Here is a 57,671-nt window from a genome sequence, read left to right as displayed (position 1 = left end):
CTCACCCGATGCGGACGGAACCGCCTGCCGCGTCGAAGCGGGGGAGGATGTGCTTGTCTACGTAACGCCCGACGCGGGCAACGTGAAGGTGATTCGCGCTGCGGCAAATATGGCCGAGGCGTTTCACGGGGCGCTCACGGCCCTCGTCATCGAGTCGTCGGAAAGCAAGAAGCTCGATGTCGAAGATCGGCAGCGGCTGCGCTCGAATATCGATCTTGCAGAGGAGCTCGGGGCGCATGTCGTGACGATGCACGGCGACGATGTTGCGGTGCTCATCTCCCAATACTCCATGACCGCAGGTATCACGCAGCTGGTGCTCGGCAGCAATTCAAGCGGCAAGGGTCTGTTCAGCTCGAAGGAAAACCTTGTAAACCGGCTGACGCACCTGTCGTACGGCGCGGTTATCAACGTGGTTCCGGTGAAGGATCTACCCGCTCAGTTCAGCCGGTTCCGGCCGGCGACCGGGTTCAAGCTTACGTCGGGCGATGTGCTCAAGGCGCTTTTGGCGGTTGCGCTCGCTACGGCCATCGGGTTGGCGGTGCACGAGCTCGGGTTGGCCTCGTCGGTCATCCTCATGGGCTACATGTTCGTGATCCTGCTGATTGCGACGCGCGCAGACGGATTCTTCTACTCGCTTATCGCAGCGCTCGGCAGCGTGCTCGCGTACAACTTCTTCTTCACGGTGCCGCGCTTCACGTTCGATGCGTACGGGATCAACTATCCGTTCATCTTCGTGTTCCTCATGGTCTCGACGCTGGTCGCCTCATCGCTGACGGTACGGATGAAGCGGCAATCGGAAGCCACTGCGCGACGCGCCTACCGCACGGAAGTGCTGCTCGAAAGCACCCGCGAGCTTCAGGCGTCGACGTCGATCGAAGCGTGCTTCGCCACGGCCGCCAAGCAGATCATGAAGATACTCGATCGTCCGGTGGTCATGTACAAGGCGGGGTCCGAAAGCCGCCTCTCGAAACCCGTGGTGTACGACGTACCCGGCAGCGGGGGAGGCGATGCGCAATCGGCGGAGCTCGTTTCGCCTTACGAAGTTGCCGTGGCCTCATGGGTTGCCGCGAACAACGAGCGGGCAGGCGCTACGACGAGCACGCTGGCCGAGGCGCGGTGTCTGTATCTGCCCATCCGGTCGAAGGGTGCGGTGTTCGGAGTGGCCGGTCTTGTGATGGAGGAAGATAGCGAGGACTTCGGATCATTCGAAAAGAACCTGCTCATCGCTTTACTCGACGAGTGCGGACAGGCATGCGAGCAGATCGATTCGGCGCGCGAGCGCCACGAAATGCGTACGAAGGCCGAAAAGGAAGAGCTCAGGTCGAACCTTCTGCGGATGATCTCGCACGATCTGCGCACGCCGCTTACGAGCATCTCGGGCGATGCCGATATGCTGCTTTCCGAGGGCGCGCGCTTGAGCGAGGCGCAGAAACAGCGCATGTACGAAGACATCTACGAAGATTCGAGCTGGCTCATCAGCTTGGTAGAGAACCTGCTTTCGGTAACGCGCATCGACGATGGGAGCATAGAGCTCAACATGCAGCCCGAAATCGTCGGGGATATCGTGCGCGAAGCGGTGTCGCATACCAATCGCAAGGGCGCCGCCCACGACATCCGCGTCGATGTTCCCGACGAGCTGCTCATGGTGAAAGCGGACGCGCGCTTGATCATGCAGGTCATCATCAATCTGGTGAACAATGCCATCTCGTATACGCCGCCGGGTTCGCGTATCGAGGTATCGGCCCATCGCGAGAAAACCGAAACGGGGCATGCGGTGCGCATTGCGGTGGCCGACAACGGCTCAGGCGTGCCCGATGCCGATAAAGAGCGCATATTCGGCATGTTCTTCACCGGTTCGATGGCGGGTTCGCTCAAGGAGGGCGGCGATGCTCATCGGAGCATGGGGCTTGGTCTGGCGCTCTGCCGCTCGATCGTGCGCGTGCATGGCGACGATCTGACGATTTCCGATGCCGAGCCTCACGGCAGCGTGTTTTCGTTTATGCTACCCGAAGCAACCATGGACGGGTTGGGCCATGGCGGCGGCTTATCGGATTCAGAACACGAAGATTAGGCAGGAAGGATAGGTAGATGGGCGAAAGCGCGCGAACGATTCTCATCGTCGAAGACGATGCGGCTATCCGCAATCTGGTAGCGACCACGCTCGAGGTGCACGGGTATCGCCATCGAGAGGCCTCCTGCGGCAAGCGGGCGCTGCTCGAGCTCACTTCGTCGACGGGGATCGACTTGGTGATCCTCGATCTGGGACTGCCCGACATGGACGGCGTCGACATCATCCGCTCGGTTCGCGGCTGGTCCCGTATGCCGATCATCGTGCTGTCGGCGCGCATCGAGGACGCCGACAAGGTCGAGGCGCTCGACGCGGGTGCCGACGACTACCTCGTGAAGCCGTTTTCGGTCGAAGAGCTGCTCGCGCGCTTGCGCGTTGCCCTGCGCCGACTCGACGCCGGCGCTTCGACCGAGGAGGAAGCGGTGTACGAGAACGGCGATCTGCGCATCGACTACCGTGCGGGAAGCGCAACGTGCCGTGGTGAGGAGATCCACCTCACGCCGATCGAGTACAAGCTTCTGTGCCTGCTTGCCCGTAATACCGGCAAGGTGCTCACGCATACCTACATTCTTCGGGAGGTGTGGGGTACGGCCTTTACCTCCGATATCCCCTCGTTGCGCGTGTTCATGGCAACGTTGCGCAAGAAGATCGAGCCCGATCCCTCGCATCCGATCTACATCCAGACGCACGTCGGCATCGGGTACCGCATGATGCGGGTGGGAGATTAAGCTGCCGAATCGCCCATCGCCTAACGGTGCGGCTCCCTCGCTTCGCGCGGAAACGCGAGCCGTGCGACCACGAGCGACAGCACGATGCAGACGATCACGCACCAGATGGTCGTGGTGAAGCCGAACGTGTCGTTGACGGCGCCCCAGACGATCGTGGCGATGCCGACGCCTACATCGGTGGCGAGCAGGTACAGCGCGTTGGCGGCGCCCCATCTCTCGGCAGGTGTGTTCTTGACCGCGACCGATTGGCAGATCGGCATGCTCACGCCGAGGCAGATGCCGTAGAAGAAGCCCGCTGCGTAGTAGAACGCCCCGTTCGCCTCGGATGCAAGCAATAGCAGGTATGCGATCACGCCGCATGCTACGGCTGCGGCGAATACCTTGAGAGGTGCGATGCGGTCCATATATGTGTCCGATTTCAGGCGTACGGCGATCATGCTGACAGCCGATACGGTGAAGAACAGCCCCGCATTTCCGATGCCGAGCGACGTTCCGTACAAGCCGATGAAGAAGATGCCGAATCCGAACGCCGGGCTGAGCACGACCATCGGCAGTGCGCCCGGAAGTGCGCGCGCCTCGAATGTGCGACGGATGCCCGTTGGTTCGGGATCCTCCTCGGCCATGGTTGCCGCACCGCCCACGGTTTGCCCGTTTGCTGCAGCAGGTTCGCCCCCAGACGGCGCGTTTCCCGTTGCGTTCGCGATACGGTCGGAGTTCGCGGTGCTCGCCTGTGCTTGTGCACCCGCGGCCCCGGCATCGGGGGAAGCCGCGCTGTTTTTTCGATCGGCGTCCTTCGCCTCCGCGCGCATGCGGTACACGGAAGTTTCAGGGAGGGTTTGGGGATTGCGCTCGTAGCGGCAGAAAAGGGACAGGACGAGCACGGCAAGCGAGATGCCCGTGAGGCCGAAGTACAGGTTGTCGGGGGCATCCGTTGCCACGAGGAGCAGGGCGAGAGCGGGCCCGATCGACATGGCAAGTGCTTGGCCGAGTCCGTAGTAGCCGATGCCCTCGCCGAGTCGGGAATAGGGCAGCACGTCGGCTGCCGCCGTTGCGGCGGCCGTGGTGACCGCGGAAAATCCGATGCCTTGCAGGAAGCGGTACACGACGAACGCGAGGGGGTCGTTGAACACGACGGGTCCTGCTGTTCCCGCAACGAGGAACAGCGCTCCGATCGTCAAAGCGAACGCGCGTCCCCTCGAATCGATCACCGGGCCGCAGATGAATCGGGTGATAGCTGCGGCGACCGAGAAGACGGCGGCGAGCATTCCCGAATAGGTGGCAGTGCCTCCCATGCGATCGATGTAAACCGACGTTCCGGCATTGAGGCCCTGTCCGGTGACGAAGCAGCCGAGCGCCAGTCCGACGATCAGGATGAAGACAGGCGTCCAGAGCTTCGGCTGCGGTTTCCGGCTCGATTGTTCGGTTGGGGTATCCATGCTTCCATCATACCCGTTACGCAGCGTATTTGATCATCCCGAAGGAATGAAATGTCTGCAAGTCGGTAGACGAAGCGATTTTAGAGGTTTTGAAGCGATGTGGGAGTCCGCGGTCGCCGCATTGCGGTCAGTCCTTTTTCCACCGCTTCAGCGTGGCGAGATGCATGCCCAGAATGGCCCTTGCCTCGTCCTCCGAGTAATGCGAACCGTTTTCGGCGTTGAACTCGTCCAAGTACCGCAAATTCTCCTCGATCATCTCTTCCATGGTGCGGTTGTTGGTGAAGCCGCCGTTCTGGTAGCAATGCGAGCAGAACTCGCCGCTGACGCCGCCGTCGGGTTCCGTTCCCAGGTCTTCGGCCTCCCGAAGCGACATCGCGCAGCTTTGGCAGATCGCGGTCTCCTCGCCGCCGAGCAGTTCGTTGATCGAGACGTTGAACTCCTTCGAGATGAGCTTGAGCGATTCGGGGTTGGGCGTTGTCTTCCCGTTCTCCCAGCGCGAAACCGCCTGGCGCGTAACCAGCAGCCGGTCGGCCATCTCGTCCTGGGTGAGACCGTTTTTGCTGCGCAGATCCGCGAGCACCGTTTTCATTTCCATAATCGCGCCTCCTCGGCTCGGTTTCCCTGTTGTCTGTGGATGATGAGCCCAGTATAGAGTTGTTCGGGCACGCAGGCTAGCAACTGCGTGTTGCTCTTGCAGGTTCGCCGCACCCGTGTGCGCGCAAAGGTGCGGGCTCCGAGAGCTAACGGCACGATATCGGACTAGCCCCGGGTTTCCCCACGCACGCGCAAAGGTGCGGTGCCGTGCGGTGCCGCACCCGGAAGTTCGAGAGGGCGGCGTTGATGCCGCTACTTGACCGCCGTATGGACGGCGGCGATGCCGCCGGTGAAGTTCTTCCAGCTCACATTGTGGAACCCGGCGTCCTCGAGCATGGCGGCGTACGATTTCTGGTCGGGGAACGCTTTGATCGACCTGCTGAGATAGACGAACCCCTCTTTGTCGCCCGTGATAATCCCCCCCCAGAACGGGATCATGTGCTTGAGGTAGAAATTGTACAGTGCACGCCATATCGGGTTGGGCGGCGTGGAGAACTCGAGGCATACGAGGGTGCCGCCTGGTTTGAGCACGCGGATGATTTCGCTCAAGGCCCGCCCGCGGTCGGGCATGTTGCGGATGCCGTATGCCATCGTGACGATGTCGTAGCTATTGTCGGGGTAGGGGATGTTCTGCGCGTCGACCACGTCGAAATCGATGGGAACCCCGCACCCGGCGCCCTCGTCGTAGTGGGTTTTGGCGACTTCGAGCATTTCCGGTACGAGATCGGTGATCTGGATATGCGCCGGATGAGCAGAGCAGGCAATGGTGAACGAGACGTCTCCCGTACCCCCGGCGATATCGAGTATGCTGCTCTTCTCGGTGATCGGGGCGAGTTCGATCATGCCCTTGAGCCAGCTTTTGTAGGCGCCGAAACTCGAGATGGCGTTGAACCGCTCGTATTTTTTTGCGATCGCCGAGAAAATCTCGTAGACGCGTTGCGAGGATATTTCCGCGGGCGCTTCCTTGCCGGTGGCGGTGTCGATGGTGCATGATGCAGATGCTTCTTCGCTAGACATGGGATCCTTCCGGCATGTGCCGTCTCGATTGCATTTACTGCAAATGATAACCGAAGAACCAAATTTTTAAAGCACGGCGGGCTGCCGATGTCCTCAGCGGTTACGACGCTTTTGCCCCGACTCCCGGGCTCCGCCGTCGCGAATCGGGGTTCAGCCGCCTAGCAAGAACCAACGTGCGCCGGGTTCGGGCTTCGAGACGCTCGGCTGTTATCGAGCGCCCATGGGAGCGAATAGGTTCTCGCTTGCCGGCTGGCGAGGGCCGCCGCGCACGTTGTCGGAGAAGGGCGCCGTGCATGTTGTCGGCGAAGACTGCCGTGCAGGTCGTCGGCGTGCGAAGACTGCCGTGCAGGTTTTTCATCGTTGTGTTGCGTTTGGGGGCACCTCAAGGATTGCCCTTCCGTCTGTCTTCACAGTAATGCCTGATCAGAGGTTTACAGTGAACCTCAATTTGAAACGGATCCGCTCAGCGGGGTGGATAGCGACCCGTACGACGGCCCAAAGTGCAACACAACGATGAAAAACCCGTATCGCACAGCGCATCCGCCGTTAAATCAATGTCGACATGCGCCCGTTCGGGACTCCGGAGCGTCAGGTCGCGTTCGGGACTCCGGAGCGTCAGGTCGCCATCAGGCGCTACGCGAGGGCGCATCAATCCTGGTTTAGCAGCGGGGCAGCTCGTTGTCAGCAAGCGGCGGGTGCCGATTTTGCCGGATCGGGGGCTTTCCCGGAAGCGATCGAGATTGCTTCCGGGAAATCAAGAGTTCTCGGCTCTGAAAACTATCCGAAACATTGCGCCGATAGTTTGATAACAGCAAGTTAATCGTGTGTATTGATGCGGCCTCGTGATATTGTATCGGTCAGTACCTGATGAGACCGTTGCTTGTCATCGCACACGGCGTCTGCGAAAAGGCAACAGGTGAGGAGTGTTAACGAACATGGCGAAGGTTACCGATATTTACGGCAGCATGGTCTTCAACGATGTGACGATGCAGGAGCGTCTTCCCTCGACGACGTACAAGACCCTGGCAAAGACCATTGAAGAAGGTAAGCCCCTCGACGAAGAATGCGCCAACGACGTCGCGCACGCAATGAAGGAATGGGCCATCGAACACGGTGCGACGCACTACACGCACTGGTTTCAGCCCCTATCCGGTATCACCTCCGAAAAGCACGACAGCTTCCTCGATCCTACGGGCGACGGCCGCGCCATCATGAAGTTCTCCGGCAAGGAGCTCATCCAGGGCGAACCCGATGCATCGAGTTTCCCCTCGGGCGGCCTGCGAGCCACCTTCGAGGCTCGCGGCTATACCGCCTGGGATCCTACGAGCTACGCGTTCATCAAGGACGAGGTGCTCTGCATCCCCACGGCGTTCTGCAGCTACACCGGCGAGGCGCTTGACAAGAAGACGCCGCTTCTGCGCTCGATGAGCGCAATCGAGGAGCAGGCGAAACGGGTGCTCGCGCTGTTCGGCGAGCCCGAGCGCCACGTGGTCACCACGGTCGGCTCCGAGCAGGAGTACTTTCTCATCTCCGAGAAAGACTACGAGCAGCGTCAGGATCTCGCCCTCACCGGCCGCACGCTCTTCGGCGCACCGCCCTGCAAGGGCCAGGAGCTCGAGGAGCACTACTTCGGCGCCATTCGCCCGTCAGTCAACGAGTTCATGAAGGAACTCGACGACGAGCTGTGGGCGCTCGGCGTTCCGGCCAAAACCAAGCACAACGAGGTGGCACCTGCGCAGCACGAGCTCGCGCCCGTATTCACCAACGCGAACCGCGCCATCGACGAGAACCTGCTCACGATGGAGAAGATGCGCCTTCTGGCCTCGCACTACGGCCTTGTGTGCCTGCAGCACGAGAAGCCGTTCGAGGGCATCAACGGCTCGGGCAAGCACAACAACTGGTCCATTTCGGCGGGCAAGACAAACCTGCTCGACCCGGGCGATACACCCATGGACAACCTGCGTTTCCTCGTGTTCCTCACCGGCGTCATCCAGGCGGTCGACGACTACCAGGAGCTTTTGCGCATGTCGGTCGCATCGGCCGGTAACGATCATCGCCTCGGCGCGAATGAGGCCCCGCCCGCCATCATCTCGATCTTTTTGGGCGACGAGCTCGGCGAGATCGTCGATGCGCTCGTCGACGGCCACGAGTACACGAACGCCGACAAGGTCGCCATGGATCTGGGCGTGGCGGTGCTGCCGAACTTCCTCAAGGACAATACCGACCGCAACCGCACGAGCCCGTTCGCGTTCACCGGCAACAAGTTCGAATTCCGCATGCCGGGTTCTGCTGTGAACCTTTCCGACGCGAACATGATCCTCAACACCGCCATGGCGAAGAGCTTGAAGGAATTCGCCGACGAGATGGAAGGCAAACAAGGTGCGGAGTTCGAGGCGGCTGCGATCGCCTACATCAAGAGGACGCTGACCGATCACCAGCGCATCATCTTCAACGGCAACGGCTATTCCGACGAGTGGCCGATCGAGGCAGAGAGGCGCGGGCTTGCAAACCACCGCACGACTGCCGACGCGCTGCCGTGCTACATCGACCAGAAGAGCATCGACCTGTTCGAGGAGTTCGGCGTGCTCAACGAGGCGGAGGTCCGCAGCCGCTACGAGGTCAAGCTCGAGAAGTACAACAAGCTTCTGAACATCGAGATCCGCGTCATGAAGCGCATGGCGCGTCGCACGTATCTGCCCGCCATCAACGAGTACCTCGGCGAGCTAGCCAGTACGGTGAACGCCGTCAAGGCAGCGGTGCCGGGTGCCGACACCACCCAGCAGGAGGAAGTGCTGAACAAGCTTCTGACCGGCGTTTCGAAGGCGAACGAGGCGCTCAAGGCGCTCGATGCGCTGCATAAGGAAATTGCGGCGCTCGATGACGAGCAGGAGAAGGCGAACCGTTACGCGCACGAGGGCATCCCCGCCATGGAGGCCCTGCGCACGGAGATCGACCTGCTTGAGAAGATCACCGATCGCGATCACTGGCCGGTGCCCACGTACAACGATATTCTGTTCTACGTGTAGGAGCTGCGGCGATCGGGCATTGCTCTGACCGAGTGCGTGCTATGGTCGGCGCACGGGCGCATGCACCCGTTTAGGGGCAACGGCGGCTGCGGAGTTTTCCGCAGCCGTTTTTTCATGGGCGTCCGGCTTCGGGCTGCTGCGGCTATGCGAAGGGCTCTGCCTAGATTCGAACCTCGGCGGCAGATGCGCCTGCCGCTTTGCCAGCCCGCTTTTCCTCGATGTCCTGCGTACCCCTGTTGAGAAGGTAGATTCCGCCAACGACCAGCGCGATGCCCGCGCAGGTGGTCCAGCCGAACGGATCGCCCCAGGCGGCAATGCCGATGGCTGCGGTGGCTACGGTGCCCACGCCGCCCCAGATGCCGTATGCCAAGCCGAGCGGCAGCTTCTTGAGCACAATCGTGAAGATGCTGAACGCGACAACGTATGCGGCGATGGTGGCTGCGGTGAACAGCGGATCGGAAAACCCGTGCGAAAGCTTCATGGCGGTCGTACCGCATACCTCGGCTGTGATGGAGATGGATAGCAGGATAAACGGGTTCATGGTCATACTCCGATCTTCAGGAACACCACGCCGACGATGATGGCCGCAATGCCGATCGCCTTCTTCGCGTTGAAGCCCTCATTCCAGACGATGGCTCCGATGATGGCTGTGAGCGCTACGCCGGCGCCTGTCCAGACGGCATAGACGAACCCGAGGGGAAGCTCGTTCAGCGTTTGCGCCATCAGGTAGAATGCGATCAGGTAGCCGATGGCGATACCGATGATGGGCACCTTTTTCTCGAAGCCGTTCGACAGCTTCATCATCGCTTCCGCAAACACCTCAGAAACGATGGCAGCTGCGAGCAGCAGGTATGCGCTCATAAGGGTCCTTTCTGTGCAGTTGCTCGGGGCGAAACGGGCCCGGCGGTTGTCGCATGCCCGCTTGTTCGCTTGTTTGTCCGCTGTGAAAGGGTAAACTATCCCATTATGGGAGAGTCAACGGTTTTCTACGTAAGATCGTCTGTTCATCAAACCGTCAAACGCAGTTACCTACCTGGATGCGAGGAGCCGGATATGCGCAACGAGCTGCTATCGATCGGCGAGGTTTCGAAGATGAAGAACGTCGGCGTGAAATCGCTGCGGTACTATGAGCGATTGGGCATCTTGCCTCCCGCTTTCGTGGATCCCCAGAGCGGGTACCGCTACTACTCGATGAACCAGATGGTCGATATCGATGTGATAACCACGTGCATCAGCCTCGGCATCCCGCTCAAAGAGCTTACCGATTACCTGCATCCGCACAGCGTGCTCGATATCGAACCGCTGCTCGAACGAGGACGGGGCATCGCGGTGCAGCGCCTTCGCGCGGCGCAGGCCGCCCTCATGCAGATCGACGAAGGCCTTGAGCAGATCAAGGTGCAAAACGAGCTAAAACGCGAAGCGGGTCCCTATTGCCGCGAACTCGACGAAAAGCTTGCGCTCATGCTCCCGTGGGAAGGCGAGGCGTTCGATGCGAAGCGCTATGTTGCGGCGATCACCTCGCTGTACGGCCAGCTCGACGGACTTGGTTTGGTGCCGCTTTTCGTCCAGGGCATGGCCCGGTTTCCCGATGGCGCCCATGCGGGATGGAACGTCGTCGTCGAAGTGTGCGAGGGGGAGGCGCTTTGCGGGGCGGGTGGGTATGCGGGAAGCGCAAAACCGCGTAAGGGCGAGCGGCTTGCCGATTGCAGCGTGTTCGAAAACGGTGCGGTGCTCGGCGTTATCCCCGGGGGAATGTTCACGGAAAGCCGCATCGTCGAAGACGGGTTCACGGGGTGCTTCGAAACCGCATGCGCTCAGGTTGGCGAAGCGCGCGTGACTTTGGCGCTGGAGGTCTGGGACGCTGAAACGCATGTCGAATCGTATGTGGTCGAACTGCTCGAGCGAGACTGAATCGCGCGTTTGCCTGGGCGGAAGAGCAGCCTTACCGGCCATCGGGTGAGACGAGCGCTTTCGCATCCCAGGTTACGGTGAACGTCGTGCCTTTCTCCTCGGTGCTGCGGGCCGCTATGGCGCCGCCGTGCTCTTCGGCGACGCCGCGTGCGATCGCAAGGCCGAGCCCGTAGCCGCCATCGCTGCGCATCCGCGCTTTGTCTGCGCGGTAGAAGCGGTCGAAGATGCGGGGGATGTCCTCGGGCGGAATGACGGCGCCCGAATTCGATACGGATAGTTCGACGTGGCGTTCGGTGCGGGCGAGCGCCACGTCGACGCGCCCGTGCTCGCCCGCGTACTTGTAGGCGTTGTCCAGAAGCGTGCTCACCAGACGTTCGAGCCGCAAGGCATTGCCGTCGATCCAGATGCTCTCTTCGACCGTCGATGAAACCTCGATCTCGTGCTCGAACGCGAGCGACTCGAATTGGAGCAGATTGCGCTCGACGATGTCGCTCAGATCGACGGGGGAGAACGCGCACTCGCGCTTCGGGGCGTCGGAGCTCGCAAGAAACAGCATGTCGCCCACGAGCTTCTGCATGCTCTCGGTTTCGGTTTCGATGGCCTCCACCCATTGGCTTTGGCTCGCGACGGTTTTCTCGGGATGCTTGAGCAGGATGGAGGTGTTTGCAAGCATCACGGTGAGCGGGGTTTTCAGCTCATGGGACGCATCGGCAACGAACTGCTGCTGCTTTCGCCATGATTCCTCGACGGGGCGCAGCGCCCACCTCGAAAAGAGCAGGCTGATCGCAAAGAACACGAGCAGCGCGCCGATGCCCACGGCTGCAAGCGTTAAAGCGAGCGTTTGCCATTCCGAAGCGGAGCTCATGTCGGCGAATGCCACGAACGTGCCGTTGTCGTTGGTGCGCTTCATGTAGTAGAGGCCGAGCGAATCGAGCTGGCCCGATCCGTCCTGTGCGGCGGCAACCTGCTCGGATGCCTGCGCAAGCACCTCGTCGGTCATCGAGGCCGTCGTCGCGTCGGAAACCGCCGCGAGCGTTTTATCGGAAGCGATCTCGTAGACTGCTACGGGGATGAACCGCCTGCCTTCCCCTTTGCCGCCGATCTCGAAGTGCTTTCCGCCTTCCGGATCGTCGGTGGGGACGTTCGCCTGCTCGCCGCCGTCAGGGGAATTCGTTGTGGGGGGCAGTTCTTTTTTCGGCATGGTGTCGTGGTCGATCGCCGAATCGAGCGCTGCGTACACATCGCCTACCGCCTGCTGGTAGTTGATGACGCAGATGGTCGAGAACACGGCGAGCAGGACGACGGCCACCATCGCCATGATGATCGCCACGAACTTGATGCGGAGCTTTCTCATCATGGCGTCTACGAGACGGCCCTCGCTTCGCTATCGGCGCTTGAGCCGTTGGCGCCGACCTCGGCGGTCAAGCGGTATCCGGCCTTTCGCAGCGTTTCGATTGAGGCGGACGAGCCGAGGAATTTAAGCTTCTTGCGTAAAAACGATATGTAAGCCTCGACGTTGTTGTCTTCGGCGCTCGATTCGATGCCCCACACTTTGGAGATGAGGGTTTCCTTCGATATGACCTGGTTCGGATTGAGCATGAGGATCTTGCAGATCGAAAACTCCTTCAATCCCAGGTGGATCGTCTTCTTTTTGCAGGCGAGGTCGAAGCTTTCGAGATTGAGGGCGATGTCGGCGAATTCGACGGTTTCGAAAACCACTTCGCCTTGGCGGCGGGTGAGCGCGCGGAGGTGGGCGAGCAGCTCGGCAGGCGAGAACGGCTTGGTCATGTAATCGTCGGCTCCGCTGTCGAGCCCGGTGATCTTCTCGGGGATGGCATCGCGGGCGGTGAGCATGAGGACGGGGGTGGTCACCTTGCGGCGCCTGAGCTCTGCCACGACGTCGAATCCGTTCATTTTCGGCAGCATCACGTCGAGGATGACGATGTCGTAGATGCTGCTTTCTCCCCATTCGAGGCCCGTTGCCCCGTCGTGCACGAGATCGACCCCGTAGCCGTTCTCCTCGAGGATGTGGCCGAGGGCGGCCGCAAGGCGCATATCGTCTTCGACGACGAGTATCTGCATGATGCGGCGCTCCTTTCCTTTTGAGCCGCCCCCGCTTCGTTTCGCAAGCGGGCGACGGGCTGCCGATGCGTTGCATCCATTGTACCCGCTTGGCTGAAATTGCCCTGAAACTGCATCGGTTCCGTGAACGCCGGCGGGCTGCGTAAGCGTTTCAGGGCGATTTAAGGAACGACCCGTAGCATACCGCATCATCGAAGTCCTGCATGCGGTTAACAACCCGCACAGGGGTTTCGGGCACGGGAAAGGAACAACGCCATGAGTACCTATGCAGACGTATTTGCGCGAAAGGAAATGAAGTACCGCTTGAGTCCCGAGCAGTACCGTTTCCTGCGCGCTGCAGTCGAAGAACGCCTCGAACCTTCCGAATTCGGTTTTTCGCAGGTGAGCAGCCTCTATTTCGACACGCCCGACTTTAGGCTCATCGAGCGCTCGCTCGACAAGCCGCTGTACAAAGAGAAGCTCCGCCTGCGCATATACGGCGCGGCGACCGATGATGCCCAGGCTTTCATCGAGATAAAGAAGAAGTTCGAAGGCATCGTGTTCAAACGGCGCGTCTCGATGACGCTCGCGGCGGCGCAGGCATATCTTGCGGGCGAGCCCTATGAAGGCGCTTGCGCCAAAGCCCCCCTCGCCGATCCGCTTGCCGCCGAACAGTCTCTTTCTCTCCGCAGCATCCAGATCGCCGCCGAAATCGACTTTTTCAGGGAGCGGTACGGACGCTTGGCCCCCTCGATGCTCGTCGTATGCGACCGCAGCGCGTTTGCCGACCCCTTGGGCGGCGAGCTGCGCATCACGTTCGATGCTGATATTGCGGCCGATTCCCAGGCGAAAGCCATTCACCGCACCGATCGCCTCGAGCCGCTTACGGATCCCGGCGAGGTGATCATGGAGATCAAGAACGCAGGGCCCTTGCCGCAGTGGCTCGTCGATGACCTAAGCGCGGCGCGCGCGTATCCCCAACCGTTTTCCAAATACGGCACGGCTTATCTCTCGCTGCTACGGGAACAGCCGCTGCATACGCAGGCGGACGCGGTCGTCCCGGCGGCGTCTTTCGCCGGTACGCGCCGCGGGCGCAACGAAAACGACACGGCGGTTCGTGCGCGGCATGCGGGTGAAGAAGCGCTTCGCGGGCGCCATGTTCGGGTAAACGAAAGGAAGAGAACCTATGCTTGATTCAATGTTCACGTCGGTGTTCGGAACGAGCGAATCGTTGGTTGCCAGCGTTTCGTCTGCCGATTATTTGCTTTGCTGCCTTGTGTCGTTGGCGCTCGGCTGCGCCATCGCGCTCATCTACATGTTCAAGCACAACTACTCGAAGAACTTCGTGGTTACGTTGGCGCTTCTGCCCCTCATCGTGCAGATGGTCATCACGCTTGTCAACGGCAACCTCGGTGCGGGAATCGCGGTTATGGGCGTGTTCAACCTCGTGCGGTTCCGTTCGATTCCCGGCAGCGCCAAAGATATCGGCAGCGTGTTTCTCGCCATGGCCATCGGGCTCGCCACGGGTATGGGTTTTCTCTGGCTTGCGGCCGTGTTCACCGTTATCGTCGGCATCGCCAACGTGGTCTACGTTGTCTCGCCTTTCGGCAAGAAGAAGGAGCCGGGAAAATCGCTCAAGATCACGATCCCCGAAGATCTCGATTACACGGGTCTGTTCGACGATGTGTTCGAGCGCTACACGTCCGCGCACGAGCTCGTTGAAGTGCAGACCACCAACATGGGCAGCCTCTTTCAGCTTGAATACGAGATTCAGTTGAAAGGGCCCGAGTTCGAGAAGGGCATGATCGACGAGATGCGCTACCGCAACGGGAACCTCAAGATTACCTGCGGCCGGATGGCCGCTGCAAGGGATGTGCTGTAACTATGAGCCACGCTATCGAAGAAGCACGAGAAGCGAAAACCGCCTGCGATCATCGCGGTTTGCCTATGCGAAAAACCATCGGATGCTTCGTCCTTTCGGTCGGGCTTGCGGCGGCGCTCTGCCTGCCTGCCTGTTCGACGCCTGCCGAATCGACTGGCGAATCGGCAACCGCCTCGATCGACGTCGCCTCAACCGACTCCTCGACGGCAAGCGGGGAAATCGTATCGTCCTCAAACGTTGCGGGCATGGACTTCGAATACACCGACCGCGATCAGGATGCGAGCTACGACGAAGCATCGGCGACGCGCATCGCGCTGTCGCAGGCGGGATCGGCCGTCGAAGGGTCGGGGGCGGCCTCGGACGGGTCGGCGGGAACCGGAACGGCGCGGGGCGNACGGTAACCGTAACGGACGAGGGCACCTATATCGTTTCGGGCGAGCTTGCCGACGGGCAGCTCGTGGTAGAAGTCGCCGATACCGCCAAGGTTCAAATCGTGCTTGACGGCGCGACCATTCACAACGAGGACGGCCCGGCAATCTACATCAAGCAAGCTGACAAGTGCTTCATCACGTTGGCAGACGGATCGCAGAACACGCTCAGCGACGGGGCGCAGTACGCGCTCGACGAGGGTTCCGACGAACCGTATGCGACGCTGTTCAGCAAGGATGATCTTACGATCAACGGAACGGGCACGCTTGACGTGACGAGCTCGTATCGGCATGCGATCTGCTCGAAGGACGATCTTGTCATCACGGGCGGCACCTACAACGTGGACGCGGCCGAGGACGGCCTGCGCGGCCGCGATTGCGTGAAGATCCTCGACGGGGCGTTCACTGTGAACGCGCAAGCCGATTGCATCAAGTCGAACAAGGATACCGACGATGTGCGCGGCTTTGTGGGCATCGACGGCGGGACGTTCGATCTTACGGCAGGCGATGACGGCATCCAAGCGGTCACCTACCTGCGCGTTACCGGCGGAACGATCGTCATCGACGCTGCGGACGATGCGATGCATAGCGATCTCGATGCGCTCATTGCGGGGGGCGATATAACGATCAACGCGGGCGACGATGCGGTGCATGCGGAAACGTCGCTCACGATCGACGGCGGCACCATCGATATCTTGAGCTGCTACGAAGGCTATGAAGCCGAGAAGCTCGTCATCAACGACGGTACGACCCACATCGTGGCAAGCGATGACGCCATCAACGCCGCAGCGGCTGAAACGCCTGCCGACAAAGCCCTAGCCGAAGAGGGCGGAACCGCAACGACCGAAGATGCCGCGGCGGCCGATACGGCCGATGCGGGCGCAGCGGGGTCGATGGAGCCGCCGACCGGCGNGAGCGCGCCCGACGGCGGGGATTTTTCAGGCAGCGAGGCTCCGGCAGGCGATAGGGTCCCCGGCTCATCAGATCAGTCGAGCGAGGGGGATAGCGAACGCATGCAGAACGGCGGCGCACCCGACAACGCTTTTGCCGAGGGAGGTGCGACCATGGGCGATGAGAATTGCCTCATCCAGATCAACGGCGGCTACACCGTGCTCGAGGCCGACGGCGACGGCGTGGATTCGAACGGCAACGTCGAGATCGCGGGAGGCGTGCTGCTCGTGACGGGGCCGACAAGCAGCGGCGACGGAGCATTCGACTACGACCTCTCGGCCACTATCACGGGCGGCACCGTGCTTATGGTCGGTTCGACCGGTATGGCGCAGAGCTTTACGGGCGGCGAGCAGCCCTTTTCGTTCAATACCGTAAGCGGCAACGCCGGTGAGACGGTTGCCGTAACCGACGAGTCGGGGGCCGTACTCGTGTCCTACACCCCGGCCAAGCAGTTCGGCATGGTGCTTGCCAGCTCGCCTGCGTTCGAGGAGGGCGGCAGTTACCGGTTGGTCGTCGGCGGCGCGCTCACCGATGCGAACGGCGACGGATACGCCGATTCGGGTACGGTTTCCGGCGGCTCATCGACGTCGATAACCGCTTCGGCTACGGCAACGGGCGGTATGGGGGGTCTCGGCATGGGCGGGGGAGGGATGGCTGCTGGAACTCCCGGCGATGTGCGGCGCGGTATGCGCGGCTGAGATCGAGCCGGTGGTCGTCGGCCTCGGGAACCCTTCCCCGATCGATAGGTGCGCCCGCATCCGCGCGGGCGCATGCGCGTTTGAGTGCGATCCGCTTCGCAGCGCTGTCCAAGAAAATATGTAAAGTATTTCCTAAATCTGAGAAATATAGTATCCTGCATAAATAATAGGGAATCTAGTACATGAATGCGAAAAGGCAGCATATGAGGCAAACGATAGCGAACAAACGTATGACTCGGGGGGGGGTAGATTTTCATCGCCTCCTCAGCCTCCGGGCGACAATGGGCTTTTCTGCGGCGCGAGGCGGGTTGGGCGACGAACGGGCATCCGTTTGTCTGCGATGGAGACCCGCACGCCATCATCGTTAACGCACGCGTTTCGATCGTGCAGGCGACTCGATAAAGCATCGGCATCGATAACGGGGACGGCTTCGCTTGCCGTTTCACTGGCGAGCAGACGCGTGCGTTGCACTCTTGCATCGAACCGGGCGAGTGGGGGGCGCCATGCATGAAGCTATGAAGGCCTGCCTCGACATCAAGAAGGAAACCGATACGCTCCTTCGATCCGAATACGGGCAGCTGACGGCGCGGCAGTACCTCATTCTTGCTGCGATTTCCGAACACGGGGAGTCCGCCAGTCTGACCGAGGTTGCTCGGGACAATCGGCTTTCTACCCAAGCGGCCCGAACGTTCGTCAACAGGCTCGAGGAGCGGGGCTATCTTACCGTCGTGGGGTCTCAGACGGGCGATAAGCGAAAGATCGTCATTCGCCTTACCGAAGCGGGCGAGGGGATCGTAAGCGCGTGTCCCGAAAGCCATCTCGATATCGATCACAAGCTGGTTCGGGAGCAGCTCAACGCGGTTATGGCCAATGCCGATCGCTTTTTCGAAGCATGGGCGTGCTCCTCTCGGTGATGCATGCGCCGCTGCGCTACGGCTCGCGCAAGAGCGATCTTTTCGCCGACGGACATGGTGCTGTCGGCTGATGGATGCCAATGACGATTCGGAATCTGAAAGGGAAGCAATGAACAGGAAAACGGTTTCATCATCAAGAGCATTGCGCTTGGTTGTCGCTGCAATGCTCGCACTTGGGCTCGCGCCCGGGTTCGGTCTCATTTCGCCTCCGCATGCGAAAGCGGATGATGCCGATAGCGTTTCTTCAATTCGGCCGGGAGACTCAGCCGATGCTCTCGCCGACGCTGATGCAGATCGGGCAGGGGGTGCCGAAGGCGGACAGGATGCCGCTTCGGGAGAAGGCGCAGCAGAAGAGGATGCATCTGCGGATGTCGGGGATTCCTCTTTCGAGGATGGCGCGGTTGCCGCAGAAGTGCTTGATATCGACGGCGAGGCCGAAGACGAGGGAATCGAGCTCTTGGCCGGAGCGGAAATCGACCTTTCTTCGCTTGCTGCCAACAGCACGATCGCGATCGACGGAACCAACGCCGTCGTCGGAGGCGCGACAACGGCTCACGATGGCACGGTTACGCTCAAGGGATCTTCTTCCTCATCCGATGCGGTCGTAACGGTGGCGTCTGACTTCCAAGGAACCATCGTGCTCGACGCCGTCAACCTCGAAAAGACCGACGCGTCGAGCATTGCGATCCAAGCTGGGGCGGTTGTCGATCTCAAGGTGCGAGGATCGGCAAACAGCATCAAGAACACCGCGACCTCGGCCACCCGAAGCTATGCGGTGATCTCGGTTCCCGCTGGGGCGACGCTCACCGTCTCCGGCGAAACCGGTGCGGACGATGATGTTCTGGCGGTCGAGGCCACCCATATCCGCGCGAACAGCTCGGCGGCCATATTCACTACAGGGGCAACCATCGGCAGCGCAGGAAACACCGATTCGGGTCCGATCACGATCGAGAACGTAGCGCTTTTGGTCGACGCCCGCGTGGAGAACACCGATACGGCAACCACCATGTATCCCGGCGCGGGATTCAGGGGCGCCATCATCGGCTCGGGGTACATCGGCGTTTCGGGCGAAATCCTCGTGAGCGATGCCGTCGTCGACATTGCGGCGACTCCGGTCGTTGCGGGCTCCAAGGCTGCCGGCAGCGTGAACGGTGCGCTCATCGGCTCGGGCAGCGGCAACACATCGAATTATACCGACATCCCCGTCACGTCGGGCGACATCACCATCGAACGCTCCGAGGTGACGGCTGTCGCGAAGGCGGCCCAAGGCTCGAATACCGGCGCTATCATCGGGTCGGGCGCTTACGGGTCTGCTGGGGGCACGATCCTTCTGGCCGATAGCGCCGTCAAGGCGGTATCGGGATCGAGCGGCACGGCATACGGCGCCGCTATCGGCTCGGGGCGTTACGGCAGCGTCGCTGACATCGAGATCGACGGGGGCGATGTGTTCGCCGTCGTCGAGGCGTCGCAGGGAACCTACGGTGCGGGCATCGGCTCGGGCGAGGGCAAGGATACGACCACGAACCGCGTGTCGGTCGGCTCCATCCTGATCGACGGCAATCCGACGGTCGTCGCCTCGTCGCAGGTGCCGCGCGACAGCGCCACAACCCTGTTCGATACGGGGCTCGGCCTGCCCGTTCCCGCATCGGAATCCACTTCGGGCGCCGGCATCGGCGGCGGCAAGGATACCGATCTAACGTCGCTTATCATCAACTCGGGTACGATCAAGGCCGCGTGCCTAGCGAGCTCCGCCTCGGGTGGCGGGTTCGCGTTCGGCCCCGGCATCGGCGCCGGCGGCCGTTACAGCTCGGGCAAGGGCGGCGTGCTCGGGAACCTGACGATCAACGGCGGCTTCATCGAGGCCACCTCCAACGGCTGGACCTCGAACTCCCACGCCATCGGCGCGGGCGACGGCAGCAACCTGAACAAAGGCGTCGTGACCATCAACGGAGGTACGGTGGTGGCGAAGTCCAAGCCGTTCAGCCCCACGGTGAGCAACGGCCGCGCCGGCATCGGAGCCGAGCAGGTGATCATCAACGGCGGATCGGTGTTCTCCGAATACGGCAACCGTCGGGATACCGATATCATCGGATACGGGCAGAGCAACTGGAAGAACAGCCAGGGCGAAAACGTGTTCCCGAGCATCCTCACGGTGGGTGTTGCTTCTGCTGCGGTGACGGCTGGATCGGTTGACGGCGTCGCCTGCGCAACGACTCCGAGCGTGGGCGTGTACGGCATCAACGACGTGATCACCAACGCCGATGGTGAAGTGATACTCTGGTTCCCCGAGACGGCAACCGACGTCGAGGGCTCCGTCGAGCTGACGGCGTTCGATGGCACCGATTCCAAGGACTACGCGATCGACTACGTGCGCAACAGCTCCGTTGATAGGAACTACTTCGATCCGTCGAGCTGGAACGCGTACCGCCCGGCTCCGATGAGCCAGTACGTGACCGTTTCCTTCGTTACCAACACCGCTCAAACGGTTGCCGATGCGCGCGTGGAGGCGGGGGCGTCGGTGACCGAGCCGACCGGTCTTACCAAAGACGATCAGGTGCTCGAAGGTTGGTATACCGATGCGGGCTTTACGGCCAAATGGAACTTCGCTGATCCGGTAACCGCGGCCATGACCCTGCATGCGAAGTGGGAGGATCCGAGCCCCGACGTGTTGACCATAGCGCGCCTCTTCGGCGCCGACCGTTTCACCACCTCGAAACAAGTGGCAACGTACGGGCGCGACATCGCCACCGAAAAGACCCTGATCGTTGCATCGGGCGACGATCAGCACTTCCCCGATGCCCTTGCGGCAAGCTCCCTTTCGGGCGCTCGCGGCAATGCGCCGATCGTTTTGACCCAGCCCGATTACCTGGGCGATGCGGCTCGGTCGGTGGTGGAGGCTGCGCACGCGGTCGAGAAGATATACATCATCGGAAGCGTATACTCGGTGTCGGCCGAGGTGGAATCTGCACTGGGCGCAATCCATCCTGAGGCAGAGATCGTTCGTTTAGGCGGAGCCGCCCGTCAGCAAACGGCCGAGTTGATCTACGAGGAAGTCGGAGCGTCCGCATCGAAGACGGCGATCCTTGCGCGTTCCATGGATTTCCCCGATTCGCTCTCGGTCTCCTCATGGGCGGCGGCTACGAAGAGCCCGGTGTTCTTGAGCTCGTTCGACGAGCAGTCCTTCAACCGATCCACGGTAGACGCCATTGCTGCAGGCGGCTTTGATCGCGTGCTCGTACTCGGCGACGAGAATGCCATTCCCCAATCGGCCGTCGATGAGGTGCGCAACGCGGCGGGGCTCGCCCCCGGCGATGCGATTCGCCTTGGCGGAGCCGATCGCATCGAGACATCCCTGCTCATTGCAGAATGGGCAACCGATCCGGCGCGCGATCCTTCCGAACGCCTGTCGTTTGACAACCTTGCCATCACCCGCTCCGATAAGCATTCCGATGCGCTTGCAGGCGGAGCGCTCCAGGGGATGCACGGGTCGGTCGTGCTCCTTACGTCAACGAGTGCGGTCCATCAGGGCGTCCTTGAGAAGATAGAGGCTGCCTCGGGCGACATCGCCGAGATCCGCTTCTTCGGTGACGAATACTCCGTTGCTCTCGACGTGGCGAAAGCCTACATCAAGGCGATTCCCTGCGATGAATACGCGTGGAAACCCGATAGTTCGGTGATATTCGATCTGGATTAGCAACGCGAGCGTCGGCAACGCATGGGCCGGCTGGCATACGCAACGAGGCGCGCCGTTACGGCGCGCCTCTGCATGCAGCAGCCGAATCTGTGCCTTTCGTTGAAAAATCCTCCCGCTGCCAGAAAACTCCTCTCGCTTTAGCCGATTGGAGTACAATGAACAGATTCATTAACCAGCACGAACGGCGAGAGGAAAGGGTGCGCGATGGCTGATATAACACCAGTCGATTACATCTGGAAGAACGGCGAGATGGTGCCGTGGGCTGAGGCCAATACGCATATTCTGTCGCACTCGCTGCACTACGGATCGGGCGTATTCGAGGGCATTCGCTGCTATCAGGATCCCGATAGCAAGAAGAGCTACGTATTCCGCCTGCGCGACCATATGGAACGCCTGCATCGCAGCTGCAAGATGGTTTTGATCGACCTTCCCTATACGGTCGACGAGCTGTGCGATGCCGCCGTCGAGCTCATCCGCAAGAACAACCTTCCGGCCTGCTACATCCGCCCGATCGTGTACCGCGGCTACGGCGTGATGGGGGTCGACCCCACGGGCGCCACCGTCGACGTTGCCATCGCAGTGTGGCCGTGGGACAGCTACCTCGGCGAAGATGCCCTCGACAACGGCGTTGCCGTAGGCGTGTCGTCGTGGCGTCAGCGTTCGAACAACGCCATCCCCCCGGCGATCAAGGCCACGGCGTCGTACATGAACTCGATCCTTGCGAAGCTCGAAGCCAAGCAGCATGGTTACGTCGAGGCCATCATGCTCAACGAGGCCGGACTCGTATGCGAGGGCACGGGAGAGAACCTGTTCATCGTGCGCGACGGCATCCTTTCCACGCCGCCGCTATCCGACGGTCTGCTCGAGGGCATCACGCGCGACACGGTGCTGTGCCTGGCCGACGATCTCGAGATCCCTTCGGTAGAGGAGAGCCTGACCCGTTCGGACCTCTACATTGCCGACGAGGTGTTCATGACCGGCTCCGCTGCGGAGCTTACCCCCATCGGCAGCGTGGACGGCCGTGTTGTCGGCAAGCCCGGCGAGATCACGCGCTCCCTCCAGAAGCGCTTCTTCGATCTCGTGTACGGCCGTATCGAGGAATACGCCGACTGGCTGACCGAGATTTAGCATACGCCGCATTGCAGGGCGAAACCGCTTCCGTACCGCTTCGGCGGATTGCGCCAAGCGGTTTCGCCTTTCGCTATGAGGAGGCCTGCGCCGCTCAGGGCGCGGACGGTCTTCCGAACGAACCCGATCCCTGCGATCCGAAAAGGAGCGAAGCCGTAATGGACCAGCGAATACTGACATACGACAGCACGCTACGAGACGGGGAGCAGAGCGAGGGCATTACGCTCTCGCTTGAGGACAAGCTGCGCATCGTCGAGCGGCTCGATGCGTTCGGAATCGATTTCATCGAGGGCGGTTATCCGGCTTCCAACCCCAAAGATATTGCGTTTTTCAAGCGCGTGCAGGACATGGGTCTCAAGCATGCAAAGATCGCCGCTTTTGGTTCGACCTGCAAGAAGGACACCGCTCCCGAAGACGATAAGGGCCTTGCCGACCTGCTCGGCAGCGGGGCACCCATCGTTACCATCGTGGGCAAAACGTGGGATGAGCAGGTAACCCGTGCGCTGCTCACGTCGCTTGATGAGAACCTCCGCATGATCGGCGAATCGGTTGCCTACCTCAAATCCAAGGGCGTGAGCGTCGTCTTCGATGCGGAGCATTTCTTCGACGGCTACAAAGCGAACGCCGAGTATGCCATGGCGTGCGTGCGTGCGGCCAGCGCCGCTGGGGCCGATTCGATCGACCTGTGCGAGACCAACGGGGGAGCGTTGCCCTTCGAGGTTGAAAAGATCGTCCGCGCCGTCGTGCGGGAGCTTCCCGGCCAGCAGATAGGCATCCATTGCCACAACGATACCGGCTGCGCGGTAGCCAGCACGCTTGCGGCCGTGCAAGCGGGCGCAACGCAGGTGCAGGGCACCGTCAACGGTTTCGGTGAACGCGTGGGCAACTGCGATATCCTCACCACCATCGCCGATCTTGAACTTAAGATGGGGCGTTCGACCGTGGGTCCGGATAACCTGCGCCAGCTGACGGCCGTTTCGCAGTTTGTAGCGGAAACGTGCAACATGGCTGTGCCGACCCACCACCCCTACACGGGCGCTTCGGCGTTCGCGCACAAGGGCGGACTCCATGCGAGTGCCATTGCACGGTTCCCCGAAGCCTACGAACACGCCGATCCCGAGCTGGTGGGCAACACGACCCGCATGCTGGTGAGCGAGCTCGCAGGCAAGGCATCGCTCGTGGCCAAGGCGAAAAGCCTCGGCATCGATCTGTCCGATAAGCCCGAAAAGACCCAAGAGATTCTCGACACCATCAAAAAACGCGAGCACGAGGGCTATTCCTATGAAGTGGCCGACGGTTCGCTCTGCATGCTCCTCCAGGCGATTCTCGGCAATTTCAAGCCGCATTTCCGCTTGGAGAGCTTCCGTGTGATCGTCGACGACTACGAGGACTCGGGGGCGCGTGCGAAAGACGCTATGAGCGAGGCGACCATTAAGATCCACGTCGGCGACCACCGCTTCGTAGCGACCGGCGAAGGCACCGGCCCTGTAGGCGCGCTCGATACGGCGTTGCGCATGGCGATCACCGAGTTCTACCCCGAGGTCGCGGGAATCGAGCTGGTGGACTTCAAGGTGCGCATCCTCGACGAGAACGTGGGCACCGATGCCATCACCCGCGTCGTCATCACCTCGCGCGATGCGCACGGCGTATGGGGAACGATCGGCGTTTCCGAGAACATCATCGAGGCCTCGTGGAACGCGCTCGTCGATTCGGTAGAGTACGGCCTGATGAGAATGGGAAGGTAAATGAGCGATCTCAGAACACCCGAGGTTGACAACCTCGCCTTCGCCCTTGCGAAGCTCGACGATCCCGACATCATCTTCGCGCTCCTCGAGGACATGTGCACGATCCGCGAGATCAAGGAGACGTCGCAGCGGCTCGACGTTGCCCGACTGCTTGCGGCGGGCAAGTCATACTCGGCGATCGAGCAGATCACCGGCGCGTCGGCAACGACGATCGCCCGCGTCTCGAAATGCCTCTCGTACGGATCGGGGGGCTATGCGGCCGCCTTGGCCATTCTCGAAGAGAAGAACGCCTGATTAGCGGAGGCGCAATCCCGGTATACGACCTGCACCGAGGGGTTCGTAGCCCGATCGGCAGCCACGCGGTCTTCGGGGTCTGTCGGTGCCCGTTGACGGTTGGCGGATGTTTCGCTGCCTGAAAGCATGAATCCCCCTCAGTGTGTCCGAAGATGGCAGAAAACAAAGGATTTTCGTCGCGTCGTAAGGTCGGCCGAAGGAAAGTGCATCTCTGGCGCGTCGCTGATCTGGAAGATCAAGCCGCTTGGATGCGGCTGGCTTGTCCGCAAATCAAAAGTCGCTTCGCGACGACGAAAAACAGCGGTTTTCTGCCGCGGATGCGACACGTTGCCGTCAGACGTTCGCCTGCGGACCTCGAAGGCATACGCTCGATGCGGTAGGCACGATTTCAAGTTCTGCCTGTATTATGTTTATCATACCCCGCATAAACATAATAACTTCCATATATGCGAAAATTCTCAATGTTGGTAATTAATTATATATTCTGGTACGGAATGCCGCCCGAATGCGGTATATTTACTATAAATAAAGTATCAATTAAGGGTTTCCCTTCGGCGAGGGCGGTGGCAGGTGGCTGGTGGTCATAACGAATCGGTATACTATCGCGTGTTCGACGACGCGCTGGCTCTTTCCGAGAAAATCGAACAGATGGGCAGGAAACGGTTCGATGAACTGACCGGCAGGCAGGTTATGTTCCTTGCCATGATCCGCTCGTTCGAAGAGCGCCCCTCCCTGGGCGACATGGCCCGTAAAGCCCGCTGCTCCCACCAGAATGCGAAAACGGTGCTTGCCGCGCTTCACAAGAAGGGCTTTCTCGATTTTCGTCTTGACGAGCGCGATCAGCGCATTTTGCGCATCCATCTGACCGAGAAGGGCGAATCGGTGGGTGCGCGCGCTCTCGAAGAACTCGACAAACTCATCGACCGTATCGGGGAGAACATCGACCACAATGCCGCTGAGGCGTTCGCCGATGTGATCGCCGAGCTATCGGAGGCGTTCGGCGGCACGTTCTCGGCGATGGGCGAATCTCAGGATAGGGCTGAAACGTCGTAGCTGCGCTTCGGCGTTCAGATGTCCGACAGACGGTTCGTCCGTTCGTCCCTTGCATTGCTCCGCCGCAGGGAAGCGAATGCGCCCGACGCCCTGAACCGGCATGCATTCCGCGATACAATGGTCTCTCGACTGCAAAGCATGGCATGCGTCCGATTCCGTCGGGCGACACCGATCATGCGCGATGCCGTGCGGCGGATGCCGCGTGAGGGAGAGACCACCATGACCATATCGACGGTGCGTTCGGCAGCGCTCGGCGCTGCAGCGCGATCCGATTCTGCCCGTTGCGCAACAAGCGCCGACGCCGATGTTGCGAGCGATGCGCATCAAAACGGGCAGGGCGGCAAGGTCAAGCGGTTTCTCGCCCGCAAGAACATCGAGATATCGCCCAAACGCTACGGCGTCGACGCCCTGTCCGCCATGGCGCAGGGGCTGTTCGCCTCGCTGCTCATAGGTACGATCCTCTCCACCGTCGGCGAGCAGGCCGGTATCGGAGCGCTCGTGACCATCGGGGGTTTCGCCAAGGCGGCGACGGGCTTCGCCATGGCGGTGTCCATCGGGTTCGCGCTCCAGTGTCCGCCGCTCGTGCTGTTCTCGCTTGCTGCGGTCGGCGGCGCGGCCAACGAGCTCGGGGGTGCAGGTGGCCCGCTCGCCGTATTGGTCGTATGCATATTCGCAGCCGAGGCGGGCAAAGCCGTATCGGGGGAGACCAAGATCGACATTCTCGTCACGCCTATCGTGACGATCGGAGTCGGAGTCGGCCTCTCCTTGTGGTGGGCGCCCGCAATCGGAGCTGCGGCGAGTGCGGTCGGCGGTGCCATCATGTGGGCCACCGATCTGCAGCCGTTTCTCATGGGGCTTATCGTTTCGGTCCTCGTGGGCGTTGCGCTGACGCTGCCCATCAGCTCGGCGGCCATCTGCGCGGCGCTGAGCTTGACGGGTTTGGCTGGCGGGGCTGCGGTTGCGGGGTGCTGCGCGCAGATGATCGGCTTTGCGGTCATGAGCTTTCGCGAAAACGGTGTTGGCGGGCTCGTCGCCCAAGGCATTGGCACTTCGATGCTCCAGATGGGCAACATCGTGAAGAACCCGCGCATCTGGATTCCCCCGACTGTTGCGGCGGCCATCACGGGCCCGCTTGCCACATGCGTGTTCGGTTTGCAGATGAACGGCCCTGCCGTAGCGTCGGGCATGGGTACCTGCGGGCTCGTCGGTCAGATCGGCGTCTATACCGGATGGGTGAACGATGTGGCGGCTGGGCGCAAGCCGGGCCTCCCGGCCGTCGCGTGGGCGGGGGCCCGGGNGAACGGCCCTGCCGTAGCGTCGGGCATGGGTACCTGCGGGCTCGTCGGTCAGATCGGCGTCTATACCGGATGGGTGAACGATGTGGCGGCTGGACTCAAGCCGGCCATCACGGCCTTCGATTGGGCGGGGCTCGTGCTCATCTGCTTCGTGCTGCCTGCCGTGCTTGCGTGGGCGACCGGTCTTCTGCTCAGGCGCTTCGGCTGGATCAAGCCGGGCGATCTCAAACTCGATCTGTAGGCGAGCGAACCTTTCTCGCGCACCGCACGTACACCGTATGCACCGTGCGATCGGATCAGGGTCGCGCGTATGCACTCGCTTTGCTGCGCCCGACGCGAATGCCGCGCCCATTGGAAGCTCCAGGCGGATACGGCGACGAAGGTAAATGATCGGTCCCGATACGGTATCGTTGAAGTAACAATACGCTAATAGCCCGTCATCGGTTAACGAACGCCACGTTGATTGCTCAACGAAAACACCATCATGGAACCATGATACTAATCAACCGTTGATGGAGGTTGTTGTGAAACCCCGTACGAAAAAAAGCCTGCTCGCATACTTGATGGCAGCGCTGCTGGCGATCAATATCGTCCCGCTGTCCGCGTTCGCCTCAGGCGATGGGCAGACCGAACCAACTACCATAGAGCCCACCCAAGCGGTAGGCGAACAGCAGGGTGCCGTCTTGGGCCAACCTGCGGCCACTCCAGGCGAAGGCGATCCTGCCAACGATGCTTTAGCCGGTAATCCGAGCGAAGGCGATGCGGCGGGTTCTGATACCGAGGGCGCAGGCGAGGATGCGGCGGATAACTCCGGCTCCGATGCTCCAGACGGCCCAGACGCCGACGGCATGCTCGAAGGCACCGACATCCTGGAGGCTGGCGATAAAGGCGAAGCGTCTTCGAGCGAAGCGCTGCAAGGCGATGCCGTCGAGTTGCGCGATGGCAATCCGGTTGACATCAAGACGCTCTGGCCCGCAGGCACGCCCGATGCCGACCGCACGATCGTCGGCGGCATGACCGTCGATCTGACCGACGCGAGCGGCAATCCTCTTCCGCAGGGCCAGGATCCGACGATCGACTCTCGCATCCATATGATGTTCCCCCTGAAAGTACCTGCGACCGTGACCGCTCAGATCAAGGCGGGCGATACCTACTCGTTCGACTTGCCGAAGGATATCTCGATCGGCAAGGGCATCAACGATGTAGCTCTTGCCGACCCCGACGATCCGAGCGTCGTGTATGCGACGTTCAAAGTGACCCCCTCGGGTAAGGATGCGCCTGCGAAGGTGACCATCGCCTTCGCCGATGCGATAAACGGCCAAGGCGACGTCGAGGGGACGCTCGGCTTCTCGGGCGGCTTCAACGCCGAAACGATCGGCGAGCCGGGCAAGATCACGCTCGAAGTGCCGTACGAGAAGAACATTCCGCCGACGAGCATCACGATCACGCCGGCAACCGACAGCGACGTAGCGAAGGCGGGTTCCTTCGACCAGCCCACCAACCCCACGGCGGTTATCTGGTCGGTTGACGTGAACAAGAGCCTCAAGCAGATGACGAACGGCTCGGTGTCCGAGGAATTTCCCCAAGGGCTCACCTTTGCCGGCGTCGACGTGTACCAGGTGCCCGTCGATTTCTACGGCAACGTGGTGGGCGATGTAGGCAGTGCGGGCTGGATCAAACTCGACGCATCCGACTACATGGCATCATCCGACGGATCGACCGTCGCGCTCAATGCGCCGTACGATTCGACTGACAAGGCATACCGGTTCGTTTACCGCACGACCATCAACGAGGATGTGAAGCCTCAGACCGGCGGCGGCGTCTCGTTCACGAATACCGCCGTGCTCCACTCCGATGAGGCGGGAACGGCGGGCTTGCCGGCGCAGGCTAGCGTTTCTGCGCATTTCGGGAAGACGCTCGACAAGTCGGGCGCTACCTACGATCCTTCGACCCGTACCATTACGTGGAGGGTGCAGTACAACTACGGCGGCCATGCGATTCCTGCGGGCAGCGCGTGGGTCGAGGACATCTGCGACTACCCCGATCTCGAGTACGTCGACGGGTCGGTGACGGTGCAGAAGATGAAGTTCGACAGCCAGGGCAAGGCGGTGGTCGACAGCGACATAATCGAAGGCGCTGAAGTCGGCAGGTTTACCTTTTCCAACAATCCCGACGAGCACCGCATCAGGGTCGATCTTAACGGCGGCGTGGATTACCCCGTACTTGTGACGTACAAGACGAAGGTGACGAGCGTTGTCGATTCCAACAAGACGTATGTGAACACGGCTCTTACCGAGGGCACGCCCCCGCCGGTCGCCCACGACAGCATCACGATCGGGCAGCATAACATCATCAAGCGGATGAAGCATGCTGATCTGGACGCGAAGACCCTCACGTGGTCCATCGACATCAACACGAGCCGCTATGAGATGCAGGATTTCCGTCTGACCGATTCGCTCGTGCTCGGGCTCTCGCATACGATAGCCGACTCGGGGGCGATCGTCGTATACGACAAGACCGCCGGCACAACGGTTCCTGAAGTGCAATCGTTCGGCGAAGACGGATACCTCCTATTCCTCTCGACCGATGCAAACGGCAACCACATCGGGTTCAACATGCAGTTCACGGGCGCGTACGCCAAGACCGACCACGCATTCGAAGTGGAGTACACGACGAAGTACGATGCAATGCGCAATCCCCCCGACGGAAGCCAGACGTTCATCAACAGCGCGGCTTCGACGTGGGAGGATGCAGACGGCACGACGCATACCAACGACTACACGGCAACGTATCGACCCACGCCGCCCGACGGTTCGAACGGCATGAAGTCGGGATCGTACAACGCCGTCGAAAAGAGGATCACCTGGAGCGTTCTCGTCAACTACGCGCGAACCGGCTTGTTGAACGCATCGATCAAAGATGCGATCCTGCCGGGGCAAACGTATGTCGACGGGTCGCTCAAAATCTATCCGTACACGATTCGATCGAACGGTTCCACCGTCAAGGGCACCGAACTGACACCTGAACAGATGGCGAAATTCGACATCGATCTTCCGGGCGAGGGCAACAACCAAACCCTTACGGTCGGATTCCCCGACGGAGACAACCTGTACTGGATCGAGTTCGACACCTCGGTTTCGGGAACGGTCATCGCGGCCACGTACGACAATACGGCAATACTTCACAACGAGGCTGAAACTTCCGGCGACATATCGCTCTCGGCAAAGGTGTCGGTGAAGCATGGGGGTTCGCTCGTCGAAAAGAGCGGTATCCAGGATGCGGATGGCTACGCCTCGTGGAACCTGACGGTGAACCCCGCGAACTCGACGCTTTCCGACGTGCTCGTTACCGATACGCCATCGAGCAATCAATCGGTTGATCTCGATTCGCTTGTCGTAAACGGAACAACGGTGGATGCAGCGGGCAATTTGACCGTCGATCCTCAAGCCGTACTCAAGAAGGATACGGATTACACGGTCGATTACGTGCAAGACGGTACGGGACAATGGCAGCTCAAGATCGCCTTTGCGAACACGATCGAAAGCGCGTACGTGATCAGCTACCGCGCAACGGTCTACGCTGATTCGAACAACCCCATGAGTCAAACGACCAATACGGCGAAGATCACGGGCACCAACAAGATCGAGGTGGACGACAACACGACGAGCAGCGTGCTCGTTGAGCTGAACAAGGGCGAAGGCGTTCTGAAAGGGACGCGCAAAGATCTCGTCATCCACAAGGTGGATGCGGACGGCGCGAACCTCGCCGGAGCGAAGTTCCAGCTGTTCAACGCGAACGGCCAGCCCGTCGGCGGCGTCGCTCAAAGCGACGAGAACGGTACCATAACCTATGCGGGCATCGTGACGGGAACGTACACGCTCAAAGAAGTCGAACCCGCACCGGGATACACTATGAGCGAGGAGCTGGCGAACGGGATCGAAATCGAGCTCAAAGCCGATTCGACTCCCTTCGAACTCGAGAACGATCTGACCGAGGTAAGCATGGTGAAGCAGAATGCCGACGGCGATCCCGTTGCCGGAGCCAAGTTCGCGCTCGAGCGGTTTGACGGTTCGTCGTGGACTGCGGTCGCCGATCTTCCTGCCCCGCTCGATCTCGAGTCGGCGGCAGACGGCTCGATCGTCATCCGAGGGCTCGAACCCGGCCATTACCGCTTGAGCGAGATCGAAGCGCCGTATCCTTACGTGCTCGGAGAGCCGCTGGAGTTCGATGTTTCCTATCGCAGCGACAGCGCCAAGATCGTCGATCCCCTCGTTTTACCCCCGTACGTGAACGAGCGCTTCGCAGGCGAGCTCCGTATCCTTAAAACCGACACGGATGGCAATCCGCTTGCAGGTGCCGAGTTCGAGATTCAAGATACGATGGGCGCCATCGTGGAGGAAGGCATCATGACCGATGCCGATGGCCGCGCAACGGTAACGGGGCTTGCCGAGGGATCGTACAGCCTTATCGAGACCAAAGCGCCTCAGGGTTACAAGCTCGATTGGACGCCCCATGCGTTCGAGGTCGCGTACAGCCAAGGGGGCCAGACGATAGAGATTACGCTGGAAAACGAGCTTGAGCCCGCAACGCCGAAACCTCCCGAGCCGAGCCCGAAAACGCCCGAACCGCCGACACCTCAATCGCCGGAAACCCCGCAGGTTCCCAAGGCGCTCGCGCAAACGGGCGATCGGGCCTGGGTGCTCGGTCCGGCAACACTTGCGGGTCTTGCTGCGGTGGGAGTGCTCGGCATGCTGGTTGCGATCATCCTCCGCAGGCGCTCGGCTCGGGGCGAAGGCAGATAAGCCTGTACGACGATAGAACGGGGAAACGCCGGCATGCAAGCGCGTGCCGGCGTTTTTTCGCGCGCTTCAATCCGAAGTTGGAAGTTATTTAGTAATAACTTCCTTAATTTGAAAAATCATGCTATCCTACGTAAGTTATTACACTCTATCGAAAGGGATGCCATGGTTTTCGACACCGCCTTTTCGAGATTCGCCAAGCCTGTTCTTACGTTTATCGTGGCAGCGTGTGCGGCTTTTCTCTTAATGGTTCTTCCCCCGACGGCGCATGCGACGGTGATGCTCGACGGAAGCGCCCCCGAAACGCTGGCCGATGCTGGCAGCAACGAGATGTTCAACAAGCGCGAATATCGCGAGTCGACCATTCCGTACGCAGCTGAGAACCGCGCGTACTACCTGATCACGCAGGATCCGATCTACGCCGCCTACGGGCCCGACGAAACGACGACCGTATCCTATGGCGGACAGGATTTCACCGCTCGAATAATCTACTGCGAGGATGGCCTGTTCAATTCAGGCGGCGGCCTCACGGGGGCGGGCGGGCTTCTGAGCGGCCGCGTCTATCCGGCTGAGGGTGTGACCATCTTCGTCGAGGGCGGCACGTTCCACAACCAGCACGTGAACAACTACACGGCGCTAACGGGCCCCAACCTTGCCATCGTCGGCCTCGCCGATCCGAGCGGATCGAATCCCGCGGTATTCACCAAGGCCCCGCGCACATCGACTCCGGGCCTCGAGCGGTATCTGGTCAACGATGCGAACGTACGCTACGAGAACCTCGTGTTCGACGGTCAGAACAACGGCATGTCCTCTGCGAGCAGCCGCGGCCACTACGTGATCTCCGTTAGCGCGGGGGACAAGCCCTTCTATATGAAGAACTGCACGATCAAGAACTTCGGATCGTCCAACAACCGCTCGGCCATCAACACGGTGCTCGCCAACACGGGGCAGGTGAACCTTGAGGACATCACGATCGACAACGTGAAGACGAGCGGTGCGTACGCTTACTTGCAGCTCAATGCGGGAACCAACGTCAACGTCGGCAAGATCACCTTCCTCAACGCGAACTCGACCAAGCGCCTGTACTTCGATCACACGACCGCTGCAACGGTGGGCCAACTGCGTCAGGGCGACGCCGCCTTCAAGGGTCCGCTCGTCACCGACGATGCCAGCAACTACATCACGGTGAGAAGCTATTCGCTCGGCAACCTCACGGTGCCCGCCGAGTACCGCTATGCGGTCATGAACACGAGCACGAGCACGTATACCACCGATACGATCAAGATATACAATTCGCTTTCCGCCATTCCCGACAACGTGGCGTATCCGATCTACGACATCGTCGACAAGTCGTGGATCGTGCGATCGGGCAGTGCCTACAAGTCGGTCGAATCGCAGCTTGCTGGCATCAATACCGTGCTGACGAGGGTGGCCCAGCCCTATCCAGCCGACACGACGACGATGGATGCGAGGTCGGGCCGCGGTTGGACTACGAAGGCCTATATCCGAATCGTCGCCGACGAAAACGGTGTTGTTCCTTCGTTCGACGTCCCGGCTTTTTCAGCCACGTTTTGCGACACGGCCGACCCCTACGTGCTCATCAGGGCGGCCGGCGATGCGTCGACGCCCTTTGCCGGCGCTCTTGCGGAGGCGGATCTTGTGCCGTTCGGCAAGGACAGCCTTGTTGAGATGGATGCCGTTTCGGCCGACAAGGTGAAATTCTACGGCATTGACTTTCACGGAATCGATCCCGTTGCGGAAAACAACCCGCAGCTCACGCTTGAGCGAGTGCATACGGGCATCGCTGCCCAATCGATCGATCCGGTGATCGCGGGCGCGAGCGACGCATCGTTTGCGGCTTGCCGCTTTACCGGTTTGGTGAACGATCTTACCGTTACGGCACCTGCGCTCGAATCGAACAAAGCGACTGTCGAGCTGAAAGACGGCTCGTTCTCGGCTGCTGCCGAGCCGGGAAACGTGTTCGCTTCGCAGGGTACGGTGCTGCCCGCAACCGAGACGGTGTTCGCCGACGACCCGACGCTTGCGTGGGAATCGAGCGATCCGAGCGTGGCGACCGTCGATCCGGCAACGGGCGAGGTTACGCCCCTTGCGGTGGGAACGACGACGATTACCGCGAGGGCCACCGATGCGCACAACGCCGGCGAGCTTGAGAAGCCCGCAGCGTCTTTCGAGCTCGAAGTGCTCGATACGCCCGATCCGCCCGATCCGGTGGATCCGCCCGAAAACCCCGACCCTGAGGATCCGGGCGACACTCCCAAGCCCATCGACACCTCGCCGAAGGATACGCCGAAGAAGGGCATCCCCCAGGTGGGCGATCCGCTCGGTGCGGTTTCTGCCGCAGTGCTCGCTGTCCTTGCGGGCCTGAGTGCGATCGCGATCTTCGCGAGGAAACGGCAACGCGGATAGCCGATCGGTTCACTTCAGCCCGAACCGCACGAAGCCGAGCTAAAGCAACCTTAACCGAACTTAACCGAACCAGACCGAACCAGACCGAACCGAGCCCCGTCGCGCGAGCCTATGCGCGGCGGGGTTCTTTGCGCTCAGTTGTCGTGCTCGAAACGCTCCCGCAACGGGCGCAGTACGGCGCAATAACGGTGAGATCACCAACGTTACAGCAGATCAAGGGGAATATTTCGAATCACGTAAAGCTCTTTATTCCGATTATATAACTGATAAAGTAATTGATATCAAACACATCATCTAACCGCAGCCGAGAGCTTTCGGGCTTTCGGTTCGAAGAGAAAAGAGGACGGTATGGGAACGATCAAACGCATGGCGCTGTTTGTGTTCGCCATGGCGACTATACTCGGTGTCGGCTTTCTTGCGATGCTCTGGTTCGCCTGGGATCCGGTTATGCCGGCGATCGGTTGGCTTGCAGGCCAGCAGTGGTTCTTCATCGTCGAGGCCGTACTGCTCGGCATCGTGCTCGTCGGTACGATCGCCTTGCTCGTGTGGGCGATCGCGGCTCCGAGAACGTCGTCGAGACTGCGCATCGAACGCGAAGACGGCGAAGTCGACATCTCGCGCGATGCGATAGTCTCGACGGCGCGCAATACCATCGAAGCCCATCGGGGGCTTGCCGCCAAGGACGTTCGCATGAAGATCGTCGGCAAGCGCGATCCGAAACTGCGCCTGCGCATCAAGGTGGATCCCGGTCGCAGCGGCATGCTGGAACAGCTGGGCACTACGCTCACCAACGAGGTGACGACCGCGGTGAACGCGCTGACGGGGCACCCGCTCGACAGGCTGCGCATCTCCTTCACCAAGGTCGAATCGGCTTACGCGGCCAAGGGCGCAGGAGCTGCGTCGGTGCAATCGTATCAGCCCCAACAGCCCCAACAGCCTGCCCGAGCTCCGCATCCCGCGCGCGTTCTGACTGCGGAGGAAATGGCGGATGAGGCGGTCGCCGGTTCCGAGGGAGCATCCCTTAACACGGCTGCCGCAATGGCGAGATAGGAGGTTTTCCATGGCACAAACAGCAACATGGGCGCCGTCTTCGGCGGCTCCGTCAACCCAGACGATGCCCGATCGGTTCGGATACCCCGACACCTCGCTGGCGCCCGATCTGAAGAGCGCCGATACGGTGCAGAAGTTATCGGCGCCGCAGGAAGCGCCTGCAGAGCAGGAGCGCAACGAGGAAATGTTCCCCAATGCGAAGCGGGCATGGTTCTCTTATTACCGAGCGCACCGCAACCAGGTTGTCTGCGCTTCGGTCGGCCTGCTTTTAGCGGCGGGTTTTCTCATCATCGGTTTTTGGCCAACCCTGCTTTTGGCAGTGTTCATATCCGCAGGCGTTCTGTACGGGCGCTACAAAGACGGCGACCGCAGAACGGCTGCCACCGTCAAAAGCATCATCGATCGGTTGGATTAAGGCATAGGCAATCATCCGTGAAAGGAGTCAGCAATGACACAGGAAGCAACGAGCACCGTGAACACCGCGAACAACACCATGAACCCGAGCGGGGGAGCCGCATCGTCAGCCGAACCTGACTACAAGCTCGTTATCGACGAGGTAGTTGTCGAGAAGATCGCGGCGTATGCGACGCAGAAGATCGACGGCATCGTCGAGATGAAGGGCAATCTGCTCTCCACCATCCAGGAGGGTCTCGGCGGCAACGACCGCACCAAGGGGGTCAACGCCGACGTCGAAGACGACGAGCGCGTTTCGGTCGATCTCTCGGTCATCCTCGAGTACGGCAAATCGGCCGTCGAGGTGTTCGACCGCATCAAGAAGGTCGTCGGCAAGAGCATCAAGGAAATGACCGGCCTCGACGTCGAGGAGATGACCGTGCATGTGGTCGATGTCATGACTCGCGACGAGTACAGGCAGAAGCAGGGTGGTAACGACAAGCCCCAAAGCGCGGCGGCGTAGCCCGGCAAGGCAAACCCAGCGTCGGGTTCGCCTCGGCGCTTTTCGATACCGGACCCCGTCTGAGGGCGGGGTCCGTCCAAAGAAAGGAGAACACCATGGTGTACAAAACCGGAGAGAAGCCCGGAAAGGGATCGTATAGGTGCCTGAATTGCGGGCAAGTCGTCGAGCTGAAAAGCGATGATGATCAATTGCCCCCATGCCCGAACTGCCATCACGAAGAATTCGAGAAGATAGCATAGGCTTCGGCGGATCGAAAAAACTCGGCAAAACGCTCCTGCACCCAACGGTTGCAGGAGCGTTTTTGCCTTCGAGCACCGACTCGCGCAACCGCCGTTCTGTTATGATAGGCGCATAAGAGATCCGCCGCCTTGGGCGGCTTTACTTTCTAGGGGGTTTCATGTCAACGATCCTGTTTGTCAACGCCTGCATGAGGGGCGAGAAGTCGCGTACGCTCAAGCTGTGCCGCGAATACCTCGCCGAAAAGGAAAATGTCGTCGAAGTCGATCTGGGGAAGCTCGCTCTTGTGCCGTTTGACGGCGAAGCGGCTGGTCGCCGAGCCGATCTGCAGAAGGCGGGAGCGTGGGACGATCCCGTGTTCGACCTCGCAAAGCAGTTTGCCGCGGCCGATGAGATCGTTATCGGGGCGCCGTATTGGGATCTGTCGTTTCCTGCTGCGCTCAAGACGTACATCGAGTACGTTTCGGTTTGCGACATCGCATTCCACTACAGCGAACAGGGGAGGGCCGAGGGCTTGTGCAAGGCGAAATCGCTCACCTACATCACCTCGTGCGGCGGTTTCGTCGAGGGGGCGAATTTCGGATACGAGTACCTTAGCGGCATTGCGACCATGTTCGGCATTCCCGAAACGCGTTTCGTTGCAGCGGAGGGTCTCGACGTTGTCGAGCTTGATGTGGAAACCCAGATGGCGAAAGCGTCGAAGACCATTGCCAAGTTGAACGGCCGATGAGCACAAGCGCTTCGGTTGCTGGGAGCACGCCCCAATCGCTCGCTGTTGCCGTTATGGTGCAGCGAGCGCTCAACCTTGTCGACGTGCGGTTGGTCGATCATGGGTTACGTGTGGCGGTGTACGTTGACGCGATGCTCGACCTCGATCGTTCGCTCGGGCCGGAAGATCGCCGCGATGCGTTTCTGATCGCGCTGTTCCACGATATCGGGGCGTACCGGACCGAAGAGATCGATCGCATGGTCGACTTCGAAACCGAAACGGTATGGGAGCATTCGGCATACGGATACTTGTTCCTCAGAGAACTCTCCCCTCTCTCCCGTATGGCCGAAGCGGTTCTCTACCACCATGCACCCTGCGATGCGTTCGATGGGGTCGAACCGACGATCGCCCATGTAGCCAAAATCCTCCATGTTGCGGATCGGGCCGATGTGTTTGCCCTTGAGTTCCCCGATGCTTCTCGCCAAAAGCTGCATGCGCGCCTCAGGCAGGGTGCGGGGCATCTGCTCGACTCAGAGGCTGTCGAGCTGTTCTGCGCTGCGGACGAGGTGTTTGACCTGGAGAGCCGCATAGCTGAGAACGCAAGCGTCGGGCGAGCTCTTGCCGCGTATCCCATCATCGATGTCGACGCCCCGTCCTTTCTCGAGATGCTCGTGCACGTGATTGATTTTCGAAGCCGGCATACCGTTGCCCACACGATGACGACGGCGCAAATCGCTTTTTCCCTTGCGCTTCGACTCGGTCTTGCCGACGAGGATCTCGGCGCCATCTACAATGGGGGATTGGTCCACGACCTCGGCAAGATCGGCGTTCCCCTTGAAATACTCGAGAAGCCCGGCAAGCTTACGGAAGCCGAGCAGGCGATCATGCGAATCCACGTCGAACTTACCGAGCGCATCATCGACGGATGCGTATGCCCTCAAGTTGCCCGCATCGCGCTTCGGCATCACGAAAAGCTCGACGGGTCGGGCTACCCCCATGGGCTGGCCGCCTCCGATCTGACCGAGCTCGAACGCATCGTTGCGGTGGCCGATATCGTGAGTGCGCTTGCGGGCACCAGGAGCTACAAGGAGGCGTACGGCAGAAAACGCGTAGTCTCGATCGTAGGCGATATGGCAAGCGAGGGATTGATCGACCGCACGGTAGCATCGGTGCTCATCGGCGAATACGATGCCATTATGGAAGAAGTGAGGCACGTTTGCGCGCCGATCATGTCCGCGTACGAACGCATTCAAGAGGAGTATGGTACCCTTATCGCCAAGCTGGTCTGACGGCTGGCGTGAAGGTACCGGATCGTTTTGAGCGCGTATAAGGAACGGGCATGAAGAAACTGCTGATAGTTGTTGATTACCAAAATGATTTCGTCGATGGGGCGTTGGGCTTTTCCGGAGCTGAGATGCTCGACGAACGCATCGCTGCCAAGATCGACGCCTACCGCGAGGCCGGCGATGAGATTGCCTTTACCCTCGACATGCACGGGCGCGACTACCTCGATACGCTCGAGGGAGCCAATCTGCCCGTCGAGCATTGCATCGAAGGAACGCCGGGCGCCGAACTTTTCGGTATGGTCGCCGAGCGGGTAAAGGCGTGCGATCCGGTATTCGAAAAGCCGACGTTCGGCTCGAAGGAGCTGTTCGGCCGTCTTGTCGCCATGCAGAAGGTTGCCGACGAGGTGGGTACGAAGCCGTTCGAAAGCATCGAGTTCGTGGGGCTCGTTTCAAACATCTGCGTGATTGCGAATGCGGTCCTTGCCAAGACGGCATGCCCCGAAGTGCCGATCATCGTCGATGCCGCATGTACCGATTCGTTCGATAAAGAGTTGCAAGACAAAGCATTCGACGTGATGGAAGGCCTGCATATCCAGGTGATAAACCGCTAGGCGGCCGATGGGAATCGGGTAGCTTCCTTGCGGGCGCACCGCCGCACGGCATTCCGATGAGGGAACCCGGCATTGCGTAAAAACGGCCGCAGTACCGGGTCCTTCCGAAACCGGAGTACGCAGGCTCAGCAGCGCTGCAAAGCGTCGCGTGCATCGCGGGCGAACGATTCCAGAATGAGCTGGCATCGCGTTCCGATCGGGGTCTCGTTCTCTTCGAGAAAGCGCGCCGCATCGGCGATGGGCAGCGTAAACACTTCGATGAACTCCGAGGGTTCCGGCTCGGGATCGCTTTGCTTTTCGACGAAGGCGAACACGACCTGAACGCTCTCTTCCGAAAGCCCCGTCGACGAATAACCGGCTTGGGGCAGCGCGTGAAACTTCGGTTTCCCATCGATGAGATGGAATCCGTATCCCGTTTCTTCGCGAAGCTCTCGCTCAAGGCAGTCTTCGAGATCTTCGCCCGCCTCGATAAGGCCTGCGGGAAAGGCGATGCACCAGCTGTTCAGCGGATAGCGGAACTCGCGAATGAGCACGAGCTCGTTATCGGGCGTGCGGCCCACGATGCAGATGGCATCGGCTTGCTGCTCTCCCGATCCTGCGCGTTCGAGCTCCCGTCGATAGGTTTCGGCGTTTTTGCGGGAAACCGATTCGTAGGAGTAGAGGCTCCCGTCGGGCATGGCATAGGTAAGCTCGTATTTCTTGATCCATCCGTCGCTCACTTGCTTGACGTCGTGCAGGATGGGCTGTGGGCGGCTTTCCCGATTGCTGGCGAGCGTCGGGGCGCCGATGGTTTCGTGCTGCATGAATCCTCCTAGAAATCGAATACGTCTCCAACGTTTGCAGCGATGCAGAGATCTGCCTGCCGATCGCGCGGGGTGGGAGAGCGGTTGACGATGACGAGGTGCGATCCGCGGAAATAGTCGATGAGGCCGGCTGCCGGATAGACCGCAAGCGAAGTACCGGCAACGACGAGCATACCCGCCTGCGCGATGGCTTCGATCGACGCCCGCAGCACGCGTTCGTCGAGCGGCTCTTCGTAGAGCACGACATCGGGCTTCACGATACCCGCGCACGCAGGGCAGCGGGGGATGCCGTCGTCATCGAGGGCGTGCAGGGTGAGCACCTCGTCTGCCGAATAGGACATTCCGCAGTTCATGCAATAATTGCGGAGCACGCTGCCGTGGAGTTCGCGAACGGCCTTGCTCCCTGCCGCCTGATGGAGCCCATCGATGTTCTGGGTGATCACAGCCCGTATAGTGCCCTCGCATTCGAGTTCGGCGAGCTTGCGATGAGCTTGGTTCGGCTCGGCATCGGTGAATACCATGCGGTTGCAGTAGAAGTCGAAGAACTCGGACGGATGCTCGTCGAAGAAGCTCCGGCTGATCATGGTTTCCGCGGGGTAAGGGTACTTCTGCGCGTACAGGCCGTCGGGGCTGCGGAAGTCGGGGATGCCGCTTTCGGTGGATACGCCCGCACCCCCGAAGAACACGACGCTGGCGGGCGGTGCTGCGGCAATCAGCTCCCTGAACCCTTCGATGGCCCGTTCCGTTTCGCTGTGCGCCATATATCCGTCCTTGCTTTCGCGGTGTTGCCGTATGAGCTACCGCTACCACTATACTCCGACGGCGCATCCGTGGCGATTCCGATGCGCGGATTGCGGGTTAACGGATAAAGGCAGGAAGGACGGCATCGCGTGCAATGCCGTCCTTCCTGGAAGTGCTGGGTGCGGTTTGGGCGTGCGTCTCGAGGCCCTTGCCCTAGCGGCTATTCGAGGCCCGCAAGCTGGCGTCCGACGAGGTAGCCGAACGTCATGCAGCGGCCGAGGCTGTTCCCTGCGAAGCGGGTACTGTACTGGTTGGCGTAAAAATCGCCTGCCGCCAACCCGATGGCGTACAGGCCCTCAAGCGGTTGATCTTCTGCGTCGAGTACTTCGCAGCGCGCATTGACGTGCAGTCCTCCCATAGAGGCAAGCGAGGCTGGGCATGTGTAGAACGTAGCGAAATAGGGGCCTGTCAGCTCATGGAGCTCCTCGGCCTTCTTATGGAACGCCTCGTCGACGCCTGCTGCGCAGTAGCCGTTGTACTCCTCGACTGTTTCGGCAAGTGCATCGGCGGGAAGGCCGTAAGCTACGGCGATCTCGTCGAGCGTGTCGGCTTTCATGAAGATGCCCTGTTCGACGAGTGCTTCCCACTTGGCAAGGAACTGCTCGGGCGTTGCCGTCCATGACGGATCGTCGGCTCGATACGATATGGCGGGCAGCTGTTCGGCGTACGCCGCGTTCCATAGAGCGCACATCTGGGCGCCCGGTTGATTGAACTGGGCGGCCGCCATATTCGATTGGCCGGCTGTTTCGTCGATGAAGCGCTTACCGAGCTTGTTGACCAGCACGTTCTTGATGCAGTTGGTCGATCCCCAGAACATCATAGGCGGATGGTCGCCGTTCGCCTGCATGGCTGCGCCCGCCCAAAGAGCCTGCTTGATGCCCGAGCCATCCCCCATGTTGAACAGAGGCACCTCGTCGCCGCACGGGTTGTTTGCGATGGTGGGGCAGAAGTGCGCGTGCATCTCCGGATCTTGATCGTAGGTTCCCGTGGCGATGACTACGCCCTTTGTTGCCGTGAACTTCTTGTACGAACCGTCGGCATCCGACGCTATGACGCCGATAATGCGCCCGGCTTCGTCTTTTACCAGCTGTTCGGACACATGCTTGAAATACACGTTCGCGCCTTTGGATTGAACGTGCTCGAGAAGCGCTTTGAGCAAATCGATTTCCGGAACGAAACCGAGGCCGAGATCTCCATTGTACGGATCGTTGTCGATGCCGTCAGTCGGCTCGTTTTCTCCGCCGATAAACAGAATCGTGCCTGGATAGATTTTCGTGATGGGCTCGTTGTCGGAATGCTGCAGCACCGGGTGCAGCCCGTACGGCTCAACGATTTCGGCGAACCAATCGGCCGCCTCGCCCGACCGTTTCGCCCACGTCCAAACAGCGTTTCCGTCAACTTTGTCGTTGGCTATATTGAGAAAGTCTTTCACCGCAAGCTCGACATCCACCTCCTGTCCAAGTTCGCGCTGCGCAGCGGAGTTGAACACGAAATGTGATCCGCCGTTGGCATTGAACGTATCGTTGCGCTCGAGCACAGCGACGGAAAGGCCGTTTTCGATTGCCGACGCGGCTGCGTAGGTGCCCGAAGCGCCGAGTCCGATGATGACGACGTCACTCTCGATGGTTTCGGTGACGCTTGCTTCGTCGATGTCTCCAGGATAGATCTCCCAAGAGTGCACGTCGTTCGAAGCCGTAGCAGCCGATTGGTTTCCAGAATCGCCCGAGCCCGAGGCTGCGGGCTGAGAGCAGCCGGCAAGGCCTGCCGTTGCCGCCAATGCTCCGGCGGCTATGCTTCCGGCAAGGAAGTGGCGTCGTGTGATATTCGTTTTCATGATTCCTCCCTATTCCCTGAATGATGTCCGCTGGGCGGACCGTTCGTACCGACCGTATCGTGCGGATGGAGGATCGGCTATCGGGGAGATGCCCTGATTTCCAATATCACGTGATTCACGTGATAAAGAAAACGTACTTGCATGGCATACAATGATCGGGTGAGGAGGTGCGTGATGCGGCTACGAAACAAAGAGCACCGAAGCGGCTCGAGCGTCCTGTTGCCGAAACGCCATGCGGCTGATCTCGGATGGGGATTCATTGTCGCGTGGGGCTTGTCGATCATATTCACCGGCACGTTCACCAACGACGATGCCTCGAATCTCGGAACGTTTTGGTTGGCGTCCATGGTGGGTACTCCTGTTGGATTGCTAGCGCTTTCGCTGGCGAAGGATCCCTTCCGGAGCGAAAGGGTCGTCGATATCGCACAGATGCTGGCGCTTGCTGGAATGGTGGTCGGCACGGCAATGCTCGCGCTCTCGCTCTGGTCCGAATCCGAGCTTGTTTTCGGTATGCAGCTGTTTGGCGGCGCCGTATCGTCGTTGGGCATGGCGGTGTTCACGGTTTTATGGGGTTCGTACTACACGAAGCTCGATATGCAGCGTATCGAGCGCTCTGCAGCGTATTCTCTCATGCTCGCGTTCGGCTGTTATGCGTGCGTACTCGTTGTGCCAACATCGATTGCGATCGTGTTCATCGTGTGCCTCCCGTTTTTCTCGATTCTTTGCCTCAGGAGCCGCAGTGCGAAAGGCGGCGAAGCGGAAAGCGGGGACGACGCGGTTTCTCGCAGCGAGTTCAATGTACTGGGGTTTGTGAGAATCGGACTGGGAATCGTGGGGGCGACGACGGTTGTCTCGTTGTTTTGGAGCATGGTGAACAGCGGAACCGTGCCGTTGCCCCATAACTTGTTCGAGGCTTCCGTTTTGTCGGGGACTGCGGTTGCCGTATTGCTGATGGTGTACATGACGAGGTTTTCCCGCTCGCTTAACCTCGCAACGCTGTACCGGTGGGTGCTGCCGCTGATCGCAACGGCTTTCGCTCTGCTGTTCGTTCCGGGCGTTGCGTCGGCGCTCGTGGCCTGTTTGGTGGTGTTCGCCGCACAGGCGCTGCTCAATTTACTGACGTTCGTGTATTTTGCCGAGTTATCCAAGAGGGCGCACGCTCCAGCTCACAAGGTGTTCGGGTTGGGAAGATTTTTCCTTGAGGTGGGATTCCTTTTGGGGATATTGCTAACACCGCTGGCAATGGCTTCCGTTTCCGACTCGTGGTCGTACCATGGCGTTTTTGCGGTGGCTTTGGCGGTTCTCATCGTGCTTGTGATGGGCTCGATCGCCATCCAAGATCGTCTTGCATTCACGCTCGAAGATCGGGCGCAGCAGGTAAAATCGAGTGGCACCGACGCCCTCGAAGCAGCATGCGATGGGGTGGCGGAGCGCTACCAGCTCACCAACCGCGAGCGCGAGATCCTCACCTATCTGTCGCAAGGCTATTCGTTGCCCTATATTCGCAACGAGCTTTATATCGCACAGTCGACGATCGACACGCACGTACGACATATTTACAAAAAAATGGGCATCCACTCCAAAGAAGAGCTCATCACCGAGGTACGTGAAAGCATCGAGTGATGGGACTGCGCATTCTACGAGAAGGGCCACGCTGCGATAGCGTGGCCCATGGTGCTTGCTTTTTTCGGGATTACGGCGATTATCCTTCGATCGCGATAACCTTTTTGGTCTCTTCTATCTTTGGCTGCTCCTTTTTCGGAACGGCGATCTTCAAAAGACCGTCTTCGAACTTCGCTTTGATGTCGTCTTCCGAGATGTCCTCGCCCACGTAGAAGTTGCGGCTGCATTTTCCGCTGAAGCGCTCCTTGCGGATGAAGGTGCCTTCCTCGCTCTTCTCTTCGTGCTCGGAACTCGTCGCCGCACTGATGGAAAGGTACCCGTCTTTGAGTTCGGCGGTGACGTCATCCTTCTTGAAGCCCGGGAGGTCGATGGTGAGCTCAAAGCCCGCATCGGTTTCCTTGATGTCGGTTTTCATGAGGGTGGGCGCCGGCTTGGCGAGGGCGGTTGCATTGTCGAGAAACGTCTCGAACGGGTCGAGCATCAGTCCGTCGATGAAATCCCTGGTTCTTCTTGCTGGCAACAACATTGCGATCATCTCCATTCTCTCGAGGCGGGCTGCATCAAATGGCATCGCTTCTGTTCAGTGTGTCTGTGCCCGCGAGCTTTGTACACCTTTACGTATATCGCGCACGCAAACGGCGGTCAACGGATACGGGGCAACGGTCACTGTCTTGTTACAATGGGTTCACACGGCATCTCGCATGGCGTGCAAACGGCAGCAGAATCCCGAACGGAAGGCGCATGATCGACAAGGCGGATACCATACTGGTCGGCATCATCTCGGATACGCACGGGCGGTTGACGAACGCTGCGCTCGTGGCGTTCGCCGAGTGCGATCACATCATCCATGCCGGCGATATCGGCTTGCCCGGGGTACTGCACAGTCTTGAGGCGCTCGCTCCGGTAACGGCGGTGCTCGGCAACAACGATTTCGACGAGTACGGTGCAAGGGTGCAGCGGTTCGCCCATCCCGTTATCGGGGGCGTGAGGTTTCTCGTGGCGCACTATCCGAGCGATGTCCGCATCGGGTGGAACGGCGGTCCGGGCATAGCGCCGGGAGATCCCATCCCTCGGGTATGCGTGCACGGGCACACCCACATCCCCGAAATCGTCGCCGGGAAAGAGGCTCGGCCCGCCGATTACATCGTCTGTCCGGGGTCGGTAACCTTTCCGCGCGGAGGTTCGTTTCCAAGCGTGGCCAAACTCGAAATCGCGGGGGGCAGGGTAGCTCGCGTGTGGATCGAGGAGATCGAGTAGCGAGGGCGGCGGCTTCTTTCGGCGATCTTGCTGCTCGTTTTTCGATTGCGGTTTTCGTACGGGGTCGCCTAGCAATCGACCTGGGTTATCTCGCCTGTTTCCGAATCCATGATCCATCCGCTCACGCGGATGCGCGCAGGCATGACCGGATGCTCCCGCACCATCGCCACGCTTTCCCTCACCGCTTTCTCGGTATCGCCGAATCCCGCCAGCCAGCGGTTGAAGTCGACGCCGCAGCGCTGTGCGAGCTTGATGCGGTCGTCCTCGACTCCCAGCTCCTCCATGGCCGCGATCATGGAAGCTCCGTCCATGTGCTGTGCTCCGCAGCTCGTATGGGCGACGATCATGACGTCTTCGACGCCGAGCTCGCATACGGCGATGAGGAGCGACCTCATGACGCTGCCGAACGGGTGAGCCACTTCGGCGCCCGCCACCTTGATGATTTTCGCATCGCCGTTTTTCAGGCCGAGCGCCGCCGGAAGAAGCTCGGTGAGGCGCGTGTCCATGCACGTGACGATGGCGAGCTTCTTGTCGGGGTACTTGTCGGTGCGATAGCGCTCGTATGCCCTCTCGTCCACGAAGGCGCGATTGTGCTTCAGGATCGCATCGATAACGGGTGAAGGCGTGTTTTCTTGCTGCATTGCTACCTGGCTTTCTCATTTCGAAGCATCTAGTGTAGCGCAACAAGGTGCAAAAACGAAAGCGGCCCCGCAGAAGTTGCGGAGCCGCTCGGGGTGTTCTGTCGTTTACGGCTTAGAAAGCGGTGAACTTGTCCTTGGGCGCAAAGCAGATGGGGCACTTCTCGAAATCTTCGCCCTTGTGGATGTAGCCGCAGATGGGGCAAAGGTAGAAGGTGTCGTCATCGGCTGCGTCGAGGTTGTTGTACGCATCGAGGTAGCGCTCGGCGTGTACGGATTCGGCGAGCTTGGCGCGGGTGAACACCTGCACTGCCTTGGTCTCTCCCTCTTCCTGGGCCTTCTTGATGAATGCGGGGTACATGTCGGAGGTCTCGTAGATCTCGCCGCAGGCGCCGGAGATGAGGTTGAGGTCGCTCGCCTCGGCTGCGGGGGCGTCGGCAGAGGGCTTCTCGTAGTCGGGGTCCATCTGAGACACCAGGCCGTACTCGAGGCCGATGTGGATCTGCTCGGCGGCAGCGGTTGCCTCGAACAGGCGCGCGATCTGATCGTATCCCTGCTCCTTGGCGGCCTTCGCGAAGGCGGTGTACTTGGCGGAAGCGCCGGTCTCGCCGGCGATAGCGGCCTTCAGGTTGTCGAGCGTGGAGCCGACAACGGTCTTGCTGTCGCTTGCGATGCTGAAGTTGGTGGAGTTGTCGGGCGTAGGAATGGCGTCGCGTACCTTCATAGTCATTGAGCTCTCCTCTGTTGTTATTGGGTCTCGTCTCTTATTGAGAACTTATCTCGATAAGGTATCTTACACCGCCCGTCCGAGCATTTCAAGGGCGATGGGGCAACTGCAACGCACTTTCTGCAAGTCTGCACAACTTCTGCGTTTTGCATTCAGTTGCAAGCTTCTTCTGGCGGTGAAAACGAAGCAGCCGCAAGGGCGGCCGCTTCGAGGAGGGCGAATGTGAAGTTAGGGCTAAGCAGACAGATGCTCCGCGGCAAGCTTACCAGAGGTTGCCGCCCAGCCCTGCTGCGACCCCGAGCAGACGTCGACATCGTAATTGGCACCGTACAGCCCTGCGGCATCGCCGCCTGCCGCGTAGAGGCCGCTGATGGCGTGCCCATCGGTCGCAACCACTTGCATGGCCTCGTTGACACGCAGGGCGCCGACTGTCGTAAACAAAGTGGGGGTGATGAACGCTCCATAGAAAGGAGCCTTTTCAACGCTCAGCAGCTGTTCCGCAGGCTTTCCGTAATCCTCGTCGAGGCCCGAAGCGCAGAATTCGTTGTAACGATCGACGGTTTCTCGGAGAGCGTCGGCATCGAGGCCGAGCTGCTCTGCCAGGTCTTCGATGGTGTCGGCTTTGGCAACCCCTTTGCATGATTCGATTCCCTTGCGGCACTCGAAGGGCTGACCCACGAAGGCACCGAGATTCGGCATCGGGCAGAACGGCCCCGCTTGCTCGATGTGATCGATGTAAGCATCGTCGAAGACAACGTAATTTGCCGCATTGGTGGTCAGGACATTGCCCGTAGCCGAGAAATCGCTCGTGACGGCTTCGTTGAAGTAGCGCTCCGCTGCCGCATTCACGCGCAAGGTGGGCTGCATGGTCAGCACGAAGTTCGGAATGTCGGAAAACGCGTCGGTGTCCTCGATGCGGCCGGTGTGATACATTACAGCGCCAGGAAGATGGGTGTCGGCATTCGCGGTTCCAGTCGCGGCGAGGATGCCGTCGCCGTCGCGGCCCGTCATGCCCCAGACGTGCACGGAATCGTACGGGCGGCCGGTGAACTTCTCGAAAAGCTCGGCGTTGTTCGCATAGCCGCCGCTTGCCAGAACGACGGCCGGCGCTTCGATAAGCGTTTCGTCGCCGTCACCTCCGAGGTAAACGCCGACAACGGCATCGCCTTCGACGGCGAGATCGGTCATGGGAGCCGAGGTGCGAAACTCAACACCGAGATCCTGTGCGTTCTTCTGCAGTACGTCGAGGACGGTTTTCATGGCGGTCGGTGCACCCGTTTCATCGGCGGGCAGGTGCCACACGGGGTACGATTCGCCGAGCGCGACCACGGAGGAAAATGCGACCCCTTGGTCTTCGAGCCAGTCGATCGTACTGCCGCAATTGTCGATGAACGAACGGACTACGGGTCCGAGGCAGGCGTAGTGATGGTAGCTCATCGTGTCGGCTAGGACAGAGGCCCTGTCGACTTCGATGCCTTGCTCCGTCTGAAAGCGCGAGCCGATACCGCAAAGACCCTCGGCAAAAACCGATGTGCCGCCAAGTCCTGAGTTCTTCTCCAGGCAGACGACTTTCTTGCCGAGCTCCGCGGCTCGCAGCGCTGCGCAGGTGCCTGCGGTTCCCGAGCCGACTACGACAACGTCGAACTGCTCGGTGGATACGGGATTGTGGGCCTTCACCTTGCCTGCGGCGTCTGTCGGGGCAGTGGTTTTATCGGCTGCGGCTTCGCTGGCCGGGGAGCAGCCGATCAGGCTTCCCGCAACAACGCCGGCACCTGCGAGCAGCGATCCCGATAGAAACGATCTCCTTGTGATAGCCATGGGTTCCTCCTAACCCTTTTGGTACAGTGTACCACATTGTAATGGTACACTGTACCAAAGTCAAGCTTGGGATTGGTCCGCCCCCAGGAGGCAAACCATGGTGATGGGAACGCTATGTGCCCGTCGGATTGTTGCCGTTGCCTCGGGTATAATGGGTGTCACGAAAGAAAGGCGAGGTACATGGTTCAAACGGCTCGTAAGGGCGTATCGCTTACCAATGAAGAGCTGGCGAAAGCCGCGCTCGAGTTCGTCGACGAAGAGGGGGTCGACGCGCTGTCTTTTCGCAAGCTGAGCGAAAAGACCGGCATGCCCACGATGACTATCATGAACCGTTTCGGATCGAAGTACGACCTCATGAAGGCGGCTCTCGGGGCCATGCTCGATGAAACGGTCGTGGAGCCCGTTTCCGGGGAAACGTGGCAGGACAGTCTGCGCCGTGTCGCCCGTCTGAATCGCGCGATGGCCCTTCGCCATCCCAAGGCGTTCATGATGTTCGTGCTCGTACCCATTTTCGAATCCCCTGTACTCGAGTTTACCGACCGCGTATTCTCAACGCACGAAAGCCAGGATCTGCCCGAAGAAATGCCTTCGGTGTTCCTTTCGATGATGCATTCGTTCCTGCCGGGTTTTCAGCTAGCCGAGTCGTACGCGAACCAAGAGCGGACAAGGGGGAATGGAAGCTTTTCGACTGAAGCAGCTGAGCGATTCGACCTGTTTACCGAAGAGTCTTTCGAGCGCAATGTCGAGATTATCATAGCTGGCTTGGCGGCGAGGTACGATTTACCGCAGGAATAATCACCCTGCGTTCTTTGCCGAGCTGGGTGCCACACGTAGTTTCTGCGAAGGCCGCGGGCGTTTGGCGGGCGCCGCTCCATATTCGGCGGGCAGCCAGATTGCTCTTCGCAGCTGCAGCGTCTTTGAAGTTTCTGTGCCCGCTCATCTGGCTTCGATTTCACGAGGATAATGGTTATGAAATAAGAAGCGCATCCGCTCGATGGCGGCTTGCGGGCTCAGTGCTTGCGGGGTCGCCTGACGTGTGCATACGAAGGGAGCATCTATGGAACGTGAAAACGCATGGAAGTCGTACTCCGATGAAGATCTTGCCGCCCTCGAAACGCTTGCGCAGGGCTACATCGATTTTCTCTCCACCTGCAAAACCGAGCGTGAGTGCGCACGGTTCGCTATCGATTTGGCCGAAGAGAACGGATATGTGAGCCTGGAAGCGGCCATCAAGGAGAAGCGTCCTCTGCAGGCAGGCGATAGGGTGTGGGCGCATGCGCATGGCAAGGCGCTCATGCTGGTGGAAATCGGTTTCGAGCCGTTCGAGCGCGGGCTTAACATTCTCGGTGCGCACATCGATTCGCCGCGGCTCGACATCAAGCAGAACCCGCTGTTCGAATCGAACGGATTCGCGCTGCTCGACACGCATTATTACGGGGGAATCAAGAACTACCAATGGGTCACGGTTCCGCTCGCCATTCACGGTGTGGTGGTGAAGAAGGACGGCAGCGTTGTCGATGTCGTGGTCGGGGAAGCGGCCGACGATCCGGTGTTCTGCGTCACCGATCTCTTGATCCATCTGGCCTCCAAGCAGATGGGGAAGAAGGCCAACGAGGTCGTCGAAGGCGAGGACCTCGATATCCTCGTGGGCAACCGTCCGCTCGTGATCGAGAAGGGCGATGCAGACGACGCCGATGCGGACAGCACTCAAGCGAAGCGCGCCAAGCTCGCCGAGAAAGAGCCCGTCAAGGCCTATCTGCTCGACCTCTTGGCCGAGCGCTACGGCATAGAGGAGGAAGACTTCCTCTCCGCCGAACTCGAAGTGGTGCCTGCAGGCGCTGCGCGCGATTGCGGCTTCGACCGCTCGATGGTGCTCGGCTACGGGCAGGACGATCGCGTGTGCGCCTACACCTCGCTTCTGGCGCAGCTGGCCATCGAGGAGCCGGCGAAAACCTGCGTGTGCGTACTCGTCGACAAGGAGGAGATCGGCAGCGTCGGCGCTACGGGTATGGCCTCGCAGTTCTTCGAGAACACCATGGCCGAGGTCATGGCGCTCGCCGGCGCTCCGGGCGATCTGCCGCTCAGGCGTGCGCTTACGGCGTCGAGCATGCTCTCCTCCGATGTGAGCGCCGGGTTCGATCCCGCGTACTCGGGCGTGTTCGAAACCAAGAACTCCGCCTTCCTCGGGCGCGGGCTCGTGTTCAACAAGTACACGGGCAGTCGCGGCAAGAGCGGCTCGAACGATGCGTCGGCCGAGTACATGGCGCGCATCCGCGCCATCATGGACAAGGCGAACGTGGCGTTTCAAACGGCCGAGCTCGGACGGGTCGATGCAGGCGGCGGCGGGACGATCGCCTACATTCCGGCCAAGTACGGCATGGACGTGATCGACTCGGGCGTCGCGGTTCTTTCGATGCATTCCCCCTGGGAAGTGTCGTCAAAGGCCGATTTGTTCGAAGCATACAAAGGATACAAATCTTTTCTTCGGGAAGCGTAGTACAATAAGTGCACATTTCGCATCGTTCGAGCTGATCGCAAAGGAGCATATTCCATGGCCTATTATTTCGACGAACCGTCCCGTACTTTTAACGAGTACTTGCTGGTTCCCGGATTTTCCTCTTCAGAGTGCATTCCCGCAAAGGTGAGTTTGAAGACTCCCCTCGTGAAGTACAAGAAGGGCGAAGAGCCTGCGATCTCGCTCAACATCCCGATGGTGTCGGCCATCATGCAATCCGTGTCCGATGACGGCATGGCCATCGCGCTCGCCACCGAGGGCGGCCTCTCGTTCATCTACGGCTCGCAGACCATCGAGAGCCAGGCGGCCATGGTCGCTCGCGTCAAGGATTACAAAGCCGGTTTCGTGACGAGCGATGCGAACCTTGCTCCCACGGCGACGCTCGCCGACGTACTTGCCCTCAAGGAAGAGTACGGCCATTCCACGATGCCCGTCACTGACGACGGTTCTGCCCACGGCAAGCTGCTCGGCATCGTAACGAGTCGCGATTACCGCGTCTCCCGCATGGACCCCTCCGAGAAGGTCGTCGACTTCATGACCCCGCGCGAGCGCATGATCGTGGCGCCTGCCGATACGAGCCTCAAGACCGCTAACGACATCATCTGGGACAACAAGCTCAACTCGCTTCCCCTGGTCGATGCCGAAGACCATCTCATGTACATGGTCTTTCGCAAAGACTACGATTCCCACAAGTCCAACCCGCTCGAGATGCTCGACTCGCACAAGCGCTACCTGGTGGGCGCGGGCATCAACACCCGCGATTACGCCGAGCGCGTGCCGGCGCTCGTCGAGGCGGGGGCGGACGTTCTCTGCATCGACAGCTCCGAGGGCTTTTCCGATTGGCAGCGCATTACGCTCGAGTGGGTGCGCGAGCATTACGGCGATTCGGTCAAGGTGGGCGCCGGCAACGTGGTCGACGCCGAGGGCTTCCGCTTCCTCGCCGAGTGCGGTGCCGATTTCGTAAAGGTGGGCATCGGCGGCGGATCCATCTGCATCACGCGTGAGCAGAAGGGCATCGGTCGCGGCCAGGCCACCGCCATCATCGAGGTGGCGAAAGCTCGCGACGAGTACTTCGAGGAGACGGGCATCTACGTGCCGGTGTGCTCCGACGGCGGCATCGTCTACGATCACCATATGACGCTCGCCCTCGCCATGGGCGCCGATTTCCTCATGCTCGGCCGCTACTTCGCCCGTTTCGACGAGAGCCCCACGAACAAGGTCAACGTCAACGGCAGCTACATGAAGGAGTACTGGGGCGAGGGTTCGGCCCGCGCCCGCAACTGGCAGCGCTACGATCTGGGCGGCGACAAGAAGGGCCTCTCCTTCGAGGAAGGCGTCGACAGCTACGTACCCTACGCCGGCACGCTGAAGGACAACGTCGACCTCACGCTTTCGAAGGTGCGCTCGACCATGTGCAACTGCGGGGCGCTTACGATCTCCGAGCTGCAGGAAAAGGCGAAACTCACGGTGGTCAGCTCTACCTCGATCGTCGAAGGCGGCGCGCACGACGTCGTACTCAAGGAAAAGTCGGGCTACGGCACCGGCTCCATGCGCTAAACTGCGCAGCAACAGAGCAGATTAAGCGGGCGCCTCGGTTTTCCGGGGCGCTTTCTCTATGGTCGGCTTCGCCGGTTAATCGGCTGTGCGGCGGAATGGTCAACTTTTGTCGAGAAAACGGTTGCATTCGTCACCGCTGGCGCACTCTTCCGCAGCCGGTTTTCTGGCGATTCCCTGACCGATCTGGCACCGTGCTCTTTTCAATCGAGTAATGCACGCTTTTGTCAAGCAATTCTCGCTTTTTCAAGCGGTTTTACTTGACAAAAGCGTGCATTATCACCGTAAAGCGAAAGTCTGCCGCTTTTTCAGCGATGCCGATCGGCTCCTCGCTCGAGAGCGTCTCGTCAATCGAAACGTTGAATAACAATGCAATATCGTGCGATAAAGCGGCCGGGTTTGCCAGCCGCGCGTTTCGCCGCTCGAAGGGGTTTTGGACGACGAACGCGACCGTTTTGCTACGAACTCGGGAATCTGCCGCACAGCCGCCGCTAGAGAGCGTCCACGCCCGTGCGCCTATCGTTTGGAGTGGTTCCCGCGGCCCTCGTCCGCCTTCGAGGCCGCCTTCGCGTCCGAACCTGCGTCCGCTTTCGGGCTTGTCTTCTTTCCCGAAAGCACATCTGCGCTGGCGCGCGCACGAGAGCGCGGCGCATGGTTTCCGTACGAGGAGAACTCGGCGTCTTCGCGCGCCAAACGTTTTTCGCGTGCGGCGTTGCGGGCGGTATGGGCACCGGTTTCGGCTTTCTCAGCGGCGTTCTGCCGCGACATTTCGTAGCGGATGCGGAAGTATTCCCAGATAAGGAGTACAAACAGGATGCACATGACGATGAGGTAGCCGATAACGGCACCGGGCAGGCCCGTGAAGTTGATGAGAAGTATGGGGATGAACAGCGAGAACCCGAACGTGATGAGGTAGAGCTTCATGACCGCCTTCTGACGGCGCAGCACCGTGATCACCTGGTAGACGAACTCGATGGCCGCCGTTACGCCACCGGCTGCGAGCATGATGAAGCACAGCTCGCGGAACGGGGAGAAGTCGATGCCGTACAAGAAGCTCATGACGGGCAAGCCGATCGATCCCATGATGAGAACCATGGCGAGCGTCATCACGACGATGGCGGCAAGGATTACGACGATGATGAGGTCGAACCGCTTGCGTTTGGCGGGGTCGGCCCATACGTTCGCCATCCGCAGGAGCAGCGGCTTGTAGATGAAGCCCGCAGTGAGCAGGATGCCGTGCGCGGGGAAGTACAGCGCGTTGAAGTAGAGCTGGTTGTCGTAGGAGAGCGCGCCCTCCATGACGAATTTCGGCATGTTGTCGATCAGGTTGTACATGAACAGCGCGACGAATAGCGGGAAGCACTGCTTCAGGAGATCGAATACGCTGCCGAAGCTCCATGTGCGGGATTTGGGGGTTTCGAACAGGGCGAGCGGAAACGTGAGGAACAAAAACGTCGCCGCCGCCGCAATGGCCATCGCGATGCTCGCCGCTTCGAGGTTGCGCGATACGAACAGTACGACGCTGAACACGACAACTACCACGATCGAGCGGAACCCCTGCGAAATGCCCGCAAGGTAGAGCTTGTCGACTTGTTGAAGCCGGCCTTCGTAGACGTCGGCCAAGCCGTCGATCATCTTGTAGAGGTACACGCCTACGCTGATGAGCAGCATGGAGTCGGTATAGCCGCGGATGGCGCAGTACGACACTCCCGCAATGATCATGATGATGCAGGTGAGGATGCGGTTTATCTGATAATCGGAGAAGGAGTGCTCCTCGTTGATGTCCGAGACCTGGTAGGCGCGCACGCCGTAGTTCGCTACGAACATGAGCATGAGGCCGGTAACGAACGCGAGCGAGAACATGCCCGCCTGCTCAACGCCGACGAGCTGCGTTACGACGATGGTGAGAATGGGGAAGACCATGCCCCATATGCCCACGCCGACGGTGTTCCACACGAAGTCGCGGGTAGTGCGGTGTGCGGCGTATTCTTCTTCCTGTTCGGCGAGCGACCGGTCGGAAACGGCACCGAGCAGGCGGTTGCACCAGGCGTTGACCGTACGGGTGATGAAGTTCGGCTTGCGCTGTTTGCGCTTCTTGCCGCCCGTCGGCCGTCCGGAGGATCCGAATGCCTTCTGCTCGGTTTGGGCTTGGGCTTTGGCCCGCCGCTCTTCGGGCGAGAGAGCGCGTTTGCCCTCGCGGTCGTTCGATCGCGTTGCGTCTTCGACCCGCTTTTCGTCCCCCGATGCACGGGCAGACGCATGGCTGGTATGGGCGCGTTCGCGATTCGAGGAGCTTTCGGCATGCTCGCGTTGCACGGTGGATTCCGCGTTGAGCCGTTTCGTACGGGTATTCGGTTTATCCGGGTTGGGCAGGTGCTGATTCACCGACGAGCCCGCCTTATCTCACGCATTGTGCATACCATGCCGATGTTCGCGACTTTCTTCGATACGGGGATTGGATTACCTGGAAAGTATAGTTCATTGAACGGCATCCGCCATGCAAGCACATCAGCAATCAACAAACCGTCCGCTTTCCGTGGCGTCTAGCCGATTTTGGCATCGCGGGCGAGCAACGCTATACTGGTTTCCATGAAAACGAATACCATATCCGACCGAGCGTCCTCGGCCGTTCTTCCGAAGCGGGCGGAGCGCTTTGCGCGCACCGCGTTCGCGCTTTGTTGCGCCACCCTGTTCTGGTTCGTGCTTTCGAGCTTGCTCGGGGCGGTCGGCACGGCGTATGCCGACGAGGTGTCCGATGCCAAAGACGCCCTTGCGCAGGCAGAATCCGAGCTGGCCGATCTGCGGGAAGAGCGCGATGCGCTCGAAGCGGGGATCGCGGCGCTCCAGGAGGAGGTCGATTCCGTTGCGGCCCAGGCCATGGATGCGCAGCGTGCTTGCCAGGAGAGCCTCGATCGCCTGAAGAACAGCGCCGTGTTCCATTATAAGCTCGGGGGCGTGACGCTCTACGACATGGTGTTGTCATCGGAATCGTTCACCGATCTGCTTTCCACCGCAGACTATCTCGAGGCGATCGAAGCTTCGTTGGCATCGGAAGCGCGAGAGCAGCAGGATCGCACGACGGCGTTGAAGGATACGATCAAGGCGCTCGATGAGAAGAAAGCGGAGCAGAACGCGCTTCGGGAGGAGCTTGCGGCTAAGGAAGACGAGGCGCAGGTGCTGGTTGAGGAGGCGAGCGCTCGCGTCGACGAGGCCGAGCAGGAGCGGCTCGAAGCGCTTGCGGCCCTTGCGGCGCCAAGCGGTAGCGGTTCGGTGTTCGAGACGGGCGCAATCGACGGCAGCTGGCAACTCGGGTTCGCTTCAGCCTACAGCTTCGAGGATAACGACGGGTGGGATGCAACCGCTTCGGGCATTCCGCTCGATTGGACGTCGTATACGGTTGCGGTGCCCATCAGCCAGCGATACCTGCTCGGGCGTTCGGTGGAGATCAGCTACAACGGCATGAGTCTCGTAGCCACGGTCACCGATGTGGGCGGCTTTGCGGGGTACGGTCGCGCGCTCGATCTCGCGCCCGGTGTGTGGAAGGCGTTCGGCGCGAACTCGCCAGGCGATTGGGGCGTGCGACAGGTTGCGTACCGGTTCCTGTAGCCGCCGCGCCCGTGTGTTTCGCATCGGCTCCGCACCCATTCGCCGCATGCGGAGATTTCCCCCTGTCTGCTTCGCGAAACGGGGATTATCACTATAATAAGCACCACTTGTGATTATGCATGCTGCTGAATTGCACTGGAAATCGATCGGATGGCAGGCGGACCGGTCGGTGGCCAGGCGATCCGCGGCCCTAACGAGGAAGAAACGCTATGAGAGAATACAACCCGCATGAGATAGAGCCCCGTTGGCAGAAGATCTGGGAAGACGAGGGGCTCAATACGGTAACCGAGGACGCTTCGAAGCCGAAGAAGTACATTCTCGAGATGTTCCCCTATCCCTCGGGCGATCTTCATATGGGTCACGTGCGCAACTACACGATCGGCGATGTGCGCGCCCGTTACTTCCGCATGCGCGGGTTCGACGTACTGCACCCGATGGGGTGGGACGCGTTCGGCCTTCCCGCCGAGAACGCCGCCATCCAGCACAACAGCCATCCGGCCAAATGGACGTACGCCAACATCGACACGCAGATGGAGTCGTGCAAGCGCATGGGCTTCTCCTACGATTGGAGCCGTACCGTTGTCGCGTGCGACCCCGAGTACTATCGCTGGGGCCAGTGGATCTTCACCAAGATGTGGGAGAAGGGGCTCGTCGAGCGCAAGAACTCGCCGGTCAACTGGTGCCCGAACTGCAAGACCGTGCTCGCCAACGAGCAGGTTACCGAGGGCGAGTGCTGGCGCTGCCACGGAGCGGTGGAGAAGCGCGACCTGACGCAGTGGTACTTCAAGATCACCGAGTACGCCCAGGAGCTGCTCGACGACCTCGATCAGCTCGGCGGCTGGCCCGACCGCGTGAAGCAGATGCAGGCCAACTGGATCGGCCGCTCCGAGGGCGCCGAGGTCGATTTCATCCTGTGCGATGCGGAGGGCAACGCCCCCGAAAACCCCACCGACGACGACATCATCACCGTGTTCACCACGCGCGCCGACACGTTGTTCGGCTGCAGTTTCTTCGTGCTGGCTCCCGAGTACAAGGGCCTCGCAGATCTGGTGCGCGGAAGCGCCTACGAGCAGCCGGTTGCCGATCTGGTTTCCGCTGCCGAGAAGGTGAGCGCCGTCGAGCGCGCGCAGGGCGATCGCGAGAAGCACGGTGCCTTCACGGGCCGCTACGTGGTCAATCCTATCAACGGCGAAAAGGTTCCCATCTGGGTGGCCGATTACGTGGTGGCCGATTACGGCACCGGTGCGGTCATGGCCGTACCGTGCGGCGATCAGCGCGATTTCGAGTTCGCCCGCAAATACGATCTGCCCATCATTCCGATCATCCTGTCCGAGGACGATCCGCTCTATCCCGAGATCGGCGGCGTTGCCGAGCGCGTGCGCACGCAGGTGCCGTGGGACCACGCGTTCGATGCCGAGGGCATCCTCGTGCAGTCCGGCACGTACACCGGCATGGCGGGCGGCAAGCAATCGGAAGGCGAAGCGGCTATCGTAGCCTACCCCGAGGCCATGGGCCCCGGGCCCCGCAAGGTCGAGCT

At 60.4% G+C, this 57,671-nt stretch carries 45 protein-coding genes (1 of these 45 only partly in view); 30 read left to right on the top strand and 15 right to left on the bottom strand.

Features of this window, described 5'->3' with window-relative positions:
- Both C1722_RS14280 and C1722_RS14275 read left to right on the top strand, forming a co-directional pair.
- On the top strand, nucleotides 1-2,071 hold the 3' portion of the coding sequence (locus C1722_RS14280) for a sensor histidine kinase (RefSeq protein ID WP_102380024.1). It extends 722 nt beyond the left edge of the window; the window shows 2,071 of its 2,793 coding nt (coding positions 723-2,793); its start codon lies off the left edge, out of view; its stop codon occupies nucleotides 2,069-2,071.
- Nucleotides 2,072-2,088: 17 nt separating this feature from the next.
- The gene (locus C1722_RS14275; RefSeq protein ID WP_102380023.1) at nucleotides 2,089-2,796 is read left to right on the top strand and encodes a response regulator; all 708 of its coding nucleotides are present in this window, start codon (nucleotides 2,089-2,091) and stop codon (nucleotides 2,794-2,796) included.
- A gap of 20 nt (nucleotides 2,797-2,816) precedes the next feature.
- On the opposite strand, the gene C1722_RS14270 is transcribed toward C1722_RS14275, so the two are convergent.
- From C1722_RS14270 to C1722_RS14260, 3 genes are all read right to left on the bottom strand, one after another.
- Nucleotides 2,817-4,232, bottom strand: a complete 1,416-nt coding sequence (locus C1722_RS14270) for an MFS transporter (protein WP_219724322.1) — start codon at nucleotides 4,230-4,232, stop codon at nucleotides 2,817-2,819.
- Between the two features lie 127 nt (nucleotides 4,233-4,359).
- A complete protein-coding gene (locus C1722_RS14265; RefSeq protein ID WP_102380022.1) occupies nucleotides 4,360-4,827 on the bottom strand; it encodes a zinc ribbon domain-containing protein in 468 nt (155 codons plus the stop codon).
- A gap of 251 nt (nucleotides 4,828-5,078) precedes the next feature.
- The gene (locus tag C1722_RS14260; protein ID WP_102380021.1) at nucleotides 5,079-5,843 is read right to left on the bottom strand and encodes a class I SAM-dependent methyltransferase; all 765 of its coding nucleotides are present in this window, start codon (nucleotides 5,841-5,843) and stop codon (nucleotides 5,079-5,081) included.
- A 935-nt stretch (nucleotides 5,844-6,778) separates the two neighbouring features.
- Here C1722_RS14260 and C1722_RS14255 point away from each other — a divergent pair.
- Nucleotides 6,779-8,869: a glutamine synthetase III family protein gene (locus C1722_RS14255; protein WP_102380020.1), complete on the top strand. Its 2,091-nt coding sequence runs from the start codon at nucleotides 6,779-6,781 to the stop codon at nucleotides 8,867-8,869.
- A 160-nt stretch (nucleotides 8,870-9,029) separates the two neighbouring features.
- On the opposite strand, the gene C1722_RS14250 is transcribed toward C1722_RS14255, so the two are convergent.
- A complete protein-coding gene (locus tag C1722_RS14250) occupies nucleotides 9,030-9,416 on the bottom strand; it encodes a DMT family transporter (RefSeq protein WP_244386945.1) in 387 nt (128 codons plus the stop codon).
- Complete coding sequence (locus C1722_RS14245) at nucleotides 9,413-9,730, bottom strand: DMT family transporter (protein ID WP_102380019.1); 318 nt, start codon at nucleotides 9,728-9,730, stop codon at nucleotides 9,413-9,415. The genes C1722_RS14250 and C1722_RS14245 overlap by 4 nt, the downstream gene beginning before the upstream one ends.
- 192 nt (nucleotides 9,731-9,922) lie before the next feature.
- Between C1722_RS14245 and C1722_RS14240 the strand changes: the two genes are divergently transcribed.
- Nucleotides 9,923-10,780 (top strand): MerR family transcriptional regulator, encoded by an 858-nt coding sequence (locus C1722_RS14240; RefSeq protein WP_180995277.1) that lies wholly within the window; start codon nucleotides 9,923-9,925, stop codon nucleotides 10,778-10,780.
- A gap of 31 nt (nucleotides 10,781-10,811) precedes the next feature.
- On the opposite strand, the gene C1722_RS14235 is transcribed toward C1722_RS14240, so the two are convergent.
- Nucleotides 10,812-12,137: a sensor histidine kinase gene (locus C1722_RS14235; protein ID WP_102380017.1), complete on the bottom strand. Its 1,326-nt coding sequence runs from the start codon at nucleotides 12,135-12,137 to the stop codon at nucleotides 10,812-10,814.
- A gap of 5 nt (nucleotides 12,138-12,142) precedes the next feature.
- A complete protein-coding gene (locus C1722_RS14230) occupies nucleotides 12,143-12,862 on the bottom strand; it encodes a response regulator transcription factor (RefSeq protein ID WP_102380016.1) in 720 nt (239 codons plus the stop codon).
- Nucleotides 12,863-13,117: 255 nt separating this feature from the next.
- Here C1722_RS14230 and C1722_RS14225 point away from each other — a divergent pair, with 255 nt between their 5' ends.
- The 19 genes from C1722_RS14225 to C1722_RS14135 all read left to right on the top strand — a co-directional run bounded on the left by C1722_RS14225 (nucleotide 13,118) and on the right by C1722_RS14135 (nucleotide 38,958).
- Complete coding sequence (locus C1722_RS14225) at nucleotides 13,118-14,035, top strand: polyphosphate polymerase domain-containing protein (protein ID WP_102380015.1); 918 nt, start codon at nucleotides 13,118-13,120, stop codon at nucleotides 14,033-14,035.
- The gene (locus tag C1722_RS14220; protein WP_102380014.1) at nucleotides 14,028-14,723 is read left to right on the top strand and encodes a DUF4956 domain-containing protein; all 696 of its coding nucleotides are present in this window, start codon (nucleotides 14,028-14,030) and stop codon (nucleotides 14,721-14,723) included. Before C1722_RS14225 ends, C1722_RS14220 begins: the two co-directional genes overlap by 8 nt.
- Complete coding sequence (locus C1722_RS14215; protein WP_425319386.1) at nucleotides 14,713-16,800, top strand: carbohydrate-binding domain-containing protein; 2,088 nt, start codon at nucleotides 14,713-14,715, stop codon at nucleotides 16,798-16,800. Before C1722_RS14220 ends, C1722_RS14215 begins: the two co-directional genes overlap by 11 nt.
- 503 nt (nucleotides 16,801-17,303) lie before the next feature.
- On the top strand, nucleotides 17,304-17,714 hold the full coding sequence (locus C1722_RS14210) for a MarR family winged helix-turn-helix transcriptional regulator (RefSeq protein ID WP_102380013.1): 411 nt from the start codon (nucleotides 17,304-17,306) through the stop codon (nucleotides 17,712-17,714).
- A 109-nt stretch (nucleotides 17,715-17,823) separates the two neighbouring features.
- The gene (locus C1722_RS14205) at nucleotides 17,824-21,408 is read left to right on the top strand and encodes a cell wall-binding repeat-containing protein (RefSeq protein ID WP_180995276.1); all 3,585 of its coding nucleotides are present in this window, start codon (nucleotides 17,824-17,826) and stop codon (nucleotides 21,406-21,408) included.
- Nucleotides 21,409-21,612: 204 nt separating this feature from the next.
- On the top strand, nucleotides 21,613-22,536 hold the full coding sequence (locus tag C1722_RS14200; protein WP_102380011.1) for a branched-chain amino acid transaminase: 924 nt from the start codon (nucleotides 21,613-21,615) through the stop codon (nucleotides 22,534-22,536).
- Between the two features lie 158 nt (nucleotides 22,537-22,694).
- Nucleotides 22,695-24,281, top strand: coding sequence for a citramalate synthase (cimA, locus tag C1722_RS14195; protein ID WP_102380010.1), 1,587 nt, complete (start codon nucleotides 22,695-22,697; stop codon nucleotides 24,279-24,281).
- The gene (locus tag C1722_RS14190) at nucleotides 24,282-24,575 is read left to right on the top strand and encodes a YerC/YecD family TrpR-related protein (RefSeq protein WP_102380009.1); all 294 of its coding nucleotides are present in this window, start codon (nucleotides 24,282-24,284) and stop codon (nucleotides 24,573-24,575) included.
- Between the two features lie 570 nt (nucleotides 24,576-25,145).
- The gene (locus C1722_RS14185) at nucleotides 25,146-25,628 is read left to right on the top strand and encodes a helix-turn-helix domain-containing protein (RefSeq protein WP_102380008.1); all 483 of its coding nucleotides are present in this window, start codon (nucleotides 25,146-25,148) and stop codon (nucleotides 25,626-25,628) included.
- 18 nt (nucleotides 25,629-25,646) lie between these two features.
- Complete coding sequence (locus C1722_RS14180) at nucleotides 25,647-27,164, top strand: PTS sugar transporter subunit IIC (RefSeq protein ID WP_425319385.1); 1,518 nt, start codon at nucleotides 25,647-25,649, stop codon at nucleotides 27,162-27,164.
- Between the two features lie 283 nt (nucleotides 27,165-27,447).
- Nucleotides 27,448-31,725: a collagen binding domain-containing protein gene (locus C1722_RS14175; protein ID WP_180995275.1), complete on the top strand. Its 4,278-nt coding sequence runs from the start codon at nucleotides 27,448-27,450 to the stop codon at nucleotides 31,723-31,725.
- A 162-nt stretch (nucleotides 31,726-31,887) separates the two neighbouring features.
- Nucleotides 31,888-34,149, top strand: a complete 2,262-nt coding sequence (locus C1722_RS14170) for an Ig-like domain-containing protein (protein ID WP_219724321.1) — start codon at nucleotides 31,888-31,890, stop codon at nucleotides 34,147-34,149.
- A gap of 348 nt (nucleotides 34,150-34,497) precedes the next feature.
- Nucleotides 34,498-35,199 carry an alkaline shock response membrane anchor protein AmaP gene (gene amaP, locus C1722_RS14165; RefSeq protein ID WP_102380005.1) on the top strand — a complete coding sequence of 234 codons (702 nt, stop codon included), beginning with the start codon at nucleotides 34,498-34,500 and terminating at the stop codon, nucleotides 35,197-35,199.
- Between the two features lie 10 nt (nucleotides 35,200-35,209).
- Nucleotides 35,210-35,614 (top strand): DUF2273 domain-containing protein, encoded by a 405-nt coding sequence (locus C1722_RS14160; RefSeq protein ID WP_180995274.1) that lies wholly within the window; start codon nucleotides 35,210-35,212, stop codon nucleotides 35,612-35,614.
- A gap of 33 nt (nucleotides 35,615-35,647) precedes the next feature.
- Entirely contained in the window at nucleotides 35,648-36,115 is a 468-nt protein-coding gene (locus C1722_RS14155; protein ID WP_102380003.1) for an Asp23/Gls24 family envelope stress response protein, read from the top strand.
- 59 nt (nucleotides 36,116-36,174) lie between these two features.
- Complete coding sequence (locus C1722_RS14150; RefSeq protein ID WP_279611970.1) at nucleotides 36,175-36,354, top strand: zinc ribbon-containing protein; 180 nt, start codon at nucleotides 36,175-36,177, stop codon at nucleotides 36,352-36,354.
- 158 nt (nucleotides 36,355-36,512) lie between these two features.
- Entirely contained in the window at nucleotides 36,513-37,082 is a 570-nt protein-coding gene (locus C1722_RS14145) for an NAD(P)H-dependent oxidoreductase (protein WP_102380001.1), read from the top strand.
- Nucleotides 37,079-38,350: an HD-GYP domain-containing protein gene (locus C1722_RS14140; RefSeq protein ID WP_244902595.1), complete on the top strand. Its 1,272-nt coding sequence runs from the start codon at nucleotides 37,079-37,081 to the stop codon at nucleotides 38,348-38,350. Before C1722_RS14145 ends, C1722_RS14140 begins: the two co-directional genes overlap by 4 nt.
- A gap of 50 nt (nucleotides 38,351-38,400) precedes the next feature.
- The gene (locus C1722_RS14135; RefSeq protein ID WP_102380000.1) at nucleotides 38,401-38,958 is read left to right on the top strand and encodes a cysteine hydrolase family protein; all 558 of its coding nucleotides are present in this window, start codon (nucleotides 38,401-38,403) and stop codon (nucleotides 38,956-38,958) included.
- 125 nt (nucleotides 38,959-39,083) lie between these two features.
- Here the strand turns inward: C1722_RS14135 and C1722_RS14130 are convergent, their stop codons facing one another.
- The 3 genes from C1722_RS14130 to C1722_RS14120 form a co-directional block, all read right to left on the bottom strand.
- A complete protein-coding gene (locus C1722_RS14130; RefSeq protein ID WP_102379999.1) occupies nucleotides 39,084-39,761 on the bottom strand; it encodes an NUDIX hydrolase in 678 nt (225 codons plus the stop codon).
- Between the two features lie 8 nt (nucleotides 39,762-39,769).
- Entirely contained in the window at nucleotides 39,770-40,522 is a 753-nt protein-coding gene (locus C1722_RS14125) for an NAD-dependent protein deacylase (RefSeq protein ID WP_102379998.1), read from the bottom strand.
- A 200-nt stretch (nucleotides 40,523-40,722) separates the two neighbouring features.
- Nucleotides 40,723-42,396 carry an FAD-dependent oxidoreductase gene (locus C1722_RS14120; RefSeq protein ID WP_102379997.1) on the bottom strand — a complete coding sequence of 558 codons (1,674 nt, stop codon included), beginning with the start codon at nucleotides 42,394-42,396 and terminating at the stop codon, nucleotides 40,723-40,725.
- A 174-nt stretch (nucleotides 42,397-42,570) separates the two neighbouring features.
- Here C1722_RS14120 and C1722_RS14115 point away from each other — a divergent pair, with 174 nt between their 5' ends.
- Nucleotides 42,571-44,019: a helix-turn-helix transcriptional regulator gene (locus C1722_RS14115; RefSeq protein WP_180995273.1), complete on the top strand. Its 1,449-nt coding sequence runs from the start codon at nucleotides 42,571-42,573 to the stop codon at nucleotides 44,017-44,019.
- 79 nt (nucleotides 44,020-44,098) lie between these two features.
- Here the strand turns inward: C1722_RS14115 and C1722_RS14110 are convergent, their stop codons facing one another.
- A complete protein-coding gene (locus C1722_RS14110; protein ID WP_102380412.1) occupies nucleotides 44,099-44,551 on the bottom strand; it encodes an Hsp20/alpha crystallin family protein in 453 nt (150 codons plus the stop codon).
- Between the two features lie 209 nt (nucleotides 44,552-44,760).
- On the opposite strand from C1722_RS14110, the gene C1722_RS14105 reads away from it, so the two are divergent.
- A complete protein-coding gene (locus C1722_RS14105) occupies nucleotides 44,761-45,276 on the top strand; it encodes a metallophosphoesterase family protein (RefSeq protein WP_102379995.1) in 516 nt (171 codons plus the stop codon).
- A 68-nt stretch (nucleotides 45,277-45,344) separates the two neighbouring features.
- On the opposite strand, the gene C1722_RS14100 is transcribed toward C1722_RS14105, so the two are convergent.
- The 3 genes from C1722_RS14100 to C1722_RS14090 all read right to left on the bottom strand — a co-directional run bounded on the left by C1722_RS14100 (nucleotide 45,345) and on the right by C1722_RS14090 (nucleotide 48,459).
- Entirely contained in the window at nucleotides 45,345-45,917 is a 573-nt protein-coding gene (locus tag C1722_RS14100) for a beta-class carbonic anhydrase (RefSeq protein ID WP_102379994.1), read from the bottom strand.
- A gap of 112 nt (nucleotides 45,918-46,029) precedes the next feature.
- On the bottom strand, nucleotides 46,030-46,644 hold the full coding sequence (gene ngr / locus C1722_RS14095; RefSeq protein ID WP_425319384.1) for a nigerythrin: 615 nt from the start codon (nucleotides 46,642-46,644) through the stop codon (nucleotides 46,030-46,032).
- Between the two features lie 231 nt (nucleotides 46,645-46,875).
- Nucleotides 46,876-48,459, bottom strand: a complete 1,584-nt coding sequence (locus tag C1722_RS14090; RefSeq protein ID WP_102379993.1) for an FAD-dependent oxidoreductase — start codon at nucleotides 48,457-48,459, stop codon at nucleotides 46,876-46,878.
- Nucleotides 48,460-48,639: 180 nt separating this feature from the next.
- Between C1722_RS14090 and C1722_RS14085 the strand changes: the two genes are divergently transcribed.
- From C1722_RS14085 to C1722_RS14075, 3 genes are all read left to right on the top strand, one after another.
- Nucleotides 48,640-49,254 (top strand): TetR/AcrR family transcriptional regulator, encoded by a 615-nt coding sequence (locus C1722_RS14085; protein WP_180995271.1) that lies wholly within the window; start codon nucleotides 48,640-48,642, stop codon nucleotides 49,252-49,254.
- Nucleotides 49,255-49,516: 262 nt separating this feature from the next.
- Complete coding sequence (locus C1722_RS14080) at nucleotides 49,517-50,956, top strand: aminopeptidase (protein ID WP_102379991.1); 1,440 nt, start codon at nucleotides 49,517-49,519, stop codon at nucleotides 50,954-50,956.
- 54 nt (nucleotides 50,957-51,010) lie between these two features.
- A complete protein-coding gene (locus C1722_RS14075) occupies nucleotides 51,011-52,531 on the top strand; it encodes an IMP dehydrogenase (protein ID WP_102379990.1) in 1,521 nt (506 codons plus the stop codon).
- Between the two features lie 513 nt (nucleotides 52,532-53,044).
- On the opposite strand, the gene C1722_RS14070 is transcribed toward C1722_RS14075, so the two are convergent.
- Nucleotides 53,045-54,913 carry a lipopolysaccharide biosynthesis protein gene (locus C1722_RS14070; RefSeq protein WP_244902594.1) on the bottom strand — a complete coding sequence of 623 codons (1,869 nt, stop codon included), beginning with the start codon at nucleotides 54,911-54,913 and terminating at the stop codon, nucleotides 53,045-53,047.
- Nucleotides 54,914-55,117: 204 nt separating this feature from the next.
- Here C1722_RS14070 and C1722_RS14065 point away from each other — a divergent pair, with 204 nt between their 5' ends.
- Nucleotides 55,118-56,134, top strand: coding sequence for an RlpA-like double-psi beta-barrel domain-containing protein (locus tag C1722_RS14065; RefSeq protein WP_102379989.1), 1,017 nt, complete (start codon nucleotides 55,118-55,120; stop codon nucleotides 56,132-56,134).
- A gap of 209 nt (nucleotides 56,135-56,343) precedes the next feature.
- A partial coding sequence (locus tag C1722_RS14060; protein ID WP_102379988.1) for a class I tRNA ligase family protein occupies nucleotides 56,344-57,671 on the top strand: 1,328 nt, incomplete at its 3' end.

This window comes from Raoultibacter timonensis (assembly GCF_900240215.1).
In the GTDB taxonomy this organism is placed as follows: Bacteria; Actinomycetota; Coriobacteriia; order Coriobacteriales; family Eggerthellaceae; genus Raoultibacter; species Raoultibacter timonensis.
This window is presented reverse-complemented; position numbering and strand designations above follow the sequence as displayed.

Bases quoted from the DNA above. Each gene is read 5' to 3' on its own strand.
- C1722_RS14275 (WP_102380023.1), top strand. From the start codon at position 2,089: ATGGGCGAAAGCGCGCGAACGATTCTCATCGTCGAAGACGATGCGGCT.
- C1722_RS14270 (WP_219724322.1), bottom strand. From the start codon at position 4,232: ATGGATACCCCAACCGAACAATCGAGCCGGAAACCGCAGCCGAAGCTC.
- C1722_RS14265 (WP_102380022.1), bottom strand. From the start codon at position 4,827: ATGGAAATGAAAACGGTGCTCGCGGATCTGCGCAGCAAAAACGGTCTC.
- C1722_RS14260 (WP_102380021.1), bottom strand. From the start codon at position 5,843: ATGTCTAGCGAAGAAGCATCTGCATCATGCACCATCGACACCGCCACC.
- C1722_RS14255 (WP_102380020.1), top strand. From the start codon at position 6,779: ATGGCGAAGGTTACCGATATTTACGGCAGCATGGTCTTCAACGATGTG.
- C1722_RS14250 (WP_244386945.1), bottom strand. From the start codon at position 9,416: ATGACCATGAACCCGTTTATCCTGCTATCCATCTCCATCACAGCCGAG.
- C1722_RS14245 (WP_102380019.1), bottom strand. From the start codon at position 9,730: ATGAGCGCATACCTGCTGCTCGCAGCTGCCATCGTTTCTGAGGTGTTT.
- C1722_RS14240 (WP_180995277.1), top strand. From the start codon at position 9,923: ATGCGCAACGAGCTGCTATCGATCGGCGAGGTTTCGAAGATGAAGAAC.
- C1722_RS14235 (WP_102380017.1), bottom strand. From the start codon at position 12,137: ATGATGAGAAAGCTCCGCATCAAGTTCGTGGCGATCATCATGGCGATG.
- C1722_RS14230 (WP_102380016.1), bottom strand. From the start codon at position 12,862: ATGCAGATACTCGTCGTCGAAGACGATATGCGCCTTGCGGCCGCCCTC.
- C1722_RS14225 (WP_102380015.1), top strand. From the start codon at position 13,118: ATGAGTACCTATGCAGACGTATTTGCGCGAAAGGAAATGAAGTACCGC.
- C1722_RS14220 (WP_102380014.1), top strand. From the start codon at position 14,028: ATGCTTGATTCAATGTTCACGTCGGTGTTCGGAACGAGCGAATCGTTG.
- C1722_RS14210 (WP_102380013.1), top strand. From the start codon at position 17,304: ATGCATGAAGCTATGAAGGCCTGCCTCGACATCAAGAAGGAAACCGAT.
- C1722_RS14205 (WP_180995276.1), top strand. From the start codon at position 17,824: ATGAACAGGAAAACGGTTTCATCATCAAGAGCATTGCGCTTGGTTGTC.
- C1722_RS14200 (WP_102380011.1), top strand. From the start codon at position 21,613: ATGGCTGATATAACACCAGTCGATTACATCTGGAAGAACGGCGAGATG.
- cimA (WP_102380010.1), top strand. From the start codon at position 22,695: ATGGACCAGCGAATACTGACATACGACAGCACGCTACGAGACGGGGAG.
- C1722_RS14190 (WP_102380009.1), top strand. From the start codon at position 24,282: ATGAGCGATCTCAGAACACCCGAGGTTGACAACCTCGCCTTCGCCCTT.
- C1722_RS14170 (WP_219724321.1), top strand. From the start codon at position 31,888: ATGGTTTTCGACACCGCCTTTTCGAGATTCGCCAAGCCTGTTCTTACG.
- amaP (WP_102380005.1), top strand. From the start codon at position 34,498: ATGGGAACGATCAAACGCATGGCGCTGTTTGTGTTCGCCATGGCGACT.
- C1722_RS14160 (WP_180995274.1), top strand. From the start codon at position 35,210: ATGGCACAAACAGCAACATGGGCGCCGTCTTCGGCGGCTCCGTCAACC.
- C1722_RS14155 (WP_102380003.1), top strand. From the start codon at position 35,648: ATGACACAGGAAGCAACGAGCACCGTGAACACCGCGAACAACACCATG.
- C1722_RS14145 (WP_102380001.1), top strand. From the start codon at position 36,513: ATGTCAACGATCCTGTTTGTCAACGCCTGCATGAGGGGCGAGAAGTCG.
- C1722_RS14140 (WP_244902595.1), top strand. From the start codon at position 37,079: ATGAGCACAAGCGCTTCGGTTGCTGGGAGCACGCCCCAATCGCTCGCT.
- C1722_RS14135 (WP_102380000.1), top strand. From the start codon at position 38,401: ATGAAGAAACTGCTGATAGTTGTTGATTACCAAAATGATTTCGTCGAT.
- C1722_RS14130 (WP_102379999.1), bottom strand. From the start codon at position 39,761: ATGCAGCACGAAACCATCGGCGCCCCGACGCTCGCCAGCAATCGGGAA.
- C1722_RS14125 (WP_102379998.1), bottom strand. From the start codon at position 40,522: ATGGCGCACAGCGAAACGGAACGGGCCATCGAAGGGTTCAGGGAGCTG.
- C1722_RS14120 (WP_102379997.1), bottom strand. From the start codon at position 42,396: ATGAAAACGAATATCACACGACGCCACTTCCTTGCCGGAAGCATAGCC.
- C1722_RS14115 (WP_180995273.1), top strand. From the start codon at position 42,571: ATGCGGCTACGAAACAAAGAGCACCGAAGCGGCTCGAGCGTCCTGTTG.
- C1722_RS14105 (WP_102379995.1), top strand. From the start codon at position 44,761: ATGATCGACAAGGCGGATACCATACTGGTCGGCATCATCTCGGATACG.
- C1722_RS14100 (WP_102379994.1), bottom strand. From the start codon at position 45,917: ATGCAGCAAGAAAACACGCCTTCACCCGTTATCGATGCGATCCTGAAG.
- ngr (WP_425319384.1), bottom strand. From the start codon at position 46,644: ATGACTATGAAGGTACGCGACGCCATTCCTACGCCCGACAACTCCACC.
- C1722_RS14090 (WP_102379993.1), bottom strand. From the start codon at position 48,459: ATGGCTATCACAAGGAGATCGTTTCTATCGGGATCGCTGCTCGCAGGT.
- C1722_RS14085 (WP_180995271.1), top strand. From the start codon at position 48,640: ATGGTTCAAACGGCTCGTAAGGGCGTATCGCTTACCAATGAAGAGCTG.
- C1722_RS14080 (WP_102379991.1), top strand. From the start codon at position 49,517: ATGGAACGTGAAAACGCATGGAAGTCGTACTCCGATGAAGATCTTGCC.
- C1722_RS14075 (WP_102379990.1), top strand. From the start codon at position 51,011: ATGGCCTATTATTTCGACGAACCGTCCCGTACTTTTAACGAGTACTTG.
- C1722_RS14065 (WP_102379989.1), top strand. From the start codon at position 55,118: ATGAAAACGAATACCATATCCGACCGAGCGTCCTCGGCCGTTCTTCCG.